The sequence below is a fragment of the Pseudoalteromonas sp. bablab_jr010 genome, from assembly GCF_016464105.1.
Taxonomy (GTDB): domain Bacteria; phylum Pseudomonadota; class Gammaproteobacteria; order Enterobacterales; family Alteromonadaceae; genus Pseudoalteromonas; species Pseudoalteromonas simplex.
In genome coordinates, this window is sequence record NZ_JACDWV010000045.1 from 1 (window position 1) to 57671 (window position 57671).

General features: G+C 42.0%; 61 protein-coding genes (1 of these 61 running past the window's edge). 28 read left to right on the forward strand and 33 right to left on the reverse strand.

Annotated elements, in window-relative coordinates:
- Positions 1–138 precede the first annotated feature (138 nt).
- From dtd to JIG37_RS01910, 3 genes are read right to left on the reverse strand one after another with little or no spacing between them, the layout of a single operon-like run.
- The gene (gene dtd, locus JIG37_RS01900) at positions 139–576 is read right to left on the reverse strand and encodes a D-aminoacyl-tRNA deacylase (protein ID WP_130167197.1); all 438 of its coding nucleotides are present in this window, start codon (positions 574–576) and stop codon (positions 139–141) included.
- Positions 564–1517, reverse strand: coding sequence for an alpha/beta fold hydrolase (locus JIG37_RS01905; protein WP_199528580.1), 954 nt, complete (start codon positions 1515–1517; stop codon positions 564–566). The genes dtd and JIG37_RS01905 overlap by 13 nt, the downstream gene beginning before the upstream one ends.
- A gap of 25 nt (positions 1518–1542) precedes the next feature.
- Positions 1543–2415, reverse strand: coding sequence for a virulence factor BrkB family protein (locus tag JIG37_RS01910; protein WP_054552397.1), 873 nt, complete (start codon positions 2413–2415; stop codon positions 1543–1545).
- 86 nt (positions 2416–2501) lie between these two features.
- Between JIG37_RS01910 and JIG37_RS01915 the strand changes: the two genes are divergently transcribed.
- Positions 2502–3158: a DUF2959 domain-containing protein gene (locus JIG37_RS01915; RefSeq protein ID WP_054552396.1), complete on the forward strand. Its 657-nt coding sequence runs from the start codon at positions 2502–2504 to the stop codon at positions 3156–3158.
- Positions 3159–3290: 132 nt separating this feature from the next.
- Positions 3291–4382 carry an MBL fold metallo-hydrolase gene (locus tag JIG37_RS01920; protein WP_199528582.1) on the forward strand — a complete coding sequence of 364 codons (1092 nt, stop codon included), beginning with the start codon at positions 3291–3293 and terminating at the stop codon, positions 4380–4382.
- A gap of 15 nt (positions 4383–4397) precedes the next feature.
- Here the strand turns inward: JIG37_RS01920 and JIG37_RS01925 are convergent, their stop codons facing one another.
- Both JIG37_RS01925 and typA read right to left on the reverse strand, forming a co-directional pair.
- Entirely contained in the window at positions 4398–4823 is a 426-nt protein-coding gene (locus JIG37_RS01925; RefSeq protein WP_054552394.1) for a BLUF domain-containing protein, read from the reverse strand.
- Between the two features lie 202 nt (positions 4824–5025).
- Positions 5026–6849 (reverse strand): translational GTPase TypA, encoded by a 1824-nt coding sequence (gene typA / locus JIG37_RS01930; protein ID WP_054552393.1) that lies wholly within the window; start codon positions 6847–6849, stop codon positions 5026–5028.
- Positions 6850–7356: 507 nt separating this feature from the next.
- Between typA and glnA the strand changes: the two genes are divergently transcribed.
- The 5 genes from glnA (at position 7357) to JIG37_RS01955 (ending at position 12456) form a co-directional block, all read left to right on the forward strand.
- Positions 7357–8763 carry a glutamate--ammonia ligase gene (gene glnA / locus JIG37_RS01935; protein ID WP_054552391.1) on the forward strand — a complete coding sequence of 469 codons (1407 nt, stop codon included), beginning with the start codon at positions 7357–7359 and terminating at the stop codon, positions 8761–8763.
- Positions 8764–8881: 118 nt separating this feature from the next.
- The gene (locus JIG37_RS01940) at positions 8882–9418 is read left to right on the forward strand and encodes a DUF4124 domain-containing protein (RefSeq protein WP_054552390.1); all 537 of its coding nucleotides are present in this window, start codon (positions 8882–8884) and stop codon (positions 9416–9418) included.
- Between the two features lie 80 nt (positions 9419–9498).
- Positions 9499–10569 (forward strand): nitrogen regulation protein NR(II), encoded by a 1071-nt coding sequence (glnL, locus tag JIG37_RS01945; RefSeq protein ID WP_054552389.1) that lies wholly within the window; start codon positions 9499–9501, stop codon positions 10567–10569.
- A gap of 18 nt (positions 10570–10587) precedes the next feature.
- On the forward strand, positions 10588–11973 hold the full coding sequence (ntrC, locus tag JIG37_RS01950) for a nitrogen regulation protein NR(I) (RefSeq protein ID WP_054552388.1): 1386 nt from the start codon (positions 10588–10590) through the stop codon (positions 11971–11973).
- 24 nt (positions 11974–11997) lie between these two features.
- Entirely contained in the window at positions 11998–12456 is a 459-nt protein-coding gene (locus JIG37_RS01955) for a cyclic nucleotide-binding domain-containing protein (RefSeq protein WP_138599054.1), read from the forward strand.
- On the opposite strand, the gene JIG37_RS01960 is transcribed toward JIG37_RS01955, so the two are convergent.
- Together JIG37_RS01960 and JIG37_RS01965 are read right to left on the reverse strand one after the other, a co-directional pair.
- On the reverse strand, positions 12453–13115 hold the full coding sequence (locus JIG37_RS01960; protein ID WP_199528584.1) for a hypothetical protein: 663 nt from the start codon (positions 13113–13115) through the stop codon (positions 12453–12455). The genes JIG37_RS01955 and JIG37_RS01960 overlap by 4 nt on opposite strands.
- Before the next feature lie 57 nt (positions 13116–13172).
- Complete coding sequence (locus JIG37_RS01965; RefSeq protein WP_062566674.1) at positions 13173–13460, reverse strand: hypothetical protein; 288 nt, start codon at positions 13458–13460, stop codon at positions 13173–13175.
- 235 nt (positions 13461–13695) lie between these two features.
- Between JIG37_RS01965 and JIG37_RS01970 the strand changes: the two genes are divergently transcribed.
- The 4 genes from JIG37_RS01970 (at position 13696) to JIG37_RS01985 (ending at position 18163) form a co-directional block, all read left to right on the forward strand.
- A complete protein-coding gene (locus tag JIG37_RS01970; RefSeq protein WP_138599152.1) occupies positions 13696–14070 on the forward strand; it encodes an RNA-binding S4 domain-containing protein in 375 nt (124 codons plus the stop codon).
- Positions 14071–14140: 70 nt separating this feature from the next.
- Positions 14141–14560: a hypothetical protein gene (locus JIG37_RS01975; RefSeq protein WP_138618034.1), complete on the forward strand. Its 420-nt coding sequence runs from the start codon at positions 14141–14143 to the stop codon at positions 14558–14560.
- A gap of 220 nt (positions 14561–14780) precedes the next feature.
- Positions 14781–17531, forward strand: coding sequence for an aconitate hydratase AcnA (gene acnA, locus JIG37_RS01980; protein WP_199528586.1), 2751 nt, complete (start codon positions 14781–14783; stop codon positions 17529–17531).
- 386 nt (positions 17532–17917) lie between these two features.
- Positions 17918–18163, forward strand: coding sequence for a hypothetical protein (locus tag JIG37_RS01985; RefSeq protein ID WP_054552382.1), 246 nt, complete (start codon positions 17918–17920; stop codon positions 18161–18163).
- On the opposite strand, the gene JIG37_RS01990 is transcribed toward JIG37_RS01985, so the two are convergent.
- From JIG37_RS01990 to JIG37_RS02010, 5 genes are all read right to left on the reverse strand, one after another.
- Entirely contained in the window at positions 18160–18702 is a 543-nt protein-coding gene (locus tag JIG37_RS01990; RefSeq protein ID WP_166338913.1) for a DUF4124 domain-containing protein, read from the reverse strand. The two genes, JIG37_RS01985 and JIG37_RS01990, sit on opposite strands and share 4 nt — an antisense overlap.
- A gap of 12 nt (positions 18703–18714) precedes the next feature.
- Positions 18715–19443, reverse strand: coding sequence for a transporter substrate-binding domain-containing protein (locus JIG37_RS01995; RefSeq protein WP_054552380.1), 729 nt, complete (start codon positions 19441–19443; stop codon positions 18715–18717).
- A gap of 100 nt (positions 19444–19543) precedes the next feature.
- Positions 19544–20284 (reverse strand): phosphoadenylyl-sulfate reductase, encoded by a 741-nt coding sequence (locus JIG37_RS02000; RefSeq protein WP_199528588.1) that lies wholly within the window; start codon positions 20282–20284, stop codon positions 19544–19546.
- Positions 20285–20322: 38 nt separating this feature from the next.
- Positions 20323–22020: an assimilatory sulfite reductase (NADPH) hemoprotein subunit gene (gene cysI, locus JIG37_RS02005; RefSeq protein WP_138599061.1), complete on the reverse strand. Its 1698-nt coding sequence runs from the start codon at positions 22018–22020 to the stop codon at positions 20323–20325.
- A gap of 48 nt (positions 22021–22068) precedes the next feature.
- Positions 22069–23883 carry an assimilatory sulfite reductase (NADPH) flavoprotein subunit gene (locus JIG37_RS02010; protein WP_199528589.1) on the reverse strand — a complete coding sequence of 605 codons (1815 nt, stop codon included), beginning with the start codon at positions 23881–23883 and terminating at the stop codon, positions 22069–22071.
- A 348-nt stretch (positions 23884–24231) separates the two neighbouring features.
- On the opposite strand from JIG37_RS02010, the gene JIG37_RS02015 reads away from it, so the two are divergent.
- Positions 24232–25872, forward strand: a complete 1641-nt coding sequence (locus JIG37_RS02015) for an endonuclease (RefSeq protein WP_199528591.1) — start codon at positions 24232–24234, stop codon at positions 25870–25872.
- A 43-nt stretch (positions 25873–25915) separates the two neighbouring features.
- On the opposite strand, the gene JIG37_RS02020 is transcribed toward JIG37_RS02015, so the two are convergent.
- The 14 genes from JIG37_RS02020 to rpsJ form a co-directional block, all read right to left on the reverse strand.
- The gene (locus JIG37_RS02020) at positions 25916–26506 is read right to left on the reverse strand and encodes a hypothetical protein (protein ID WP_199528593.1); all 591 of its coding nucleotides are present in this window, start codon (positions 26504–26506) and stop codon (positions 25916–25918) included.
- A 72-nt stretch (positions 26507–26578) separates the two neighbouring features.
- Entirely contained in the window at positions 26579–26869 is a 291-nt protein-coding gene (locus tag JIG37_RS02025; protein ID WP_054552374.1) for a hypothetical protein, read from the reverse strand.
- Positions 26870–26934: 65 nt separating this feature from the next.
- Entirely contained in the window at positions 26935–27744 is an 810-nt protein-coding gene (locus JIG37_RS02030) for a hypothetical protein (protein WP_199528595.1), read from the reverse strand.
- Positions 27745–27794: 50 nt separating this feature from the next.
- Positions 27795–28052 carry a 30S ribosomal protein S17 gene (gene rpsQ, locus JIG37_RS02035; protein WP_054552372.1) on the reverse strand — a complete coding sequence of 86 codons (258 nt, stop codon included), beginning with the start codon at positions 28050–28052 and terminating at the stop codon, positions 27795–27797.
- Entirely contained in the window at positions 28052–28243 is a 192-nt protein-coding gene (rpmC, locus tag JIG37_RS02040; RefSeq protein ID WP_054552371.1) for a 50S ribosomal protein L29, read from the reverse strand. Before rpmC ends, rpsQ begins: the two co-directional genes overlap by 1 nt.
- A complete protein-coding gene (gene rplP, locus JIG37_RS02045; RefSeq protein WP_036974208.1) occupies positions 28243–28656 on the reverse strand; it encodes a 50S ribosomal protein L16 in 414 nt (137 codons plus the stop codon). Before rplP ends, rpmC begins: the two co-directional genes overlap by 1 nt.
- Positions 28657–28668: 12 nt before the next feature.
- Entirely contained in the window at positions 28669–29370 is a 702-nt protein-coding gene (gene rpsC / locus JIG37_RS02050; RefSeq protein ID WP_054552370.1) for a 30S ribosomal protein S3, read from the reverse strand.
- A gap of 11 nt (positions 29371–29381) precedes the next feature.
- Entirely contained in the window at positions 29382–29714 is a 333-nt protein-coding gene (gene rplV, locus JIG37_RS02055) for a 50S ribosomal protein L22 (RefSeq protein WP_004588690.1), read from the reverse strand.
- A 14-nt stretch (positions 29715–29728) separates the two neighbouring features.
- Complete coding sequence (gene rpsS, locus JIG37_RS02060; RefSeq protein ID WP_010376377.1) at positions 29729–30007, reverse strand: 30S ribosomal protein S19; 279 nt, start codon at positions 30005–30007, stop codon at positions 29729–29731.
- Between the two features lie 16 nt (positions 30008–30023).
- Positions 30024–30848 carry a 50S ribosomal protein L2 gene (rplB, locus tag JIG37_RS02065; protein ID WP_054552369.1) on the reverse strand — a complete coding sequence of 275 codons (825 nt, stop codon included), beginning with the start codon at positions 30846–30848 and terminating at the stop codon, positions 30024–30026.
- A 17-nt stretch (positions 30849–30865) separates the two neighbouring features.
- Positions 30866–31168 carry a 50S ribosomal protein L23 gene (gene rplW, locus JIG37_RS02070; RefSeq protein WP_054552368.1) on the reverse strand — a complete coding sequence of 101 codons (303 nt, stop codon included), beginning with the start codon at positions 31166–31168 and terminating at the stop codon, positions 30866–30868.
- The gene (gene rplD, locus JIG37_RS02075) at positions 31165–31770 is read right to left on the reverse strand and encodes a 50S ribosomal protein L4 (RefSeq protein ID WP_062568199.1); all 606 of its coding nucleotides are present in this window, start codon (positions 31768–31770) and stop codon (positions 31165–31167) included. Before rplD ends, rplW begins: the two co-directional genes overlap by 4 nt.
- Before the next feature lie 17 nt (positions 31771–31787).
- On the reverse strand, positions 31788–32423 hold the full coding sequence (rplC, locus tag JIG37_RS02080; protein WP_036974218.1) for a 50S ribosomal protein L3: 636 nt from the start codon (positions 32421–32423) through the stop codon (positions 31788–31790).
- Between the two features lie 27 nt (positions 32424–32450).
- Complete coding sequence (gene rpsJ / locus JIG37_RS02085; RefSeq protein ID WP_002957900.1) at positions 32451–32762, reverse strand: 30S ribosomal protein S10; 312 nt, start codon at positions 32760–32762, stop codon at positions 32451–32453.
- Positions 32763–33193: 431 nt separating this feature from the next.
- Here rpsJ and plsB point away from each other — a divergent pair, with 431 nt between their 5' ends.
- A complete protein-coding gene (gene plsB, locus JIG37_RS02090) occupies positions 33194–35644 on the forward strand; it encodes a glycerol-3-phosphate 1-O-acyltransferase PlsB (RefSeq protein ID WP_199528597.1) in 2451 nt (816 codons plus the stop codon).
- Here the strand turns inward: plsB and tesB are convergent.
- Positions 35641–36498 carry an acyl-CoA thioesterase II gene (gene tesB, locus JIG37_RS02095; RefSeq protein WP_054552365.1) on the reverse strand — a complete coding sequence of 286 codons (858 nt, stop codon included), beginning with the start codon at positions 36496–36498 and terminating at the stop codon, positions 35641–35643. The genes plsB and tesB overlap by 4 nt on opposite strands.
- A gap of 79 nt (positions 36499–36577) precedes the next feature.
- Between tesB and JIG37_RS02100 the strand changes: the two genes are divergently transcribed.
- On the forward strand, positions 36578–37039 hold the full coding sequence (locus tag JIG37_RS02100) for an EVE domain-containing protein (protein WP_194442451.1): 462 nt from the start codon (positions 36578–36580) through the stop codon (positions 37037–37039).
- Positions 37040–37124: 85 nt separating this feature from the next.
- Positions 37125–38156: a hypothetical protein gene (locus JIG37_RS02105; protein ID WP_054563925.1), complete on the forward strand. Its 1032-nt coding sequence runs from the start codon at positions 37125–37127 to the stop codon at positions 38154–38156.
- Between the two features lie 110 nt (positions 38157–38266).
- Here JIG37_RS02105 and JIG37_RS02110 read toward each other — a convergent pair whose 3' ends face one another.
- The 3 genes from JIG37_RS02110 to JIG37_RS02120 form a co-directional block, all read right to left on the reverse strand.
- Positions 38267–39682 (reverse strand): mannose-1-phosphate guanylyltransferase/mannose-6-phosphate isomerase, encoded by a 1416-nt coding sequence (locus tag JIG37_RS02110; RefSeq protein ID WP_171041477.1) that lies wholly within the window; start codon positions 39680–39682, stop codon positions 38267–38269.
- Between the two features lie 65 nt (positions 39683–39747).
- Positions 39748–40521 carry an amidohydrolase gene (locus JIG37_RS02115; protein ID WP_138599069.1) on the reverse strand — a complete coding sequence of 258 codons (774 nt, stop codon included), beginning with the start codon at positions 40519–40521 and terminating at the stop codon, positions 39748–39750.
- Positions 40509–41651, reverse strand: a complete 1143-nt coding sequence (locus JIG37_RS02120) for a methionine aminotransferase (RefSeq protein WP_199528599.1) — start codon at positions 41649–41651, stop codon at positions 40509–40511. Before JIG37_RS02120 ends, JIG37_RS02115 begins: the two co-directional genes overlap by 13 nt.
- Before the next feature lie 99 nt (positions 41652–41750).
- On the opposite strand from JIG37_RS02120, the gene JIG37_RS02125 reads away from it, so the two are divergent.
- The 5 genes from JIG37_RS02125 to JIG37_RS02145 all read left to right on the forward strand — a co-directional run bounded on the left by JIG37_RS02125 (position 41751) and on the right by JIG37_RS02145 (position 46202).
- Positions 41751–42380, forward strand: coding sequence for a methylthioribulose 1-phosphate dehydratase (locus tag JIG37_RS02125; RefSeq protein ID WP_138599071.1), 630 nt, complete (start codon positions 41751–41753; stop codon positions 42378–42380).
- Positions 42377–43063: an acireductone synthase gene (mtnC, locus tag JIG37_RS02130; RefSeq protein WP_138599072.1), complete on the forward strand. Its 687-nt coding sequence runs from the start codon at positions 42377–42379 to the stop codon at positions 43061–43063. Before JIG37_RS02125 ends, mtnC begins: the two co-directional genes overlap by 4 nt.
- Positions 43060–43602 carry an acireductone dioxygenase gene (locus JIG37_RS02135; protein ID WP_199528606.1) on the forward strand — a complete coding sequence of 181 codons (543 nt, stop codon included), beginning with the start codon at positions 43060–43062 and terminating at the stop codon, positions 43600–43602. The genes mtnC and JIG37_RS02135 overlap by 4 nt, the downstream gene beginning before the upstream one ends.
- 1 nt (position 43603) lies before the next feature.
- Positions 43604–43945, forward strand: coding sequence for a gamma-glutamylcyclotransferase family protein (locus JIG37_RS02140; protein ID WP_054552356.1), 342 nt, complete (start codon positions 43604–43606; stop codon positions 43943–43945).
- Positions 43946–44039: 94 nt separating this feature from the next.
- A complete protein-coding gene (locus tag JIG37_RS02145; RefSeq protein ID WP_138599074.1) occupies positions 44040–46202 on the forward strand; it encodes a winged helix-turn-helix domain-containing protein in 2163 nt (720 codons plus the stop codon).
- 4 nt (positions 46203–46206) lie between these two features.
- On the opposite strand, the gene mtnA is transcribed toward JIG37_RS02145, so the two are convergent.
- Positions 46207–47232 (reverse strand): S-methyl-5-thioribose-1-phosphate isomerase, encoded by a 1026-nt coding sequence (gene mtnA / locus JIG37_RS02150; protein WP_199528608.1) that lies wholly within the window; start codon positions 47230–47232, stop codon positions 46207–46209.
- A gap of 145 nt (positions 47233–47377) precedes the next feature.
- On the opposite strand from mtnA, the gene mtnK reads away from it, so the two are divergent.
- Entirely contained in the window at positions 47378–48595 is a 1218-nt protein-coding gene (mtnK, locus tag JIG37_RS02155) for an S-methyl-5-thioribose kinase (RefSeq protein WP_138599076.1), read from the forward strand.
- 56 nt (positions 48596–48651) lie between these two features.
- On the opposite strand, the gene JIG37_RS02160 is transcribed toward mtnK, so the two are convergent.
- Positions 48652–50136 (reverse strand): FMN-binding glutamate synthase family protein, encoded by a 1485-nt coding sequence (locus JIG37_RS02160; RefSeq protein WP_138599077.1) that lies wholly within the window; start codon positions 50134–50136, stop codon positions 48652–48654.
- Between the two features lie 114 nt (positions 50137–50250).
- Positions 50251–52029, reverse strand: a complete 1779-nt coding sequence (locus tag JIG37_RS02165; RefSeq protein ID WP_138599078.1) for a DUF885 domain-containing protein — start codon at positions 52027–52029, stop codon at positions 50251–50253.
- A 359-nt stretch (positions 52030–52388) separates the two neighbouring features.
- Here JIG37_RS02165 and JIG37_RS02170 point away from each other — a divergent pair, with 359 nt between their 5' ends.
- The 7 genes from JIG37_RS02170 to tatC form a co-directional block, all read left to right on the forward strand.
- Entirely contained in the window at positions 52389–53375 is a 987-nt protein-coding gene (locus JIG37_RS02170; protein WP_054552347.1) for a GGDEF domain-containing protein, read from the forward strand.
- Between the two features lie 121 nt (positions 53376–53496).
- Complete coding sequence (gene ubiE / locus JIG37_RS02175) at positions 53497–54252, forward strand: bifunctional demethylmenaquinone methyltransferase/2-methoxy-6-polyprenyl-1,4-benzoquinol methylase UbiE (protein ID WP_054552346.1); 756 nt, start codon at positions 53497–53499, stop codon at positions 54250–54252.
- Positions 54253–54280: 28 nt separating this feature from the next.
- Positions 54281–54886, forward strand: a complete 606-nt coding sequence (locus tag JIG37_RS02180) for an SCP2 sterol-binding domain-containing protein (RefSeq protein WP_138599079.1) — start codon at positions 54281–54283, stop codon at positions 54884–54886.
- 17 nt (positions 54887–54903) lie between these two features.
- The gene (ubiB, locus tag JIG37_RS02185) at positions 54904–56505 is read left to right on the forward strand and encodes a ubiquinone biosynthesis regulatory protein kinase UbiB (RefSeq protein ID WP_054552344.1); all 1602 of its coding nucleotides are present in this window, start codon (positions 54904–54906) and stop codon (positions 56503–56505) included.
- Positions 56506–56582: 77 nt separating this feature from the next.
- Positions 56583–56822, forward strand: coding sequence for a Sec-independent protein translocase subunit TatA (tatA, locus tag JIG37_RS02190; protein WP_054552343.1), 240 nt, complete (start codon positions 56583–56585; stop codon positions 56820–56822).
- A 5-nt stretch (positions 56823–56827) separates the two neighbouring features.
- Positions 56828–57160: a Sec-independent protein translocase protein TatB gene (tatB, locus tag JIG37_RS02195; protein WP_054552342.1), complete on the forward strand. Its 333-nt coding sequence runs from the start codon at positions 56828–56830 to the stop codon at positions 57158–57160.
- 50 nt (positions 57161–57210) lie between these two features.
- Positions 57211–57671 carry the 5' portion of a twin-arginine translocase subunit TatC gene (gene tatC / locus JIG37_RS02200; RefSeq protein WP_063700986.1) on the forward strand. Its footprint extends 280 nt past the window's final position, so the window shows 461 of its 741 coding nt (coding positions 1–461); its start codon is at positions 57211–57213; its stop codon lies beyond the right edge, outside the window.

A 57671-nucleotide genomic window follows, 5' to 3' on the forward strand; every position in this document is an offset into this window, starting at 1 on the left:
GTCTATTTTGAGGCAATAAAACCTCGTTGATAACAAGGCAAAAATTTCGTTATTTAGTTGTTCTAAATGAGAAATTTTTAACGCAGTTAGCGACAGGTTTAATCCCTCAAAATGATTAAGTATTATTGCGGGTTGGTATTACACAGATAAATTAAAAGTAACTGGACCATCGTTACATAGGCTTACTTGCATATCAGCACCAAATTGCCCTGTAGCCACTGTTAAGCCTGCTTTTTTAGCCTCTGCAATAAAATACTCATAGAGCGTATTGGCTTGCTCTGGCGTGCCAGCACTTGAAAAGCTTGGACGCATACCCTTTTTAGTGTCGGCTGCTAAGGTAAACTGCGAAACCACTAAAAGCTCACCTTTGATATCATTCAAACTTAAGTTCATCTTTCCTTGTTCATCGGTAAAAATGCGGTAATTGCTGACTTTGTGTAAAAGCTTCTGGGCGCTTTGCTCGGTATCCTGTTTTTCAACACCTAATAGCAGCAAAATACCTTGTGAAATTTCACCCACTACTTCGCCTGCCACTTCTACTTTTGCTTGTTTTACTCTTTGAATTAAGCCTTGCATTGATCCCTCGATAACTTGATATACATTAAATCTGCGGCACGTCGCATTGCCGCCAAATATACCTGATTATCGCTGCTGTGCCCAATGCCATCTAAAATCAATAATTGTGCATTTAACTGTTCAGCAAGCTGCTGTACGGCACTATATCGACAGATCAAATCGGCGCGGCCATGAATAAACCAAATCGGTAAATGAGTCAGTAAATGTGCATTTTCTGCGATAAAGCCTTCTTCAATGAAACAGTGATGACGAAAGTAATGCACCATTAACTTTGCTTGATTTAACCCGACATGGGGCTCCTGTAAACTCCAGTTTGTCAAAGACTCACCATGACATAGCACCTGCTCCCAATGACACCATAACTTGGCAAATTTACTGGCTTTAATTTGATCATCATTGTTTAGTTGCTGCTGATAAAAGTCGAGTAAGGCGTGCCAATCAGTGTAATCATGTGCAAATTCATTAAAGCACTCAGGGTAAAAATGCGCGCCGGCTCCTTTTGTTGTGTAAAGCCACTCGAAGTCACTGTTACATGCTAAAAAGCTAGCCCGTAAAATAAGCCCTGCAACATGCTCTTGGTGATGAATAGCATAGACAAGTGCCAAAGTGGCACCCCATGACTCACCACACACCAGCCATTTTTCAATACCCAGTTGCTGGCGTAAATACTCGAGATCGGCGACTAATTCTGAAGTGGTATTGGTTGAACTATCATGGGGTGTTGAGTGACCGCAACCGCGCTGACTGAACATGATCACTCGAAAACGCTCTAAGTCGAAAAAGCGGCAATTTTCAGGACATAGGCCCGCACCGGGCCCGCCATGGCATAACACCACAGCAATCCCTGTAGACGCACCATATTCTTGCACATGGATTTGATGACCATCGCCAACACTCAAATGGTAATCGCGATTGGCAACATATTGTGGATGTAACTGCACCTCGCTCTCCTTAGGTGCAGTGAATTTAAACCTCTATATCAGGCGTGTCCTCGATATTCTCAGGGCTGATACATACAGTAAATTCTGCACCGAGTAATACGACAATCCACGACAAATACACCCATACAAATAAAATAGGGATTGTCGCCAACGCCCCATAAATAACTTCGTATGATGGGAAGTGGCTGATGTACAAAGCAAAGCCTTTTTTTGTCAGCTCAAACAACATAGCTGCAAACAAAGCGCCCGGAATTGCCGCTCTAAATGGAACTCGTGTGTTAGGAACTAAAGTATAGAGCATAATGAAGCCAATCATTGAAATTATGTAAGGTAATAGTTTCAATAAAAAGCCGCTAAAGCCGGGAATGCCTTGATCGGCAAACGACACTAACGACACAATATATGAAGTAACACCAATACTAGCCCCTAATAACACCGGGCCTAGGCTGAGCACCATCCAATAAACGGCAAACGAAATCATCATTGGGCGCTTTTTCTTTATACGCCAAATTCGATTTAATGTAGCGTCGACATTACGAATGAGTAACAAGGATACCGCCGCTAAAAAGCCCACACCGACGGCAGTCATTTTATTCGCATTACCGGCAAAAGCGCTGATATGCTCTTTAATTACATCTGTAGAGGTCGGCACAAGATTAGTAAACAAGAAGTTTTCTATGGTTACCAAGGTGCTTTCGAAACCTGGGAAAGCAGAAAAAATAGCCACACCAACTGCCACTAAAGGCACGATTGATAATAAGGTTACATAAGCCAAATAACCCGCATTGACTGTGATTTGATCGTCAATACAACGATTGAGATACTGCATCCACCAAGCAGGTTGTTGTTTTAAGAAAATGCTTATTTGCAGCTTATACCGACTGAGCTTCTCGTCCATAGAATCTAATTTCTGCTAAAATGTTTTGATAATCATAGCAATCCACCACATAATTTGAAATGACAGGTACCTAAAAAGGATTCTCAATGAAAAAACTGACACTTTTAAGTGCACCACTATTTGCAGTTACAATGGCATTATCGGGCTGCCAGTCAGCTTATTACTCAGCCATGGAGTCTGTCGGTGTGCATAAACGCGACATTTTAGTGGACCGCGTAGAAGAAACAAAAGAAGCACAGCAAGAGTCACAAGAAGAGTTTCAATCAGCACTAGACAGATTAACCACGCTGATCAACTTTGATGGTGGTGAGCTACAAGATGCCTACAATCAACTGAATGATGATTACGAGTCGAGCTTAGCTGCAGCGAACGACGTTACAAACAATATCAATAAAGTAGAAGATGTAGCTGAGGCACTGTTTGATGAATGGGCCGACGAGCTAGAACAATACAAAAGCGCCTCACTAAAACGTGAAAGCAGCAAAAAACTCAACGCAACTAAGCGCCAGTTTGATCAACTACTTCGCTCAATGCGCAGTGCAGAAAGCAAAATGGAGCCGGTATTATCATCACTTCATGATAATGTTTTGTACTTAAAACATAACCTAAACGCACAGGCTGTTACAGCTATCAAAGGTGAGTTCACAAATCTTAAACGCGATATTAAAGTGTTAATGGACGATATGAACAAATCAATTGAAGACTCGAATAAGTTCATTGAGCAAATGAATAAAGCGGGCTAATCAGCTCAAGCTATTAATATCAAAGCCTACTTAAACGTAGGCTTTTTTGTGTAACCTCTTGTTACTTTTTAATGATTTATCTTAATTTTTATTTTGCTAAACTCACGGCAAAGAATAAAAAGTAAGCATAGTATGCATTTAAAAACACTCTCAACACTTATTGCAGCAGCACTTATAAGCGCATGTAGCAACTCGAATACAGTGAATGTTATTGCCGGTGAAGGCACTATAACCCCATTAAAAACTGAAGGTGACTTCGAAGGTCGCTACCACAACCTTTATCCGGGTGATAAAGAATACCCAACAACCTGTACAGACAATTGCTATGAACCATCAGAGCTACTTATATGTGATGACAGCAATTCTCAGTGCCAATATCAAGCAGAACAAATAGTTCCAGCAACAAATACAGGGTTTATAGTCCGTTGGTTAGGTCATGCAGGCTTTTATATTCAATCACCAAATGGTGAACAACTGTTGTTTGACCCTGTTAAAGATCAGTTTGACTCACCCGTAGACTTGGCCTTTAAACTTGCTGGTGGCAGTTATCGTAAGCCCGGATTTTGGCCTACTAAGTCAGAGCTCGAAGGTTTAAACGCGGTAATGTACTCTCACATTCACTATGACCATTTTAATAAAGCAGATATCGAAGAAATTGGTAATGCTCCCCGCTATTTAGTGCCACTAGGCTTTGCAGATAATTTTCCGACTGGTGGCTTTAATATTTCAGAGATGGCGTGGTATGCAAGTACACAAATTAATGACCTAACGATTCATTCGGTGCCGGCCCATCATTTTAGCAGTCGCATTATGGTGCCTTTCATTTACGACGACCACAATAAAGACTTATGGAATGGTTGGTTACTTGAGCAAAATGGTAAGACCTTGTTTTTTGCTGGTGATACCGGTTACTCAAAACACTTTCAAGATATTAAGAAAAAATACGGCGAGATTGATGTGTGCTTAATGCCAATTGCTTCCTACTACCATGAAGAAGATGGTAAGTGGTATCGTTATGTTCATACTACACCTGAAGATGCATTAAACGCGGCGGAAGAGTTAAGCTGTAAAGTGATGATCCCATGGGGTTACGGCAACTCAAGCTGGCAAATGGGTGACCATTCAAGTCATTCGGCATTACTTAGGTTGTTAAATATGCAAAAGCAGATGAACAGCCAAGTTCCGGTTTATATAATGAACGAAGGAGAGCAAATCCCGCTTTAAAGGTACGGGCTAATATTAAATAACTTTATCCAGCATGGAGTCTCGCAAAGCAAGCATCAATTTGTGAGCACTTCCTGCTGACATTGCTAATGGATTAAAATCGCTAGTACCTGAGTATTTAATATTTAATGGCGTTGTTAATTTTGAATATGGTATGTACCCCATCGACCATTTTTCGAATTCCCGCTCTGCAATTTCGCAATAGTTCAGCATGATAATGTTGCGATGCCTTTTATCATTCAAAATACGATGATACGTTGCATTCACTGCTTTTCGCGATCCTTCAAGACACTGCATAAAATGAGTACTATTAAAACAAAGTAGCCCTGTTACATTACATTCAGCATTTTTCTTTTTCGCCTTTTCGAGAATATCCTCAATATCATTAGGCCCAAACCCATCGCTAATTTCACTTGTGTAAATCAGTCTAACTAAATACATCTTACTCTCCTGCAAGTTGGATTTAGAAAAGATAGTACAGATGGGGGAGTTAGTAAAAAGTTGCGAGTTGCGTTTAGAAATCTATATAAATTAAGTTGGGTTTCGCTTCGCTCTGCCCAACCAACCTGGCTTACACTAAAACAAAAAAACCGCCGTATTTTTCAATACGGCGGCTTCTATTTTGCAAAACTAAAAGACGTTATTAGTCTTTAGCTGCACGGCTCGCACGCTTACGCTCACTTTCAGTTAAGTGACGCTTACGAATACGGATGTTCTCAGGTGTTACTTCCACTAACTCGTCATCATCGATGAACTCAATCGCTTGTTCAAGCGTGTAGTTTAGTGGTGGAACAAGCGTTTGTGCTTCATCTGTACCCGATGCACGAACGTTTGTAAGTTGCTTACCTTTAAGCGCGTTTACAGTTAGGTCGTTGTCACGGCTGTGGATACCGATAACCATACCTTCGTAAACTTCAACACCGTGACCGATGAATAACTTACCACGGTCTTGTAAGTTGAATAATGCGTTAGTAAGTGCTTTACCAGTTGCGTTTGCAATCATTACACCATTCTTACGAGCACCGATAGTACCGCCTTTATGTGGACCGTAGTGATCAAATGTGTGGTAAAGAAGACCAGAACCAGACGTTAATGTCATGAATTCAGTTTGGAAACCAATTAAGCCACGGCTTGGGATCATAAAGTCCATACGTACACGGCCTTTACCATCTGGAGACATGTCTGTTAGTTCACCCTTACGAAGACCAATTTGTTCCATGATAGAACCTTGGTGCTCTTCTTGACAGTCGATTGTAAGTGTTTCGTATGGCTCTTCTTTTTGACCATCAACTTCACGAAGGATTACTTGTGGACGAGATACCGCAAGCTCGTAACCTTCACGACGCATGTTCTCGATTAAGATACCTAAGTGTAACTCACCACGACCAGAAACACGGAAGCTATCTGGGTTGTCAGTTTCTTCAACACGTAATGCAACGTTGTGAACAAGCTCAGCTTGTAAACGCTCAAGAATGTTACGTGACGTTACGAATTTACCTTCTTTACCAGCAAATGGTGATGTGTTTACAGAGAACGTCATTGTTACTGTAGGCTCATCAACGCTTAGTGGTGGTAATGCTTCAACGGTGTTTACATCACAGATAGTGTCTGAGATTTTCAGCTCACCAAGACCAGTGATTGCAATGATGTCACCTGCGCCTGCAGATTCTGCTTCATGACGCTCAAGACCTAAGTAGCTCATTACTTGGCCAACTTTACCGTTACGCTTAGTACCGTCTGCGCTTACAACAGTAACCTGTTGGTTAGGACGAACAGTACCACGCTTGATACGACCTACACCGATAACACCGATGTATGAGTTGTAGTCAAGCTGAGAAATTTGCATTTGGAAAGCACCTTCAGGATCTGCATCCGGTGGAGATACTTCGTCAACGATCATCTGGAACATTGGTTCCATGTTATCTGATGGCTCGTCTAAATCCATTGTTGCCCAGCCGTTGATAGCTGATGCATAGATTACTTTAAAGTCTAACTGTTCGTCAGTTGCACCTAGGTTATCGAATAAATCGAAAACTTGGTCCATAACCCAGTCAGGACGTGCGCCTGGTTTGTCGATTTTGTTGATAACAACAATCGGCGTTAAACCTTGTGCGAATGCTTTTTGCGTTACGAAACGCGTTTGCGGCATTGGACCTTCTTGAGCATCAACAAGTAGTAATACTGAGTCAGCCATCGAAAGTACGCGTTCTACTTCACCACCGAAGTCGGCGTGTCCTGGGGTGTCTACGATATTGATATGGTAGTCGTTCCAAGAGATAGCTGTGTTCTTAGCTAAAATGGTAATACCACGTTCTTTCTCAATGTCGTTTGAGTCCATTACGCGCTCTTCGTTACCGCCGCGCGTTTCTAATGTGCCTGATTGCTCAAGCAGTTTATCAACCAAAGTTGTTTTACCGTGGTCAACGTGGGCGATAATCGCTATATTTCTTAACTTTTCGATGCTCATATTTTTTCTCAGAGAAATTGAATCTCATTGATCCTGCAAGATCTACGCAGTCACCTGCGTTTTCACCAGATGTCCCAGCATAGGATTTAAAAGGGCGCATATTATCCCTTAATAATGGCATGGATGAAAGTTTATCCAATATAAATTTATAAACTTTCTTCAGGCTTTTTATAAGTATCTGTTTTATAAATGACAAATTTATGAAAATTAAAGTGAATCTGAGCTCAATACTGGCGAAATTTTAGTTTTTGAACCATATTTTGGCACTAAATAGTGTTCATAACCGAAAAATTGGCACGCTCAATAATTGTGCAAAACAAGGTCGCACTTTTTACGCACCAGAATGATCTTTTTACGCACCAACTTAGTGCAACAAAAGTTAACAAAACGAAGCCCTGTTCACTTTTTACAAGCCTAAACAAGGTGTTAAAAACATGGCACGAAACCAGCTTATATAAGCGAAAAGCAATAATGCAGCAAAAATAAAACCCAACAATTGGAGGACACATGTCACAATCGGTTTTAGATTTTATCAAAGAAAATGACGTTAAGTTCATTGATTTACGCTTTACTGATACCAAAGGTAAAGAACAGCATGTTTCTATTCCTCATCATCAAATTGATGAAGATTTCTTCGAAGACGGCAAAATGTTTGACGGTTCTTCAATTGCTGGCTGGAAAGGTATCAACGAATCAGACATGGTACTTATGCCTGTTCCTGAGTCTGCGAAAATGGACCCGTTTTCTGAAGAAGCTACACTAATCGTACGTTGTGACGTCGTTGAGCCTTCAACACTTCAAGGTTACGAGCGTGATCCACGTTCTGTTGCAAAACGCGCTGAAGAGTACATGCGCTCTACTGGTATTGCTGACACTGTATTATTCGGTCCAGAGCCAGAATTCTTCCTTTTTGATGACGTTAAATACAAATCAGACATGTCTGGTTCTATGTACAAAATCGATTCTGTAGAAGCAGCTTGGAACTCAGATAAAGATTATGAAGGCGGCAACATGGGTCACCGTCCAGGTGTTAAAGGCGGTTACTTCCCGTGTTCACCTGTTGATTCATCACATGACTGGCGTTCAGCAACTTGTTTAGTTCTTGAAGAACTAGGTCAAGTAGTAGAAGCTCACCACCACGAAGTAGCAACTGCAGGTCAAAATGAGATCGCAACTCGCTTCAATACAATGGTATTAAAAGCTGACGAAATCCAAGAGATGAAATATGTTATCCATAACATGGCTCACTTATACGGAAAAACAGCGACATTCATGCCTAAACCAATCGTAGGTGATAACGGTTCTGGTATGCACTGTCACCAATCTCTAGGTAAAGATGGCGTAAACATCTTCGCTGGTGACAAATACGCAGGTCTTTCTGAAGAGGCACTTTACTACATCGGTGGTATCATCAAGCACGCTAAAGCAATCAACGCATTCGCTAACGCGTCAACGAACTCATACAAGCGTTTAGTACCAGGCTTCGAAGCTCCTGTAATGCTTGCATACTCTGCACGTAACCGTTCTGCTTCAATCCGTATCCCAGTGGTACCGTCTGCAAAAGCACGTCGTATCGAAGTACGTTTCCCTGATCCAACAGCTAACCCATACTTAGCATTCTCTGCAATGCTTATGGCTGGCCTAGACGGTATCAAGAACAAGATCCACCCTGGCGATGCAATGGACAAAGATTTATACGATCTACCTGCTGAAGAAGCAGCTGAGATCCCACAAGTTGCATCTTCTTTACAAGAAGCACTTGCATCATTAGACGCAGACCGTGAGTTCTTAACTCAAGGTGGCGTATTCACTGATGACCTAATCGATGCATACATCGCGCTTAAGAGCCAAGAAGTTGAAAAACTTAACATGACAACTCACCCAGTTGAGTTCGAAATGTACTACAGCGTGTAATACACGCTGTATCAGAATTATCTAAAAGATAATAAATGTGTGTTCTCAAGCCCGCTCTGCGGGCTTTTTTAATGGTAATTGAGCGGGTTCTACTCTACAGTTTTAGTTAAGTGAAAAAATGCAGGGTCGCAGGGTGAAAAGCACAACCTTATTGGTATTATCGTTATTATTTGCAAGCTTTTTTGGTTATACAGCAGCACAAAAAGTCTATTCTTGGAAAGATGAGAATGGTGTATTAGTATTTTCTGATACTCCTCGCCCCGGTGCTACTGAGGTCAAGTTAAATACCCAAAACCTTACAATGCCTGCAGCTGATACCAGTATTCTTGATACTGCTCCAAGTGCAGTCCCTGTTAACTTTAAAGTGTCAATTGCAGCCCCCGCAAATGAAGAAACTGTGAGAGAAAATACAGGTTCTGTTTATGTTACTACACGAATCAGCCCCCGTTTTGAAACTGGTTTCAAAGTTCAATTACTCGTTGATGGTTCACCTCATGGCGCACCAAGTAATAGCACGACCTTTGCTCTAAGAGAGGTCTTTCGAGGCGAACACACATTACAAGCGAAACTTTTTGATGCAAATAATAAACTCGTTTCAGTTAGCCCAGTCAGCACTTTTTTCATGCACAGAACTTCAATTAATAACGGAAATTAGAATTTTCGACATGATGTCTCGCAAAGCAAAAAGAGTATGCTAAGCTGCACTAAATTGAAACGCACTAAAATGGTGCAACCATGCTCAGAGATTTACATTTTAATTCTCAATTACTCGACAGTATTTGGAAAAATTTAAGTACTGCTGTTATTTTACTCGATCATGATTTTAAACTGGTTTACGCAAACGATAGCGCCAGTGAGCTTTTAGGTTTAGGCCCAAAACGTATCATCAACCAACCGTTCGACAACCTATTTAACTACCACTCGATAGATTTAAAACGTATTGCTCAGTATTCGTTGTTTGACGGTGTCGATTGCCACCAACATAGAGCTGACGTGGTGTTCGTCGATTCTCGCCATGCCAAGTTAACTATTAGTACACGCCGAATAAGTAGCAACGATGAAAATTATATCCTGTTCGAATGCCGCCAAATGGATGATGAAATTCGCCATGACCAAGCTTCGAATCAAATGCATCAATATCAAGCTGCCCGTAACCTTATTCGTGGTTTAGCACATGAAATTAAAAATCCTTTAGGTGGAATTCGCGGAGCGGCGCAATTATTGCAGTATGAGGTTGATCAGCAAGAACGTGATCAATGTGCCGAATTAATCATTGAACAAGCAGACCGTTTACGCGAGCTTGTCGACCGTTTACTTGGTCCGAATCAACTGCCACACAAATCCCATGGCAATATTCACCAAGCGTTAGAGTCGGTGATTAAACTGAGCATGTTAGACAACAATGCCAATATCACTTTAGTGAAAGACTATGATCCAAGTATACCGAGTGTATACATAGATCAGAGTAAAATTCAGCAAGTGGTACTGAACATTATTCGTAATGCACAACAGGCACTTGTTGATGGTGGCGAGATAAGGATAAAAACTCGCATCAATCATCAACACAGGCGCCCGGGTAAGGCACCAAAAAAAACCTTGCTGATCCAAATTTCGGATAACGGCCCAGGTATAGACAAGAGCTTACGTGAAACCTTGTTCTACCCAATGATCACCAACAAAGAAAATGGATCAGGGCTTGGTTTATCGATAGCGCAAACCTTGGTTGACCAACATGACGGCCACATTGATTGTGACAGTTGGCCAGGCCATACAGAATTTAATATCTATTTGCCTTTTACGGATTAATGGTTTTTTGGAGTAGTCATGAAAACAGTCTGGTTAGTTGATGATGATGCCTCAATTCGCTTTGTATTGGAAAAAGCGTTGGCACGTGCAGGATTTGACACTGAAAGCTATGCAAACGCACAAGATGTGCTTAACGCATTAAAGTTTAGCCAGCCCACGGTATTGGTATCTGATGTGCGTATGCCTGGCATGGACGGTATGGCGTTACTCGAAACAATTGCCGAGCAAAATCCTGGCTTACCTGTTATTATCATGACAGCTCACTCGGATTTAGATTCGGCGGTAAATGCCTTCCAAAAAGGGGCGTTTGAGTACCTCGCCAAACCGTTTGACTTAGACGAAGCCGTGGCACTGGTAGAAAGCGCATGTCGCGCTAACTCAACGAAGAAAACTAAACGCAAACAAGCACCACAAACCAATGCGCATATCATCGGTGAAGCACCTGCAATGCAAGAGGTGTTTCGCGCGATCGGTAAATTATCAGCATCAAGTATGAGCGTGCTGATTAATGGTGAGTCAGGGACAGGTAAAGAGCTAGTTGCAAGCGCCCTGCATAACCACAGCCCACGCAAAGAAAACCAATTTATAGCTCTGAATATGGCTGCCATTCCTAAAGAATTAGTTGAGTCAGAGTTATTTGGCCACGAAAAAGGCGCATTTACTGGAGCCGACAGCATTCGTAAAGGCCGTTTTGAACAAGCGAATGGCGGCACCTTATTTTTAGATGAAATTGGTGATATGCCACTCGACGTTCAAACACGTTTATTACGCGTGTTAGCCGATGGTGAGTTTTACCGAGTGGGCGGCCATCAAAGTATTAAAGTTGATGTACGTATTATTGCTGCAACGCACCAAAACCTCGAAGACTTGGTAAAACAAGGTAAGTTTCGTGACGACTTATTCCACCGCTTAAACGTAGTGCGTTTACGCTTACCCGCGCTGCGTGAGCGTACGGAAGATATTGAACGACTAGCACAACACTTTTTACATAAAAGTGCCAAAGAGCTGCAAGTTGACAGCAAAATTTTAAGCCCAAAAGCCACTGAGCAACTACGCCTATTTAACTGGCCAGGTAACGTGCGCCAATTAGAAAACACCTGCCGTTGGTTAACCGTTATGGCGCCGGGTGAACTTATTAGTGAACAAGATTTACCACCTGAAATCGTCGCAGTTACACCAATCGAGCAAGAAGGCGACTGGCTAGATGCATTTCAACAATGGCTTAACCTTGAACTTAAACAAGGTAAAGAGAATATTTGGCCTGCCATTCAAGCACAACTCGAGACTCGCTTGATTAAAACTGCTCTTGCCAACTGCGCTGGGCACAAGCAAGAAGCCGCAGTGAAGATCGGCTGGGGTCGTAATACATTGACCCGCAAGCTAAAAGAGCGCAATATTAGCTAATTTCGCGCAACCCAATGTGAGTCAATGAATTTAATCGAGCACATTCCACTAATTAAACAAATGGAAATTATTAACAGATTACCATTTTTTAGAGAGTTCACATTAAGCGAACGACAAGTGTTATTAGAGTCATTCAGTCATTTGTATTTGGTCAAACAAGGCCGCGCTGTTTTCAAACAATACGATACTGATAAACGACTTTATATTGTGCTAAGTGGCTCACTGATGGTATTCAAACAAAGCCATCTTCTTGAACTTGGCACGATTGAGCCTGGCGAATTTATCGGTGAAGGTGCTTTTATCAATAACCGCGAGCACAGTACGAGTGCGCGCGCAAAAGTTGATACCATTTTGTTAGCTATCACCCCTGAAGCACTTACCCGCTTGCCGAATGTGATCCGCGAGAAAATTAAAGATCGCATAATCGAAGGTATGAGTGAACGTATTACTAAGTTAAGCACTTACCTTGAGTCACGTAGCTAGTCCATATACACAATTTGAAATGAGCAATTTAACCAACTTGGGCTATTAACGCGAGCCGTGTAACGGTAGGTGTCTGATGGTTTCATACCAAAAGGGGTACTCACTTCTGGCGTTAAATGGCTGTAACTTTGCGAATAGTTTTTATAATAAATGACTAGGTGGCCGTATAAGTATTCCCAATCAAGAGTAACTTTACTACCGCCAGCAAGAGTAAAGTGAGCTTGCTTATCACTGAATGTAACAACAAGATCATTATACTTGTCTTCAACACATCCTGTGGTGAGTACACGAGCCGGCATAGTAAAATTAGTGGTAGTATTTTTAGCTTTTAAATAAAAGCCAATATTGCCATGATTGTAAAAGTGGTTGGCATCTGTGGTGTATTTGATTTCAACTTCATAACCCAATCCTTGCATAATTTCAGCAAGTTGCTCAGTTTCATGAGTGAGGATTTTATCACTCGATAACATTAAGGTTGCATCCGCAAACTCTCTTGGCACTGGGAGCTGAGTGTATTCATAGGGTAAGCTTTGCTTATTTAATGCTTGCTCTAATGATTGCAACTGCGACTGATCAAGATTTTCTGTGTATACGTAGACTGTAGCTTGCTGACAACCAGTCAAAATTAAAAATATGGCTGCCGAAATTATCCTTTTCATATTCTTTCTCACTTTAGATTACAAATGTAGTCTAAAGTGAGAAAAACAATAAATCAATTAATTAAGATGTTTTTTTAGCCAACTATTAACACTTTGACGGGTATATAAAATATCTTTAAATAAACGGTGAGTTTGATGCTGAAGCAGTTTTTCTTTATTTGTTTCCCCTGAACTTAACTGGCTATGGTTATCATTAAAACGCGAAATTAACGCAAAACCTTGTTCTGACTTTTCAGGCTGAGATTTAATTGTTTGCGTTAACAAAGCTCGCACATCATCTGCAGCAAGCAATGACGAATCTTGCAAACCCATTAACTCTTTTCTTAGCGCTGATCTTACGCCCATTACAACTTCTCCTGAACGAATAAAAAATGAAACGGACATGCATTTAGCAATTTGTACACCAATTCCGAACGCGCGCAGTGTACCCAGTAAATACTGCAGTTTTTTTACTGTTTATAAAAATGTCAGATTTTTTATTGCTGTAAATTTTAACCGCCTGAAGAGCTTAAAAATTTAATCTTGGTTCAATTGAGTGCTAGGCTTTATAATGGCTGCGATTGAATTAAGAGAGACCAACATGAACGAAGATTTCATCGAAATTGAACTAGAAGAAGAGCCAATAGAGTTATGCAACTTGTTAAAAGTGCTCGACCTAGTCGAAACAGGCGGCCAAGCAAAAGCCTTAATTGGTGAAGGTTATGTTGGGGTTAACTATGAAATTTGTACAATAAAACGGAAAAAATTATACAGTGGTGACGTGTTGGCTTTCGATGGTGAGTTGTTCCAACTTACTTTAAGCGAAGATGCAACACCGAATCCTCGCCCACCGGAACCTGTACAAAAAGCACAACCACAAAGCACTGAAGAAGCGCCAAAAAAATCGAAGCGTAAACGTACTAAAAAACCAAAAGTAGACGAAAAAACCGGCCGTCGCCCTATCTCTTTTGGTTAACTAGAGCTTGCTTAGTTAGCATAAATCACCTTTAATTGAATGCGATTATAACAACAATAAAAGGTGATTTATGAATCCTCCAGCTTGGCTCAAGCCACTTGCTTGGGCAGCCCTTGTATGGAATCTTTTAGGTGTCATTGCATTTATAATGCAACTGTTGATCACACCCGAAATGATTAACCAACTCCCCGAAGCACAACAAGCCGCATACCGCGACATACCGCTCTGGTCAACGGCTGCCTTTGCGATAGCCGTGTTTGCAGCAAGTTTTGCGAGCATCTTATTACTGACAAAAAAAGCCCTTGCGCGCGAGTTATTTTTAATCTCGTTTATCGCCGTATTAGTCCAGCAATATTATAATTTTGTGGTGATAGATAGCCTTGCTATGTTTGGTACTAGCGCATTAGCAATGCCATTGTGCGTGATCGTTATTGGTTTACTATTATTGTTTATTAGCCATAAAGGTAAACAACAAAACTGGCTTAACTAAAAACACTTATTTCTGAGGGTAGTTTAAAGTGACTACCCTTTTTATCTGCCCCCTTCCCTTGAAATAAATCACATCAGCAGCAACTATATTAGGTAGCATATTTTTTCATCAGCTAGATGAATTTCTCAGCTGGTATTAAGTTTGCAATAACACTGTGTCTATTTCGAAAAGGAAACAACAAAGCAAGCCAAATTGCTTGCTCAAACCACAGGGGCAAATAATGAATAACAGTTTTGATACCCAAAAGCAGCTTACGATTAATGGTGAGCAATATCATATTCACTCTTTACAAGGTTTAGGCGACAAAGCAAAACGTCTGCCATTCTCTCTAAAAATCTTACTTGAAAACCTGTTGCGCAATGAAGATGGCGTTAATATTAAAAAGCAAGATATCGATGCTTTACTAAACTGGGATCCACAAGCGAAACCATCAGCAGAAGTCGCGTTTACGCCCGCTCGCGTTGTAATGCAAGATTTTACCGGCGTACCCGCCATTGTCGATTTAGCCGCGATGCGTGATGCCATGGAAAAACTTGGCGGCGACCCTGCGAAAATTAATCCACTGTCGCCTGCCGAGCTTGTTATTGACCACTCTGTGCAAGTTGACGGCTACGGTGAAGATGATTCATTCGACTTAAATGCAAAACTTGAATATGAGCGTAACAAAGAGCGTTACGAATTTTTACGCTGGGGGCAAACTGCCTTCGATAACTTGAAAGTCGTGCCACCAGCAACCGGCATCGTACACCAAGTAAATTTAGAATATTTAGCCCGCGTGGTATTTAACGATAGTAAAAATGGTAAATCACTCGCCTACCCAGATACCCTAGTCGGAACCGATTCGCACACCACCATGATCAATGGTCTTGGGGTACTAGGCTGGGGTGTCGGTGGTATTGAAGCCGAGGCCGCAATGCTTGGTCAACCAATCAGCTTACTTATTCCACAGGTCGTTGGCTTTAAGCTCAATGGTCGCCTGCCAGAAGGTACGACCGCAACCGACCTTGTACTAACCGTGACAGAAATGCTGCGTAAGCATGGCGTAGTAGGTAAATTTGTTGAGTTTTATGGTGATGGTCTAGCTGATTTACCACTTGCAGACCGTGCAACTATTGCAAACATGGCGCCTGAGTATGGTGCAACCTGCGGTATTTTCCCAATTGATGATGAAACCATCAACTACCTACGTTTAACTAACCGCGATGACAAACAACTTAAACTCATCGAGGACTATGCTAAGCACCAAGGTTTATGGCGTAACCCTGGCGATGAAGCTCATTATACCGACACACTAGAGTTATCACTTGACGATGTTGTGCCAAGCCTTGCTGGACCTAAGCGCCCGCAAGATAGAATTGCCCTTGATAAAGCAGGTAGCATCATTGGTGAGCATTTAAAAGGCTTTCAAGAAGAACGTATGCAACATCGCGATAAAAGCGATGTTCAAGAGGCGCGCATTGAAGACGAGGGCCCAACCACTAACCCTGATGAGCCAGTAAACGAAGCACAGTTTATGGGCGCAGCTAAGGTTAACTTTAAAGGCGAAGAGTTTGAGCTTAATGATGGTGCTTGTGTCATTGCTGCAATTACAAGTTGTACAAACACGTCAAACCCAAGTGTTATTTTAGCTGCTGGCCTAGTGGCTAAAAAAGCCAAACAATTAGGATTAAAGGTTAAGCCATGGGTTAAAACCTCACTTGCTCCTGGCTCACAAGTGGTGACTGATTACTTGAAAAAAGCCGACTTAATGGATGATTTAGATTCGTTAGGCTTTAACCTTGTCGGTTATGGTTGTACAACCTGTATCGGTAACTCAGGGCCTTTAGCTGATGAAATCAGTGAAGCAATTCAAAAACATAAACTGGTTGTAAGCTCTATTTTATCGGGTAACCGTAACTTTGAAGGCCGTATTCACCAAGATGTGAAAATGAACTTCTTAGCCTCACCACCCCTTGTGGTTGCTTACGCAATTGCGGGTCGTACAGATATCGACGTTTACAATGAGCCGCTTGCGCAAGACCCAAATGGTAATGACATTTATCTAAAAAATATTTGGCCAAGTGTTAGTGAAGTGAACGAACTCGTGCGCGAAACTGTCACCAAAGAAATGTTCGCATCAAGCTATGGCAATGTGTATCAAGGTGATGATCGTTGGCAGAAAATTCAAATTCCTGATGGCAAACTTTATGATTGGGATGATGCGTCAACCTACATCAAAAAAGCGCCATTCTTTGATGGCATGGAGATTGAGCCTCCTGGCATTCCTAGCATTAGTGGTGCGCGCTGTTTAGCAAAATTAGGTGACTCAGTAACCACTGACCACATTTCGCCAGCAGGTGCGATTAAAGCAGATGCCCCAGCAGGTCTTTACTTGCAAGAGCACGGTGTGCAAAAAGCACAATTTAACTCGTACGGTTCGCGTCGTGGTAACCACGAAGTAATGATGCGAGGTACCTTTGCTAATGTGCGTTTACGTAATCTATTAGCACCGGGTACCGAAGGTGGTGTGACCCGTATGCAACCAAGCGATGAGCTCGCCAGCATTTATGATGCAGCGATGCAATATCAGCAAGATGGCACGCCACTGATTATTTTAGCGGGCGCGGAATATGGCACAGGCTCATCACGCGACTGGGCTGCTAAAGGTTCACTTCTGCTTGGTGTTAAAGCCGTTATTGCACAAAGCTATGAGCGTATTCACCGTTCAAACCTGATTGGTATGGGTGTTTTACCCCTACAATTTAAAGAAGGTGAAAGCTATGAGTCACTCGGTTTAACCGGCCAAGAGTCGTTCGATTTTGAAGGCTTATACGACAAAACCAATGAAGTCAGTGTGATTGCCACTAACAGCGAAGGCAAACAAATTAGCTTTAGTGTTGATGTACGTATAGATACCCCGAAAGAATGGGACTACTACAAACATGGCGGTATTTTACAGTATGTTCTGCGTAATATGCTGGCTGAGCAGTAATTGCTTTTAAGTTAACTAAGGGGCTGAATTTTCAGCCCCTTTTTTGTTTAGAACACCAGTAATACCAATCCGCAATAATACTTAATCATTTTGAGGGATTAAACCTGTCGCTACCTGCGTTAAAAATTTCTGATTTAGAACAAACTAAATAACGAAATTTTTGCCTTGTTATCAACGAGGTTTTATTGCCTCAAAATAGACCACTTAATTAAGCGAATTGGTATAAATTACAGTTTAGAGCAACACACTTATTTACAAAAAATGAAAAGCGCATAAAAACCAGCGCGTTAAAATTAGACAAATAACCGACACTTGCTTGATTTAGAACAATCCTCTTAATGACAACAGTACCTACACTTTAATTAAGGCTAAAGTGAGGTGCTTGTATGACTGAACAAACCATCATTCGAATCTTAAAAACCTTTATTATTTTAGGTATTTGTCTAATCATTTTGGGGCATTCTTTATTAGCCGGCAATTACTTAAGTGATAGCATGGGTATACATGGCATTATGATAAGCGCAGCGTGTATTGCTGTTGGTGTGCTGTTCTCGTTACCCACCAAAATTTATCTCACTATTTTACTGATGAAAATGGAAAGCGATCTCACAGCTCAAAACAAACAAAGCTAATTCCCACCTTGCTCTTTGAGCTGCTGCTCAAGTTGCTTGTTACGTTGCTCCATAAGCTGTTTTACTTGCTCAGCATCTTGCATCATCTTTTGTACATTTTTAGGGTCGTATATCCCAAGCGCTGAAGGTACTTCGTCAGTTTTAACTGTTGCAGCTTGCTTTTCATCAGCTTGAAAAGTCTCTGCAGGTAACACAGTTATATCGTTCGGATCCAAAGTTACTGTAGTACTAACGTAATTAGGGTGAGGGGTATCAGCATAGTGCCACTGACCATGTTCATCTTGCCATTTATACACGACGACAGGTGCATCCGCGTTTTTGCTAAAGCTCAACGTCTCAGTGAGCTTTTTTGCTTGGCTGGTCAGTGTATCGGCACCTTGCGAAGCAAAATCACTCACATCACCACTTACTTTTTCTGCGTAACGCTCGAACATGCTCAGCTCTAGGTAAGGTTTACCGTCTGGCTTTTTAATGTAAAACAGCAGGGCAACACTGGTCAGTAGCAACATAACCGCAAGATAACAAAAACGCTTAATCATTCCATTTACCGATTATTGGTAGTTACTCTCAATCTTAGCAAATTCACCGGATGATTTAAGATTTTTCATAAATTCGTTAAATTGCTCGCTCATATGCTTACCTTTTTCATTGTATGTAAACTGTAATTGCATCGGCGCTCTACCCACACTGTAATCACTTACCGTGAATTTCTTAAAGACATGATTTCTTGAGGCATACCACTGCAATGTGTTTTTTGAGATGACGGCAACACGTTGATTTTGCTGCATATCGACTAAAGCATTCAACATATCTATTTCAGAGTAAAAATCTTCACGATGCAACTTGCCAGCTGCAAACAATGCTTCAAATTGCGGGTAAGTGTAACCAAAGCGAGCCATCAACACATAGCCGCCGAGCTCATCAATCGCTGGAATATGACAACCTCTGGGCATAACTAAAATATCTTCAACAATCGCAATACTATCACTCCAATAATATTGATTATCTCCACGATACCATTGCTCAGACTCTAAACGAACATCAACCTGACCCTCATCAAGTAAATGCTGCGAACGCACTTCTGGTACCAGCATGTACTGAAGATCATAATTATATTTTTCGGCAAAGCGGCTTAATAGGTCAGCGACTAGGCCTTTTTGACCGCTATCAACAAAATGATAAGGTGGGTAATCCGTGTCATACAACGCAACACGTAAAGTTTCTGCTCGCACTAAAGGCGTAATTAATAGCAATAATAAAAAAACAACGGCACGACTCATAATTTTCTCTCATAAAATTGAGCCAGGGATTGTATATAAATAGCACAAAAAAAGCGCAGGCTAAGCTGCGCTTTGAGAAAATTCTGATAGGAATTTAGGATTAGATACCGTCACCATCAATATGTAAGCCACATTCACGGTTTAAACCGAAGAAACGCGTTTCTTCTTCTGTCATGCCAGGCTCAAGTTTACGGGTGGTGTGAACATCCCCCATAGACACATAACCTTGCTCCCAAAGCGGGTGATACGGCAAATCATGCTTAGTTAGATACTGATAAATATCGCGGTTATTCCACTCGATAAGTGGGTACACTTTCACTGTGCCACGGCTAATTTCAACAATTTGCTTATCAGCACGGCTTGATGACTGGTCACGGCGCAAACCACTAAACCAGGTGCCTGCTTGCAGCTCGTTTAAAGCGCGAGTCATTGGCTCAACTTTATTCAGTTGATTGTACTGCTTAATACCCTCTTCACCTTGCTCCCAAAGTTTACCAAACTTTGCTTCTTGCCACGCTGGGCTAAGCTGTGCTTTATAAACCTTAAGATTAAGCGAAAGTCGCTCCGTCATTTGTTCAATGAACTGATAAGTCTCAGGGAACAAATAGCCCGTGTCAGTCAGTACCACAGGAATATCTGGCTGCTTTGATGTCACTAAGTGCAACATCACAGCCGCTTGAATACCAAAGCTCGACGACAAAAAGTGCGTGCTTGGTAAGTTTTCAAGTGCCCACGCAACACGCTCTTCTGCGCTTTTATCAGTCAGAAGACCATTAATATCAGCCAGCATGGCTGTTTGGTCTTCTTTGCTCATCGTTAAGATGTCTTTAAATTCACTCATGGTTAATTCCAAACCTTAAAGCGGTGTCGCTTATAAAATTATGCGTGAAAATCGGTTACTGAAACTTTAACTTCAGCAACAATGCCTTTGCGAATTACAAAATCACCAAAACACTCGCCTTCATTACGCTCACTTGCCCATTGGCCAATTAGCTTATCGAATGCGTCTAGGTATACGTCTTCGCCGACATTTTCTAAATACAATTTTGGAATACGCGTGCCTTCGCGGTTACCGCCTAAGTACACGTTGTATTTACCCGGACCTTTACCAACCAGACCCGCTTCTGCCAACATGGCGCGGCCACAGCCATTCGGACAACCCACAACACGCATAATGATGTTGTCATCGCTAATGCCGTGCTTAGCTAATAGCGCTTCTGTTTTCTCAATTAAGCTTGGTAAATAACGCTCTGCCTCAGCCATCGCTAGCGGACAGGTTGGTAATGCCACACACGCCATTGAGTTTTTACGCTGCTCTGTATGGCTGTCATCAATTAAGCCATGGTTGCGAGCAATTTCTTCGATTACCGCTTTTTGATCAGCCGGAACACCTGCGATGATCAAGTTTTGGTTTGCAGTCATGCGGAAATCACCTTGGTGAATTTCAGCAATTTTACGACAGCCTGTTTTAAGTGGTTGGTTTGGGTAATCTAAAATACGGCCACTTTGGATAAACAGCGTTAAGTGGTGCTTACCATCAATACCTTCAACCCAACCGATACGGTCACCACGGTGAGTGAACTCATACGGGCGGCTCTGCTGAAATTGAACACCGGCACGTTTTTCAACTTCAGCTTTAAATACATCAGAACCTACACGGTCTAGTGTGTATTTAGTTTTCGCATTTTTACGATTTGAGCGGTTACCCCAATCACGCTGTACAGACACCACGTGCTCAGCAATTTTTAACGTGTGCTCAAGTGGAATGAAACCAAAGTCATCTGCTTTACGAGGATACGTTGCTGTATCACCGTGAGTCATCGCAAGACCACCACCCACTAACACGTTAAAGCCAACCAACTTGCCGTTTTCTGCGATTGCCACGAAGTTTAAGTCGTTCGCATGCACATCCACTTCATTGTTCGGTGGAATTGTTACTGTGGTTTTAAACTTACGCGGTAAGTAAGTTGAACCTAAGATTGGCTCTTCAGTAGTTTCACTCTTTTCGCCATTTAACCAAATTTCAGCGTACGCTTTGGTTTTTGGTAATAGGTGCTCAGAGATCTTCGCTGCCCACTCGTAAGCTTCTTGGTGAAGCTCAGACTCAACTGGGTTCGTTGTACATAATACGTTTCGGTTTACGTCGCCCGCCGTTGCAATTGAGTCAATACCCACGCTATTAAGCATTTGGTGCATACCTTTAATGTTTGGCTTAAGCACACCATGGAACTGGAACGTTTGACGCGTGGTTAAACGAATACTGCCATAGCTGGTTTTCTCTTCAGCAAACTTATCAATCGCTAACCATTGCTCTGGCTTGATGATACCGCCAGGCATACGAGCACGTAACATTACGTTATGTAACGGCTCTAATTTTTGTTTAGCGCGCTCAGGGCGAATGTCACGGTCATCTTGCTGGTACATGCCGTGGAAACGGATCAGTTGGAAGTTATCAGCAGTGAAACCACCGGTGATCTCGTCTTTTAAATCTTGCTCAATTGTGCCACGTAAAAAGTTACTTTCTCTTTTCAAACGCTCGTTATCAGAAAGCTTTACGTTTTTGTCTTGTTCGCTCATGGTATTTCCTAAATTTGTTACAGTGACGGCTGTTAGCTTTTAACGTGATTAGTACACGTCTTTCTGATAGCGATTTGCGCTACGTAAATCTTTTAAGTATTGCTCAGCTTGTTCATCATCTTTGCCGCTATTTTCTTTGATAATGTCTACAAGCGCCTGATGAACATCTTTCGCCATACGGTTTGCATCACCACAGATATAGAAATGAGCACCCGCTTCTAACCAAGCAAATACTTCTTGGCTGTTTTTACGAAGTTTGTCTTGAACATATACTTTTTCCGCTTGGTCACGGCTAAACGCCACATCCACTTTAGTCAATAAACCTGACTTCAAGTAACTTTGAATTTCTACTTGATATAAAAAGTCTTGGGTAAAGTGTGGGTTACCAAAGAATAACCAGTTTTTACCGCTTGCTTCACGGGCATCACGCTCTTGTAAAAACGCACGGAAAGGTGCAATACCCGTACCCGGACCTACCATGATAATTGGCGTTTCATCATTAGCCGGTAAACGGAAGTTATCGTTATGCTCGCTGAATACTTTTACTTTGCAGCCTTCCTCAGCACGACGTGCTAAATAGCCAGAACAACCACCTAAGTGCTCGCTGCCGAATGCATCAAACTCAACCAGACCCACCGTTAAGTGAACTTCTTCTTCAACTTCTGCTTGGCTAGATGCAATCGAATATAAACGTGCTTGTAGTTTACGTAAGCAGTCTACTAAGGTTTGTGCTTCAAGCTGAGCTGGGTTTTGACGAATAATATCGAAGATTTGGCGAGGCTCAATGTACTCACGCATTGCCGCTTTATCTTCAACTAACTTTAATAAATCAGGGTTGCCCGTTGCTGTTGCATATTTTTCAACAAAGCCTGGGTATGACTGAGTTAGTTCTAATTTTTCGATTAACGCATCACGAATACTTAGTTCTTCGTCGCCGAGTTCAACCGTACTAGATGCATCGATTTGTGTAAGCGTAAGTACTTCATCAACAAGCGCTTCGTCATTTAAGAAGTAAACGCCTAGCGAATCACCCGGTGTATAGGTGATGTCTGAACCTTCTAATGAAATTTCAACATGACGCACATCTTTGGTTGAATCACGACCGGTAATTTTTTGCACAACGCTTAGCTCTGCAGCAAATGGGTTTTGCTTGGTGTATTGGCTTGCTGCTGGTGCCGCTGCACCAAATGGCATCGCCACAACTTGACCACCACTTGCTTGCTGCTGCGCTTTAAGATCAGGTTCAAACGCATCAAGTGCACCGTCAATCCACTTAGCAGCTTCATCATCGTAATCAACATCTAAGTCAGCACGCTGGAAAATAGTTTCTGCGCCAAGCTTGTTAAAACGCTCTTCAAAATCTTTTGCTGTTTGGCAGAAGAACTCGTAGCTTGAATCACCTAAGCCGATCACAGCCACTTTAACACCATCTAGTTTTGGTGCTTTTTTAGTCGTTAAGAATTCATGCAGACTTTCAGCGTCTTCTGGTGGTTCACCCTCACCATAAGTTGAAACAACAACCGTGATGAACTTTTCTTTTTTCAGGGCAGTTGGTTTGTAGTCAGCCATGTTTACTAACTTAACCGTTAGACCGCGCGACTCTGCTTGCTCTTTTAACTTACTTGCCACGCCTTTTGCGTTACCCGTTTGAGAGCCGTATAAAATAGTTAGCGGGGCCGCATCACCTGAATCTGGAGCGGCTGCAACACCACCGGTTAATGCACCTGCGTTGGCATTTGCAGCTAAGTAACCACTTACCCACGCTTGCTGAATTGGATTAAGTTCAGCCACTAAGCCTTGCAGCTTTTGTACTTGCTCTTGCGATAGCGGGCTCGCCGCTGCATTTAGTTGACTTAACAACATGAATTTATTCCTCGTAACCCTGAAAAGTTAACTGCGAAACGAACTTGCTACCGTCATTTCGCGAACAATTTTTTCGACTTTAAAGACCTAATAAAAACGCTTTAAAGGTTTATCTGAGCGTGAAGAATAACGAGGTCTGAGGCGATTAAAAAAGAATAGAATCTGCTTTGATATTCCATTTAGTTATTAATTTAGTATTTATCCAAAAAAAACATGTTAAAAGCAAAAATTCCCAAATAAGAAACTTTTATTAATTAACATTATTGCAACATAAGCCAATTAGCCTATACTCGCTGTGTTCATTTTAAGAACAGCAAAAACTATTAAAATATAAAAAAGGAAAATACAATGTCACACGGGACATGTAAAAAATATATGCTAGCCAGTGGCTTACTGTGCCTAGCGAGTTCAGCATTGGCAAATGTTAATAACGCCAGCTTCGAAAGCTGGTCAGCAAACACCCCTGCAAGCTGGAGCACCATAGATAGCGGTATTAGCCTTAGCGCTAATAGTAATGTGGTTTACTCAGGTAATTACTCAGCGCAAGTCGTGGTTAATACTGGCACGCAAAGTAATACCGATTTACAGCAGCTAGTTGATGTAGTGGCGGGTGAAACTTATGAGTTTTCAGCTTGGGTTTACCATACAGAAGGCGGCGTAAAAGCTCGCTTAGTGGTTGATGGCTATCAAGGCTATTCTAATTCAGCATTAACTAATCAATGGCAACAAATCAGTTATCAGTACACAGCCTCTGCTACCACATCAATTAATATTGGCCTGCGCTTTTACGACGTAACTGGTTTTGATGGCAGCGAAGTAGTTTATGTAGATAACTTTGCACCAAGCACTGGCGCAACCCCACCACCTTCGGGCAGCTGCGCCTATAACCAAGTGTCTTTAACCCTCACTACCGATAACTATGGAGAAGAAACCAGCTGGCAAATCACCAATAGCCAAGGTAGTGCAGTAGCATCAGGCGGCAGCTATGCAGCAAATACTCAGTACAGTGAGCAAGCATGTTTAACGGATGGTGACTATAGCTTTACTATTTTTGATAGTTATGGTGATGGCATATGCTGCTCATTCGGCAATGGCAGTTACAGCCTTTCATTAGGTCAAACAGTACTTGCCAGTGGTGCAAGCTTCCAAAGCTCAGAAGCAACGCCGTTTAGCCTAGGCGATAGCTCAGGCGGCGGTGACGGTGGTGGTACAACCCCAACAGAGCCATCGGGATACTATGTTACAACGCAAGGCCTTAGTGGTTATGCACTAAAAACAGAGTTATACAACATCATTAAAGATCACAACTCACAAGGCTATTCTGCGATTTGGAGCTTTTACGATGTTGCTTCACGCGATAAGTATTTTGAAAACGACAACTCTATTTTAGATCGTTATTCAGAAAACCCTGCAGGCCAAGACAGCTACAACTATGTTGCTGTGAGCGACCAATGTGGGACATACAACAGCGAAGCAGACTGCTACAACCGTGAGCATTCTTTCCCGAAAAGTTGGTTTGGTGGAACAATTGAGCCTATGAATTCAGACGTACATCATATTTTTGCCACTGACGGTTATGTCAATTCAAAACGCAGTAACTACCCATTTGGTGAAGTAGCTAGTGCAAACTATACTTCTAGTAACGGCAGCAAAGTAGGTAGTGCAGCCAGCTCATTAAATTACTCAGGAACGGTTTTTGAACCAATTGATGAATTTAAAGGTGACTTTGCAAGAGCGTACTTCTATATGGCAACACGCTATGAAAACGTGATTGGCTCATGGCAAAACAACACAACCTACAGTAACGCTGTACTGAATGGTTCATCTAATCAGGTCTTTGAGAGCTGGGTCGTTACTATGTTATTAAAGTGGCATAACGAGGATCCCGTTAGCCAATTAGAGCTTGACCGTAACCAAGCCGCTTATGAACATCAAGGTAACCGCAACCCATTTGTGGATCACCCAGAATTTGTAGAAATGATTTGGTAACTTCGTTAAGCCAAGGCGCTTAGTTTCGGCTAAGTGCCTTTTTTCAGTCAAGCATAATGACTTTGTTTTCGTGAATTAACTCTGATACATAGCGTTTTTCTAAATGCCACGGATGACGCTTCCAGCCCTGAAAACCAAAACCTGCTATATGCACTTTTGAAAACAATTTAAGGTAGTGAACAATCGCTAAAGTTCCTGAACTTGGGCAATATGGCTTATGTATTGTTGGCCCTAACGTTAAAAGATACTCAAGGACTGATTGGCGAAATTGCTGGGTTAACCTTTCTTGCTGTAATCCTTTGCCATATTTATTAAACAAAGCGTCACCATGGTCAAGCCGGCTTTGACGGCGGATCAGTTTGAATATGTGCTGCATAAGTAAATTTGGCGCAGGATCAGTGACGACAACTTTACTTATCCCTTCAAGCGGCATCACAAGCGGATCAGTAAGTAAGCTTTGCGCCTGCCTTCCTCGGCCCAGTAGCCATAGATCAGTGCATCGCCTACCTAGGTGCGTAGGCATTGCTGCACAGCGGTTAAAACGAACGACACGAGGGCAACAATCAATCAGCTTAGCAAGCTCGGTATTTATTGGGCCATTACCTATAATAATTATCTCTGGCTGCTCATTCATGATGCAGAAACTCCGTTTCAATCCTTAAAACAGTATTATTTCACCCAACCTTTGTGACCTAATAATGACAGCTCATAATAATTCTAACGAATGTGAAAAGCGCTTATGCGCAACAAGTAAATTATTACCGACTTGAGATTGGGCACTATAGCCAAGAAGCTGTAACACCTGCTTTAACAGTGCTTGATGCTGCTGTTGTTTTGAATGGTTTACTACTTCTAATACCTCCAGCATGGCCAGTGCATAGCTAGAGCCTGATTGGAGTGATTGCCAAATACGCGTTTGTATTTCAATAACTTGATAAATTGAAGTTTTATAAGTATTAATCTGCAAGCTTAATAGATAGTTTTCTAATGGATTCATTGTAGCGCCCTTTTAAAAACGCCACTTTAAAAGCTCAAGTTAAGTTGAGGTAAAGTGTTTTTTTATTAGTTTTTACTCCACTTATTCATTATTTCTTTAAATAATTTAGCATCCTTGTCTTCACAAGGTCTGGGCGAACCGCTTGGCACTCCAGATTTACCAAACACTGAATTAAAATCGATGCCATAACACATACCATTTAGCACCTCGATGCGCTTGCTGCCATCACCACTCTGCCAAACGACTTTTGCCTTATCTGATACTGTTAATTGCACAGGTACAGATATCCTGCCTACAGAAGAATTACTATTTGCGGCGTTCACCTGACCAAATAGCGATGCATTAGAAGAGTCATTTTCAAACTTAAGTTCTGGAATTGGCGCATACGGGTTGAGCTTTTTAAAGGGTACTTCGGTTATTTTTGAGTGTTCAGGTGCCTGATCAGGCTTTGCGACCTCAGTTGTCACTTCTTGGGATTCACTAACTGAGTATTCAACAACCTTAGCATCTCTTTTCTGCTTAGGACTGCTATGAGGGGTTTCCTCTCTTAGCGGCAAAGCCTTCGCTTCATCAACTATTTCTGGCGGCTGATCCGATAAAGGTTTGTCTTGAGTCTTCTGCAAACTTGGTAGCTTTGTTAAATCGACACTCACATACGCGTTGATTACCTTGGGCGGTTCTGTGACGGCGGGAAGCTTCACAAACTTGCCATATCGAGCTAGTAACAACAAAAGCACAGTATGTAGCGATATCGAGATGATCCATGCTTTGTAATTCCCTTTTAACACCCAAGCGCCTCGCTTTTTATTTTTAAGAGTGCCAGATGAGTGAAATAGTTCATCAGAAAATGGCGGTAAGCGGTATTTTAAAAACAAAAAGCCCCAGCAGATGCCGGGGCTTTTTAGTAAGGAAACTTAATTAAAAATTAAGCTTTCTTTGGACGCTCAACAACGTCTACTAAAGTCCAAGACTTAGTCTTAGAAATAGGAGCACACTCAGAAATAGTAACTACGTCACCAGTTTGAGCTGTGTTGTTTTCGTCATGTACGTGTAGTTTAGTCGTACGTTTGATGAATTTTCCATATACTGGATGCTTCACGTAACGTGCGATAGCAACAGTGAAAGATTTATCCATCTTGTCGCTGATTACACGGCCTTGAAGAGTACGGATTTTATCGCTCATTATTGACCTGCCTTCTGGTTAATAACTGTTTTTACACGCGCGATATCGCGACGTACTGTTCTTAGCGTGTGTGTCTGAGCTAACTGACCAGTGCTTGCTTGCATGCGCAGGTTGAACTGCTCACGAAGAAGTCCTAGAAGTTCAGCATTTAGCTCTTCTACGCTTTTGTCTTTTAGTTCGCTAGCTTTCATTACATCACCGTCCGAGTTACGAAAGTTGTTGTGAATGGTAATTTACGCGCTGCAAGGTTAAATGCTTCACGAGCAAGCTCTTCAGAAACACCTTCCATTTCGTAAAGTACTTTACCAGGTTGAATTTCAGCAACCCAATATTCAACAGAACCTTTACCTTTACCCATACGAACTTCTAATGGTTTGTTCGTAATTGGCTTATCTGGGAATACACGAATCCAGATTTTACCTTGACGCTTTACGTGACGTGTCATAGCACGACGAGCTGCTTCGATTTGACGAGCAGTCATACGGCCACGGCCAGTAGCTTTCAAACCGAAAGTACCGAAGCTTACTTTGTTACCGTTTTGCGCTAAACCGCGGTTGCGGCCTTTGTGCATTTTACGGAATTTTGTACGTTTTGGCTGTAACATTACTCGCTACCTCTACTTAGCACTTTTTTTGGCTTTCTTTGGCGCGCGTTTAGCTGGCTTCTCTTGCTCTTGTACTAGTGGTAAACCACCAATAACTTCGCCTTTGAAGATCCAAACTTTAACACCAATGATACCATAAGTGGTTAAGGCTTCAGAAGTTGCGTAGTCGATATCAGCACGAAGAGTATGTAGAGGTACACGACCTTCACGATACCATTCTGAACGTGCGATCTCAGCACCGCCAAGACGACCGCTAACTTCAACTTTGATACCCTTTGCACCAATGCGCATTGCATTTTGTACCGAACGCTTCATAGCGCGACGGAACATAACACGACGCTCTAGCTGTGACGCAATACCGTCAGCTACTAGTTGTGCATCAAGTTCAGGCTTACGAACTTCAGCGATATTAATCTGAGCCGGAACACCTGCAATCTTAGTTACTGCTTGACGTAGTTTTTCAACGTCTTCGCCTTTTTTACCGATAACAACACCAGGACGAGCTGTGTGAATTGTTACACGGATAGATTTAGCTGGACGCTCGATAACGATTTTAGACACAGAAGCCGCTTTTAATTCCTTAGTAAGGAAAGTACGTACTTTGTGATCGCCAAAAAGCTGATCAGAGAAATCTTTTGAATTCGCGTACCAGGTAGAAACCCAAGGTTTAGAGATACCTAGGCGAATACCAGTAGGATGAACTTTTTGTCCCATTACTTATACTCCTAGCTATCTGAAACCACAACAGTGATGTGGCTTGTACGCTTAAGGATGCGGTCTGCGCGTCCTTTAGCACGTGGCATAATACGCTTCATTGTTGGACCATCGTCCACAAAGATCGTAGTTACACGAAGCTCATCAATGTCAGCACCTTCGTTATGCTCTGCGTTAGCAATAGCAGACTCAAGTACTTTTTTAACTAATACAGCCGCTTTTTTAGGGCTGTACGCCAGGATTTCTAGAGCGCGATCAACCGGAAGTCCGCGGATCTGATCTGCAACTAGACGTGCTTTTTGCGCCGAACCAGAGGCGAATTTATGTTTAGCTAATGCTTGCATTTATCATTCCCCTCTTAACGTTTCTTCGCTTTCTTATCCGCAGCGTGACCGCGGTAAGTACGAGTTGGTGCAAATTCACCTAGTTTGTGACCGATCATTTCGTCTGTGATGAACACAGGAACGTGCTGACGACCATTATGGACAGCGATGGTCAATCCGATCATGTTAGGTATGATCATTGAACGACGGCTCCAAGTTTTAATTGGCTTCTTGTCACCGCTTTCCAACGCTTTCTCTACCTTCTTCAGCAAGTGTAGGTCAATAAAAGGACCTTTCTTGAGAGAACGTGGCATGGCTATTCCTCAACTATTATTTAGTACGACGACGTACGATAAATTTATCAGTACGCTTGTTCTTACGTGTCTTAGCACCTTTAGTCGGTTTACCCCATGGAGACACAGGATGACGACCACCAGATGTACGACCTTCACCACCACCGTGCGGGTGATCTACCGGGTTCATGGCAACACCACGAACTGTCGGACGGATACCACGCCAGCGATTTGCACCAGCTTTACCTAGTGAACGAAGCATATGCTCAGCATTGCCTACTTCACCAAGTGTTGCGCGACAGTCAGCTGGAACTTTACGAACTTCGCCAGAACGAAGACGTAGAGTTACGTATTGACCTTCACGAGCAAGGATTTGAACGTATGCACCAGCAGAACGTGCGATTTGCGCGCCTTTACCTGGTTTTAATTCTACGTTGTGAACAGTCGAACCTACAGGCATGTTACGCATTGGTAACGTGTTACCAGCTTTGATTGGTGCATCAATACCAGATTGGATTGAATCACCAGCTTTTAAGCCTTTAGGTGCAATAATGTAACGACGCTCACCGTCTGCATATAATACAAGAGCGATGTTTGCGCTACGGTTTGGATCATACTCTAGACGCTCAACAACAGCTGGAATGCCATCTTTAGTGCGTTTAAAGTCGATTACACGGTAATGATGCTTATGACCACCACCGATGTGACGAACCGTGATACGACCTTTGTTATTACGACCACCAGACTTAGAGTTTTTCTCTAGTAGTGGTGCGTAAGGTTTACCCTTATGTAGATCTGGGTTAACCACTTTAACCAGGTGACGACGACCCGCAGAAGTTGGTTTACACTTTTGAAGTGCCATAATTCTAACTCCCCTTATTACTCGGCGCCGCCGACAAAGTCTAGCTCGCTACCTTCTTTAAGAGTAACGTAAGCTTTCTTCCAGTCTGAACGACGACCGAAACGCATGCCAGTACGTTTTGTTTTACCCTTAACGTTTAGTGTGCGAACACCAGTTACTTCTACTTCAAAAAGCTTTTCTGCTGCAGCTTTGATTTCAGCTTTAGTTGCATCAGAAGCTACTTTGAAAACAATCGTGTTGTTCTCTTCAGCAGCGATAGTGCTTTTCTCAGAGATGTGTGGAGCAAGGATCACTTTTAAAAGACGTTCTTCACGGATCATGCTAGCGCCTCCTCAAGTTGCTTAACAGCAGCAGCTGTAATAAGTACCTTATCGAAAGCGATTAGGCTTACAGGATCGATACCAGCTACATCACGCGTGTCAACCTTGTATAGGTTACGTGCCGATAAGAAAAGATTCTCATCTACTTCTTCAGTCACGATTAGAACATCTTTAAGCTCAAGTTCTTTAAGCTTAGCAACTAGTTCTTTAGTTTTTGGTGCTTCAAGACCAAACTGCTCAACAACGATTAAACGCTCTTGACGAACTAATTCAGATAAGATGCTTTTGATCGCACCGCGGTACATTTTACGGTTTACTTTTTGGCTGTGATCTTGTGGTTTAGCTGCGAAGCTAACGCCACCTGAACGCCAAATTGGGCTACGAATTGTACCAGCACGTGCACGGCCAGTACCTTTTTGAGACCATGGTTTTTTACCACCACCGCTAACTTCAGAACGTGTCTTCTGAGCACGAGTACCTTGACGAGCACCTGCTGCGTAAGCAACAACTACTTGGTGTACTAATGCTTCGTTAAACTCACGTCCAAAAGTAGCTTCAGAAACTTCAAGAGCGCCAGAAGCGTCTTTAATTGCTAATTCCATCACTAAATCTCCAGGACTTATGCTTTAACAGCTGGTTTAACGATAACGTCACCGCCGATAGCGCCAGGTACTGCACCTTTAACTAAAAGCAAGTTACGCTCAGCGTCAACGCGAACTAGTTCTAAGTTTTGAGTCGTTACACGCTCAGCACCCATGTGACCGGCCATTTTCTTACCTTTAAACACCTTACCAGGTGATTGGTTTTGACCGATTGAACCAGGAGCACGGTGAGATAGAGAGTTACCGTGAGTAGCGTCTTGCATGCTGAAGTTCCAGCGCTTAACACCACCTTGGAAACCTTTACCTTTAGAAGTACCGGTTACGTCAACTTTGTTGATTTCGTTGAATAATTCAACAGTAAGCTCAGCGCCTACTTCAAAATCGCCTTCACCACCATTTAGGCGGAATTCCCACAGACCGCGACCCGCTTCAACACCAGCTTTAGCGAAGTGACCCGCTGCTGCTTTGTTTACACGGCTTGCTTTTTTAGTGCCTGCGGTTACTTGAAGCGCGTTATAACCGTCAGTTGCTTCAGATTTGATCTGAGCAATGCGGTTAGGTGTCGCTTCGATAACTGTCACAGGGATAGATACACCATCTTCAGTGAAGATACGTGTCATACCCACTTTACGACCGACTAGACCTAATGCCATTTTCCTAAAACCTCTCTAATCTTCCGATTAACCCAGGCTGATTTGAACATCAACACCAGCAGCAAGATCTAAACGCATAAGAGCGTCAACAGTCTTGTCAGTTGGTTCTACGATGTCGATCAGACGTTTATGGGTGCGGATTTCGTACTGATCACGCGCGTCTTTGTTAACGTGCGGTGAAGTTAGTACAGTAAAACGTTCAAAGCGTGTAGGTAGTGGGATTGGACCACGTACTTGTGCGCCAGTGCGTTTCGCAGTTTCCACGATTTCCGCCGTTGATTGGTCAATCAAACGGTGGTCAAAAGCTTTTAGGCGAATACGAATGCGTTGATTTGACATTCTTAAACCTCAATATAAAGAGCATTTAAAAAGAGCATAAAAAAACGACCGAAACAATCTTAATAACTAAGATGTCGGCTGCTTTCTTATATCTACGTTGAATTCCAAATCGGAATTCCTGTTTATTAGCTTGAAATCCAAGCTTAATCTTTCCTTCCAAGTTCCCGAGGGAATTTTGAAAGCCTGCGTATTATAGATAGATTGGTGATAAATGCAACAACTATTTTGAAAATCTCAAAGGTCTAAATTAAATTTTGTTTAATTTTCGAACTTTATCAATAACATTAGCGTCTTTAAATTATACTTGTGCGAGTAAAGAGGCTAGAAAATCGCTTTTAAATGGTCAGTCCAGTTAATAATTGTTATTCTATGCCGCTTATTTTTGACCACACTCGGTCTATTTAATATCTACTAATAACTTTGGTGAGTTGATGCGTATCATTAATCGTTGTTTAAATTTCATTTCTGCCGGTATGAACCGCTTGTTTGTAAAAAGTAAGGTGCTGCCAGAAAATCCGATTGAACAATACAATCTAAACCCAGCCAACCCTACTTTCTACATTGTTAGGCTAAATGCACGCTCTGATTTAGCAGCACTGGCGCGGGTATGTAAAAAATACGGCTTACCTAATCCGACCGAAGAGCAGTTATTAGGTAATGCAGAACTTGATCGCTTTATCGGTATTCAAAACCCACCACCGCTATTTGGTAATAAAAGCAAACCAAGCAATGCCCTGCAGCAAGGCAAACAAATTATTGACCACCTGATGCAATCAGGTGAGAAAAACGTCCAAGTGATCCCGGTGACTATTTTATGGGGCCGAAACCCAGGCAAAGAAAAGCCAGGTTTAGGTACTTTGGTGTCTCATTCATTAACACCCAGCTGGTTTCGTAAGTTCTTTGTGTTGCTATTTTCTGGGCGCGATAACTTTATTCGCTTTAGTCAGCCACTAGATTTATCTTTATTGGTCAATGAAAAAGCAGAGGTTGATGAACTACCACATAAGCTTTTACGAGTAGCCCGCGTGCACTTTCGTCGCCAAAAATTGGCAGCGACAGGCCCGAAAATGCCATCACGTGAGCAGCTATTTAATTCGCTACTTGCCTCACCAACAATAAAAAAAGCAATTCAAATAGAAGCGAAAGAAAAAAACATCAGCCAAGAGCAAGCTCGCCAAAATGCGCTAAAGCTACTTGATGAGATTGCCGCCAATTATAGCGATGCCACCATTCGTGTTGCAGACCGTATTTTAACTTGGCTGTGGAATAAGCTTTATAACGGGATTGATATTAAGTTTTCTGAACAGGTACATGAGCTTACAGATAAAGGCCACGAGATTATCTATATGCCATGTCACCGTTCGCATATGGATTACTTATTGCTGACCTATTCTATTTACCACTTAGGCTTAGTTCCGCCGCATATCGCTGCCGGTATCAACTTAAATTTCTTCCCGGCAGGGGGAATTTTCCGTCGCAGTGGTGCTTTCTTTATTCGCCGATCATTCGCGGGCAATAAATTGTATTCGTCAGTATTTAAAGAGTACCTGAGCCAGTTATTTATCAAAGGCTATTCAGTAAAGTTTTACACTGAAGGTGGTCGTAGCCGTACTGGTCGCTTATTACCGCCAAAAACAGGTATGCTCGCCATGACATTACAAGCCATGTTACGTGGCATAGACCGCCCTATTTCAATTGTGCCTGTATACATTGGTTATGAGCACGTAATGGAAATTAATACTTACTTAAAAGAGCTTGCCGGTAACGATAAAAAAGGTGAGTCGGTATTAGGTATCTTTAAGGCAATTAAAAACCTTAAAAACTATGGTCGTGGTTATTTAAACTTTGGCGACCCTATATCGATAAACCAATATCTCAGTGATCAACAACCTGATTGGCGAGAGTCGATTCACCCAACTGATGTTCAGAAACCACAATGGCTTGGACCACAAGTCGCTAACCTCGCTGATAAGGTAATGGTTAATATTAATAGCGCCGCTGCACTCAATGCAGTGAATCTACTTGCGATGATATTACTGGTAAATGATAAACACGCGCTAAGTAAACCTAAGCTGATTGCTCAGCTTGAGTTTTATTTACATTTACAACGTAGCGCAAGCTACAGCGAAAAGGTGACCACGCCAGACGAAAGCGCCGAGCAGCTATTAGAGCATGCACTTAAACTTAATAAGTTTGATGTGATCAGTGACGAGTTTGGCGAAATTATCGCAATTAACGATAAAGAAAAAACACTGTTCAACTACTACCGTAATAACGTGTTGCACTTATTTGCAGTACCGAGCTTATTGGCGCTGCATTTATTCAAAGCACATCAAACTACCATGGCTGATTGCCAAGCCTTAATTGCACGTTTTTACCCACTGTTTGCCAAAGAGTGGTTCTTACACGAGCTAGATGAAAACTACATTACTCGCGTACTTGCAAGCTTCGTTGATCAAGACCTGATTGAAATTGATGGCGATAATATCAAGATCACTAACAGCAACGACTGCTTAGCGAAACTCGAAATGCTCGGTCGTGCCCTAAGTTTAACACTGCAACGCTACGCTATCGTGGTTGGCTTTATTCAAACTAGCAGTGGTATTGAGCGTGAAGAACTTGAACATGAAAGCCAGGTGTTAGCAGAGCGCTTAGGCACCTTGCACGGCATTAAAACCCCAGAGTTCTTCGACAAAAAAGTACTTATTGGTTTTATTTCAAGCTTGCGAGAGCAAAAGCTAATTACCGAAACAGAGCAAGGCTTAACGGGTAGCAATGAGCTGTGTGAAGTGTATTTATATCTTAAAGCATTGCTGCCAGCACGGGTCTGGCAGTCAATTGACGATATAGTGCAAAGCCAAGCTCAGCACGTAAAAGATTAACGCTGACGCATAACCCCTTCTTGGATCGTTGAGGCAACCAAATTGCCTTGACGGTCAAAGAACTGACCTCGCACCAAACCACGGCCAGAGCTCGCACTTGGGCTATCAATCGAATATAAAATCCAATCGTCTAGTCTAAACGGGCGGTGAAACCACATCGCATGGTCAATCGTCGCGACCTGCATATTCGGCTGCATAAACGATACGCCGTGCGGCTGTAATGCAGTTGGTAAAAATTCAAAGTCAGATGCATACGCAAGTAAGTAATTATGAATGCGCTGATCGTCAGGCATCTCACCATTAGCTTTAAACCAAATATGCTTAACTGGCTCCATCACTTGTGGTTTGAATGGGTTATGAAAAGTCACAGGGCGCATTTCAATTGGTACTTCTCGGATGAACTTATTTCGAATTGGTTCAGGAATAAGCTCTGCATTTGCTTGGTAAAATTCAAGCGATGACTTTAATTCTTCAGGCTGTGGTACATCAGGCATCTGCGCTTGATGTGATAAGCCCTCTTCTTCACCTTGGAAAGAAGCGGTCATGTAAAAAATCGGCTTACCATATTGAATTGCTTTTACACGGCGAGTACTAAAACTTTTACCATCACGTATATTCTCTACATCATAGACAATCGGCTTTGCAGCATCACCTGGGCGCAAAAAGTATGAGTGTAAAGAGTGAACAATGCGTCCTTGTGGTAACGTTTCTTTTGCAGCAGATAGAGCTTGGCCCATTACTTGGCCACCGAATACAGCTCTAAATCCTAAATCTTGGCTTTGCCCGCGATACAAGCCTTGCTCAATCTCTTCTAACGACATTAATGACAGTAGGTCATCTAATACTTGGCTCATTTATTTATCCTCAATCCCGACAAGCGTTTAATGATACTATAGACTAATTGGAAGTAAATCTTTGTAAGAGCACCTCATTATGGCTTATTGGCTTTTTAAAACCGAACCCGATGCATTTTCAATTGATGATCTAAAAAACGCACCTGAGCAAACCTCTATGTGGGATGGCGTGCGTAATTATCAAGCCCGCAACTTTCTTCGCGATGGTATCAAGCACGGTGACTTGGTAATGATTTATCATTCAAGTTGTAAACAGGTGGGTGTTGCAGGTATCGCTACGGTGACTCGCGAAGCTTATGCCGACCCAACACAGTTTGATTTAAATAGCGATTACTACGATGCTAAAGCAACTGCTGATAACCCGCGCTGGTTTGTGGTCGATGTGCAATATCAAGCACACCTTAAAAAGCTAGTTAGCCTGCAGGCGATTAAAGCCAATGAGTCAATTACCGAAATCGCTCTTAAAAAAGGCGGCCGTTTGTCAGTAATGCCTGTAACTGAACATGACTGGCAACAGATCATCGCAATGAGCGAGGGCTAAGCATATAAAGTAGCGGCCATTTTTAATGAGCTGCTATTTTTGCTATAATTTCGCCCCTTTATTTTAGAGGTACTAAGGGGGATGTATGAAATTACTGTATTGGTTAGAGGAATGGACCAACCTCCCACGCGATGAGCAACAAAGCCTTGTACCTATGACTGGCGGTGATTTGCTCGGCGATGTTTATGTAAAATACCATATCATTGATGCCAATAAGCCCCTGCTAATTACCTTCTCTCCTGCTGGAACAAATTATCAAGAACATGATATTAATGATGATTTTTCGCCTTGGGCTTATAAGCTCGCGAAAAAGCAAGATGTGAATATTATCGCCTTTCAACATTTAGGCATTAGCAACTGGTTTAGGCACCGCAATCTGTTGTTTTTCATTGAGCAGCTAGCACCACTGATTGGCGGATTCAAAGAGCGGTTAGGTTATGGTTTGAGCCGAGGAGGCTTTGCCGTTGGCGCCTTTGCCAATCTATTAAAGCTTGATAAAGTTTTACTCTTTCACCCTGTTAGCACAAAAAACAAAGAAAAAGCACCATGGGATGACCGTTCAAGCACTGACATCGCGCAAAAATTCGATTGGAACGGTGACTACCACGATTTAGATTTAGGCCATGCAAAGGGTTATATTATTTACGACCCAACTAATCGTATCGACCGAGCTCATGCTAAACGTTACCCACAACTCACCCACTTACGCGTGTTTGGTATGGGCCATAGTGTTCATGCAACATATTTAAATAAGTTTGGCTTTTATAAAGATGTTGCTGTTGATTTTATAAGCCACCAGCAAGTTGATATCGCCCAATTCCGCCAGCAAACCAAAACGCTACGCTTTAAAGAAGACTATTATCGTCGCCTAAATAAGGCAAACAAGAGTTCGCCACATCGTTTAGCCTTACTAAGCACCGCGCATACAATTTTAGCTGAAGAAAAAGCCGAGCACATGCAAGAGCAAAAAGATGCGATTGATGTGCAACCGCTGATTGATGTTGCAATCAAACATCAAGATGAGCACCCAAACGATGCAATTAAGGTCTTAGAAGTGGCTCAGCAACTCTCACCCGATGATCCTGTGATAGACCATAAACTAAAACAGTTGAAGTGATACAGCAGCTGTAAGTTTAGAAGCATTAGCAGTAAGCGGCAAAAATCCAACTTATGAATCAAATAAGCTCTGTTAAAAAGCCTCCTTTTCGATAAGCTTAAAGCTTCCAGCTATCCCCTCCCATACCTATCATCAAATCGCTCGATGTCAGTTTCATCAAGTATCGCTCCGGTTTGTACTTCGATAACGATTAGTGGCGTGTATTGTTGATTAGCAAGGCTGTGTAGCTGCTTAGCCGCGATGTAACAAGATTGGTCGGCGGATAATTCAAATTCATCATCACCTACTCGCACGCTTGCCACTCCAAATACGACGACCCAATGTTCTGCACGGTGCTGATGGCGTTGAGTTGAGAGCTTTGCGCCGCTGTTTACGATTATTTTCTTTACTTTAAAGCCAGTGCTTTCAATTAAAGTTCGATAGTTGCCCCAAGGTCTGAATACGGCTTGATGGTGGGTTAGTTTATCGCTATCAACAACAGCAAGCTGTTTAAGTAAATCAGGAAGCTTATCGAGCGCACTTTTGTCTGCCACTAAGGTGGCATCATGAGTATGTATAATTGCTTGATTACTCACGCCGAGCGCCGCAATAGTGTGGTCAGCCTCGCTGATCAGTAGATTATTTTCGCTATCTAAACTCACTCCTTGTGAGGCTAAATAGTTGCCATGATGGTCTTTTTCTGCGATTTTCGATAATGCAGAAAAGCTGCCAACATCGCTCCAATTTAAGTCAACAGGTATAACAGCAACGTTAGCGCTACGCTCCAAAATAGCATAATCAATAGAATCACTTGGGCATGCTGTGAGCGCACCCGCAACAGGCCGTTGAAACCCTAAATCTGCGGTGAAGCTAGCCGCTTTTGCGACACTGTCAGCAATCTTTGGCGCAAAACGATTAAGCTCACTCAAGTACACATCTGGCAAAAATAAAAACATGCCACTATTCCAGCCATACTCACCACTGGCAAGGTATTTTTCGGCTAATTGCAGAGCTGGTTTTTCTTTGAAGTCAGCCACCTTAAAACAGCCTTTATGAGCTAACTGTTCACCTTGGCGAATATAACCATAGCCGGTATGTGGCTCAGTGGGAGTAATGGCAAAGGTTACTAATTGTTGTTGCTGACAAAGCGCTATCGCATTATCTAAGCAGGCAATAAGTTTATCAAAATCACTGATATGATGATCAGCAGGCATCACCAACAAGGGATCAGTTAGACCATTTTGCAGTGCAAATTCAGCGGCTAGGGCAATCGCGGGGGCGGTATTTTTACCTTCAGGTTCAAGCAATAAAGTATAGCTATCTGTGATTTCTGCAATTTGCGCTTTAGCGATAAAGCGATGCTCTTCATTGCACACTAGAATTGGTGCATTAAATCGTGAGTCAGCCACTCGTAAAAGCGTGCTCTGTAACAGTGATTTTTCGCTAAGCAAAGACAAAAACTGCTTAGGCATCGCTTTACGCGACAAAGGCCATAAACGAGAACCTATGCCACCAGCAAGAATAACGGGGGTGATTTTGCGACTCATGATTGCTTAAAGTAAATAATCCAACCATGAGTTTAACAAATTTTTGAGTATGCGGCTTCGAGCAATTACAGTAACTGAAATTGATCAGCATCTAAGTGAGCAGGAAACGCTCTTCGAAAGTCATCAAGCGGTGATTTTTCTAAGCGCTGAATAATGATACCCGATTGGCCATCTTCGAGCTTAGCCAAGGTGTCACCTTTAAAATCATAAACGGCAGTTCCACCACTGTGGGCAACATTATTACCATCAGCACCAATGCGATTGACACCCACGACATAACACAGGTTTTCCATTGCGCGTGCTTTTAGCAGGGTATCCCAGACATGGCGACGAGCTGCTGGCCAATTAGCTACGTTGATCATCACATCGTAGTCGTTGCAATTACGCTGAAATACAGGAAAGCGTAAGTCGTAACACACTTGCGGCAAAATGCGAAAATCATTGATAGCGAATACCTCGCGATGCTCGCCTGCTGCGACGAAATTGCCTTCGTTACCTAAACAGAATAAATGGCGTTTGTCGTAATACTTCACTTCGCCATTTGGCCAAACCCAATAAAAGCGATTAGCCTTTTTGTCGTCTTTTGCAACTAAAACAGAGCCTGCAACCACAGCATTTTTTTGCTTAGCTGTGGCTTTTAACCAGCTAAGTACCTCGCCTTGTTCTGGTTCGCTGCAATCTAGATTAATCGCAAAACCCGTGGCAAATGTTTCTGGCAAGACAATTAAATCAACTTGCTCGTTTAAACTGTTAAGCTGCTCAGTAAAGTGCGCAAGGTTAGCGCTTTTATCAAGCCAATGCAGTGATGACTGCACTAAAGCTAAGGTTAAAGTTGGCATAAAATCTCCGCGGCACATTTTAATGTGTCATCATTTTTAGCAAAACATAAACGAATCACTTTGTCGCTGCTTGCACTGTTATAAAACACACTGAGTGGTACAGCTGCAACACCCGCTTGCTCAACCAACCAATGGCAAAACTCAACATCATCAAGATCAGACACATCACTGTAATCGAGTAGTAAAAAGTAGGTACCTTCACTTGGTAATATTTTAAAACGGCTTTGCGCTAACGCTTCGATGAGCAAGTCGCGTTTTTGTTGATAAAAATGACTTAGCTCATCAACATGCTCAGGCTCTAACTCAAGCATATCGGCTAATGCATGCTGAGCAGGCGTAAAGCTTGAAAAGGTCACATATTGGTGAATTTTACGAAACTCCACCATGAGCTGAGCGGGTGCTACACAGTAACCCATCTTCCAGCCGGTGCTGTGAAAGGTTTTACCAAAGCTTGAGATCACAAAACTGCGTGCAAATAACTCAGGGTCGATCAGCGCACTTAAATGCAAAGCACCATCAAAGGTAATGTGCTCATACACTTCATCACTAATTACATATAAATCATGCTTAGTAACAAGCGCTTTAAGGGCGTTAATATCTTCTGTTTTAAAGATTTTACCGCTTGGGTTATGTGGCGTGTTGATGACGATGACACGTGTTTTTTCTGTAATAACATCAGCTACGGCTTGCCAATCGATTTTGTAGTCTGGCGCATGCAAAGCAACATGAACTGAACGACCGCCTGCAAGTTCAATTGCCGGCTGGTAAGAGTCATAAGCGGGGTCAAACACCACCACTTCGTCACCCTCTTTAACAAGCGCTTGAATTGCTACGAATAATGCCTCTGTTGCCCCTGAGGTGACGGTAACTTGTTGCTCGTAATTTATGTTGTTATGGTATTTTCTAGCAATCAAAGCTGCTATTTGCTGCTGTAGCTTTGCAACCCCACTTGAAGGCGCATATTGATTTGCTCCCTCAAGTACATAATGATTGAGCTGTTTTTTTAGTAATTCTGGTGCATCAAATTCAGGAAAACCCTGAGATAAATTAAGCGCTTGGTGCTTATTTGCTAGAGCGGTCATTTGACTAAAAATACTGGTGCCTAAATTCGGCAATTTACTTTCAAACACAGAGGTTCCTTAAAGATGGTTTTGCGCCCGAAGCGATGCTATCATTGCTTAAAACAGATGTATAGCCGTCTAAATAACTTTTAGAATGTCGAGGAATATATGCATAACAATACCGCTATTTCAGAACTAATTGAAGCTGGTAAATGGGTAAGCCAACGTGGCTGGGTCCCTGCTACTGGTGGTAACTTTTCAGCCCGCACTGCAAGCGGTTATGTCGTCACAGCAAGTGGTTTCGATAAAGGTCAACTCGGCACTCATGCATTTATTGAATTTGATCATGAAGGCAATCGTACTAAAGGCTCTGGCAATCCATCAGCTGAAACTGAGCTACATTTGAATATGTATAAGCTTATCCCGTTAGCTAAATTTGTTTTGCACACTCATTCTGTTGCGGCAACCGTGTTATCTCGTGTGATCAAAGGCCACGCTATCAATTTGCATGGCTACGAAATGCAAAAATCTTTAAGCGGTATCAAATCGCACTTAGATACCTTAACTATTCCCATTTTTGATAATGACCAAGACATTGACCGTTTAAGCTTACTAGTCAGTGATCATCACCTTCACACCCCTATTGAGCATGCCGTATTAATTCGTGGCCATGGTTTATATGTCGTTGGTCGAGATATCAAAGAAGTACTTCGTCATTTAGAAGGGTTAGAGTTTCTATTTAGCTGTGAGCTTGAGCGCCTAAAACTAGAAGGTATTCAAGCTGGAGTTCAGCCATGATCAAAGCAATTTTAACTGATATTGAAGGCACTATTACCCGCATCTCATTTGTTAAAGACGTATTATTTCCTTACGCGGCAGGGCAATTACCTGAGTTTGTAAAATCACATCAAACAGACCCAGAAGTTGCAGCCCAAATTGAGGCCGTTAAAGCACACATTGAACAACCCGAAGCCGATATCGACACGGTTATTAGTCATTTAATTCATTGGATTGAAACTGATCAAAAAATTACCCCACTCAAGCAGTTGCAAGGCTTAATTTGGCAAACGGGCTACGAAAGTGGTGATTTTACTGGCCACCTTTACCCTGACGCTTATGACTTTTTACAAGCCCAAAAACATGCTGGTAAAAGTTTATATGTCTACTCATCAGGCTCAGTAAAAGCCCAGCACCTGATTTTTGAGTTTTCTGATTATGGTGATGTTAGACCTTTATTTAGTGATTACTTCGACACTAAAGTTGGCGCAAAACAACAGCAGAGCTCTTATGAAAATATTATTGCCGAGCTGCCATTTGACGCTGCCGAAGTATTGTTTTTAAGCGATGTGGTGGCAGAGCTTGATGCTGCCAAAGCTGCAGGCCTTGGCACTTTACACCTTGTTCGCGATGGACAAGCAGTAAGCGACGCTCACCCATACATTAACGATTTCACAGCATTTAGTGCGGAGCTTTTAGCATGAGCCAATTAACTATTTTTAATGATAACAACGCAAACAACATACTGTTTCATAGTGAAGACTTAAGCGCGATTGCCAGTGAGCTGAATGCGGTTGGCGTTCGCTTGGAGCAATGGCAAGCAACAGCACAGATTGACCAAGATACCAGCCATGACGCTATTTTAACTGCCTATGCTAACGATATAGAGCGCCTTAAGGCTGAAGGGGGTTATCAAACAGTGGACGTTATTTCGCTTGCTAAGGGAAGTCCAAATGCCAGCGAACTACGCAGTAAGTTCTTATTTGAACATACACATAGCGAAGATGAAGTTCGTTTTTTTGTGAAAGGCCAAGGTTTATTCTGCTTACACTTAGGCGACAAAGTGTATCAAGTGCTTTGCCAACAAGGCGACCTAATTTCAGTACCAGAACTCACACCACATTGGTTTGATATGGGCAGCGACCCTGAATTCACAGCAATTCGCTTATTCAATAATACCGAAGGTTGGGTCGCTAAAAGCACTGAGTCAACTATTGCTACCAACTTCCCGCTGCTGGATTAACATGGAAAAGCTATTCTCGTACGGTACCTTACAGTACCCGCAGGTTCAGCTTGATACCTTTGGGCGTTTGCTCGAAGGTCAACCTGCTACGCTAACTGGGTATGTCATTGGTGAAGTCGAGATCACCGACGAAGCCGTGCTTAAAAGTAGTGGTCAACGTTTTCACCCGGCGTTAATCAAAACAGGCAAACAAAGTGATATTGTTAATGGCACTATTTATTTAATCACTAAACGTGAGCTCAATCAGGCTGATGCTTACGAAGTAGATGATTATCAACGAATCGCAGAAACATTCCAATGTAACAACCAAGCTTGGCTATATGTTGCAAAAAACAGCCTTTAATTTACAAATATAAAACAAAAAGACCCAAATCAAGAACAAAAGCTGTTATTATCTTCCCTATCAAAATTAATATTTTTTAGTTAAAGGACTAAACATGGGGTCGGCATTTTCACCCTTACGCGATACCGTTATTTATGTGGGTGAGTGGCAATTTAACACTCAGCAGCAAACCATCAGCGATGGCACTCATAAGCGTGAACTAGAACCTTTATTGTTTAAATTGCTGTGTTTCTTTATTGAGCATAATGATCGCATTATCACTCGCCAAGAGCTGGTTGAGAATATTTGGCAACAAAGTTTTGTTGATGACAATGCTATTAACCGTGCCATCTCTGAACTAAGAAAAACTCTCAAATCAGAAAAGCAGCCCGGGCAAACTATTAAAACCCATTACCGCAAAGGTTATAGCCTATTTATTAAAGTTAAGCCTCTTGAGCCCACCCCCATTTCAGACCCACAAATAACAGAAGATAAAAACACAGAACATAAAGAAGCTGAAACTCCAGTTAATACAACTCCCCTTAACGTGCAAAAAGCGCATTCTTCACGCTGGCCATGGTCTTTTGCGGCCTTAGCGCTTGGTTTATTGATTGCGGCTATTTGGTTGTTCTTACAGCAACCTAAAGTAAATGATGAAGCACAAAACGAAGCGCCATTTTTAGACCTGCAAGCCGAAACGATTTCATGGCATAAGGGCACTCACTATCAATTATTGCTAAATCACGACAAAACGCAGCTTGCCTATGTGCTGCAAAATGACAATCAGCATATTTATGTTGTCGACTTAACGACAAAAAAAGAGTACTCAATTACATCTGGCGCTGTCTTTTTACAGGGCTGGTCTGAAGATGGCGAGCGGCTATTTTATAGTTCATGTGAAAACAGTGACTTCAATGATTGTAGTGCTTGGCAAGCAAGCAATTTGCTATCAAATGAAGTATTACTAAAGCCAGTTACAAATCAATCTATATTAAATATCACACCAGATCAGTACATTGAAATTGGTAATACGGCAATTACAAGACGTAATAATTACCGTGGCTTAACTCACCTATCTGCTCTGTATGCGCAAGACTTAAAGACCGGTGAAGAAATTCGCATTACATCACCTAATATTACTGGCACTGGCGATTATATTTTAACAACACTTAAAAACCCCAACCGTGTTATTTTTGAACGCCACAATGTTGGCCAAGCAGAAATTTATATAGCGAATTTAGACGGTAGCTCACTCAAACTTTTAACCACCAACGAATACCGAGCTTGGGCTGCAACTTATGATAAACAAACTAACTCGCTTGTTTGGTATAACCGCGGTAAATTAACTATTGAATCATTTTCATTTGATACCATGAGTCGGGGACAAGCCATTAAAGCCCCAGTAAAACGAGCAAATTACGCTTACCCTCTTAATAAACAAAGTGTACTGATCAGCACTGATTTACACGACAGTGATGCGGCTATATTTGACATAAAATCAAAACAAATGAGCTATATTGCCACAGCTAATAAGCATGAAGGTGATTTGGTCGCCCTAACTAATAATGATGTCTACTTCGCTGATCTTGAATACTATAAACGACAGCACTGGCTCAGAAAAAACAACCAATATATAGATATAACCGACAAAATTGGTGAAGATACCACCATTATTTCTGCAAATAACGACAGCAGTCAGCTGGTGAGTTTTAATAAAAGCAATCAAAAGCTAAGCTTATTAAATGCCAATGACTTTTCAGAAGTTAAACACTGGACACTACCAGGAAACAGCAAACTAGCAGCAGTCAGAGGTAATAAAATTGCAGTAATCTTTACCGAGCTTAGTAACCAGCAAAACCAACTAATGATTTTGCACACCAACAGCGATCAGGTTGTCAAAAGCACCATCGACACCCCATTGGCAATTGCTTGGTATGATGATAATCAGCTAATCGTCCATTCTAAATACGGAAAATATTTGCTTTTAGATAGTGACAGCAATACTTATAGTGAGCTGATAACTCCTGACAAACTAATAGAGCTAAAGCCTTCAATTATCACTATGACAAGCAACCATCACAGCTTATATATTGCCACAAATAATGAAATTTATAGTATTGACTTGGCAAACATACAAAATGTTGATCTAGCAATGAAAATGCGGCCCTTACACTATATAACGCATATCAATGCGAGTAATGACAAGCTGGCGATTTCGTTACTAACCGCAAATAGTCAAAATAGCATTGAGCTCTACACTAAAAAAAGTGCTGAGTAATTTTCTATTTTAATTGCTTTAGAATACCTTGCTCGATATCAGATTGGTTATAAACGCCGCTATCGAGCACCCAGCCTGTGACTAGGCTAGCCGGTGTAACATCAAATGCCGGGTTATAAACCTTCGCGTTAGTTGGTGCCCATATTGCTTCGCCAAAACTGCCACTAACACCGCGCACTTCATTAGGGCTGCGTTGCTCAATTTCGATATTCGCACCACACGCCGTTTGTGTATCAAGTGTCGTAAGTGGCGCAACGACATAAAATGGAATGTTATGGAAATGCGCTAACACAGCAAGGTTATATGTACCTACCTTATTAGCAAAGTCACCGTTTGCAGCAATACGGTCTGCACCTACAAAGATTTTATCTACTTTGCCCGCAGCCATTAAACTCGCCGCCATGTTATCGCAAATCAAGGTATAAGGAATTTCCCAGCGCTCAAGCTCAAAAGCCGTTAAGCGGCCGCCTTGCAGTAGCGGTCTCGTTTCATCAACCCAAACATGAATATCACCGTGGCGTTGCTGCGCTTTATGAATAACCCCTAATGCAGTACCGACACCCGCAGTCGCTAACGCACCGGTATTACAGTGCGTTAAAATGTTATCACCTTTATCAACCAAGGCAGCACCACGTTCTGCCATGCTATCGCAAAGGGCAATATCTTCTTTAAATAACTGCTCAGCAGTAGAGGCAACAGCTGCAACATAATCAGTCTCTACAAGCGCTACGCGTAACTTGGCCATGCAGTGCATAAGGTTAACGGCGGTTGGGCGTGTTGCTTCTAGTTCATCTATAGCAACCGCAAGTGCTGATTGACTCATGCCCTGCTCGGCTAGGTGTGCAACCAATAAGCTAGCACCTAAGCCAATTAAAGGCGCTCCCCGGATTTTCAAAGTCAGAATCAAATCTTTCATCGTTTCAACATCGTTACATACATGCCAATGCTGTTGATGTGGTAACAAATACTGATCAAGCACGGTTAGCGTACCTTGCTGATATTTAATACTGCTGGCGATGAGATCTTGCATACTGAATCCGAATAACTAATGAATAACTAATTTATGTGAATAGTTATTTTACATCAGTTTTGATAACTAACAAGCTAGATGTATGGACATCTAAACGGTTACAGGTATAGAATGCTCAAAGTTAATTGTATTACGAGATAGAGCCATGGCTAAATACACTGCCTTTAATGCAGAGCATGCTGTTGATTACATTAAAGAACTTGTTAAAAGTGAACTAATTTCAGTCTTCCCTGCTGATGCAGCACTGACTGCATACGAGTTTGGAGATGGAAACTTAAACTTAGTTTTTCGGGTTGCTGATCAGCACAACAACAGTGTAATTCTAAAGCAAGCACTCCCTTATGCCCGCTGCGTAGGTGAGTCATGGCCATTATCGTTAGACCGCGCCAGAATCGAAGCCGAAGTATTGATTAATCATGGTAAGTTATGCCCAGAGCATACCGTGGCGATATTGCATCACAATGTAGAGCTGGCATTAACCGTGTTAGAAGATTTAGGTGAGTTACAAATTTTACGTGGCGCACAAATCAACGCAGAGCAATTTCCCTTATTGGCAAGTCATGTTGCGCTCTACTTAAGCCGAACAGGCTTTTATAACTCAGATTTTTACTTATCTGCTGAAGATAAAAAAGCCAAAGTCAGTCAATTTATTAACCCTGATTTATGTAAGATCACAGAAGACTTATTTTTCACTGATCCGTACATTGAGCATGAGCGCAATAATTTCCCTGCAGAGCTTACTGAGCACGTCGAAAGTATTCGTAATAATGATGCTTTAAAATTGGCCGCTGCTAAATTAAAAGCGAAATTTTTATCGTGCCCGCAAACTTTATTGCATGGCGATATGCACAGTGGCAGCATTTTTGTTGATAGCAAAACCACTAAAATGATCGACCCAGAGTTCGGCTTTTTTGGCCCTGTTGGCTTTGATATCGGCTCATTTATGGGTAACTTGCTACTAAATTACTGTGCCCAAAACGCCCGTATTACAGAGCAAGCAAAGCGCCGTCAGTATCAAACCCATTTATTAACTTGCTTACAAGACTGTTATAGCCAATTTGAGCAACATTGGTTAAACCTAGCAAGCAGGGAAGCAACTGATATTAGCTTTGCAAACCGCGCCTTTAGCGAAGATTACTTACAACACGTATTGCGTGATGCGATTGGCTACTGTGGCGCTGAACTTATTCGCCGTACTATTGGTTTAGCCCATGTTGCAGATATAGACGGTATTGAAGATGCACAAGCTCGTTTAGCAGTACAACAGCAAACGCTCGTACTCGGCGAGCAACTGATGCTCAATGCCACAAGCTGTAACAATAAAGACGAGTTCTTTTCGTTGTTAATCAGTTTATTAAACTGATAGTCAAAAAGTAAAAAGGCGCTTAATGCGCCTTTTAATTATTCAACTCAACTAGATTATTTATTGTAGTGCTCATACATTTTATCGAGCGGCTCTGATAAACCATTTTCTTGTACCACTCGCACATGCTGGCGAGCTAACTCGCGGGCACTTGATACACCACATGAATGAGCAATCAGCCCTGCACCATAATGAATAAACTTATTATAATTGGCGACACGTTGTGCCTTATCGGTCACATCTAGGCCCCGCTGTAAGCGTTCATTATGAGTCGTAATACCGGTCGGGCAGGTATCTTTATTACATTGTAGAGCCTGAATACAACCTAACGAAAACATATGACCACGCGCCGACACAATAAAATCAGCACCCAGCGCGAGTGCCCAAGCCACTTTTGACGGTACGATTAGCTTACCCGATGCAATCACTTTCACTCGTTCTCTGAGACCATGTTTTTTTAGCAAGTCAACAACCAAAGGCAGGCTCTCTCGTAGCGGTAAACCAACTGAATCCATCAAGGGTTGAGGGGCAGCGCCCGTTCCACCGTCGGCACTATCAATAGTGATAAAATCAGGGGCAGATTCAATACCACGGTTATTTATTTCACTAAACAAGGTTTCGAGCCAAGTGTATTCACCAATAACCGCTTTAAAACCGGTTGGTTTACCTGTGGTACTGCGTACCGTTTCAATCATATCGAGTAAATCTGCTGGGCATTTAATCTCTGGGTGACCATTTGGACTAATCGAGTCATGCCCTTCAGGAATACCCCGAATTTTTGCAATTTCAGCAGTCACTTTGCGCCCTGGTAACATACCCCCTTTACCGGGTTTAGCACCTTGACTCATTTTAATTTCGAACATTTTAACTTGTTCGTGCTCAGCAATCGCTTTGAGTTTTTCGGTGCTTAATTTACCGTGCTCATCTCGTACACCATATTTTGCCGTGCCAATCTGAAACACAATATCGGCGCCACCTTCAAGGTGGTAAGGGCTGAGCCCTCCTTCGCCGGTATTCATCCAACAGCCGGCTAATTTTGCCCCTCGCGATAATGCGCGAACAGCGGGCTTAGATAATGCGCCAAAGCTCATACCTGAAATATTAAATAACGAGTTTGTTGTATAAGGAGCTTGGCAATAAGGCCCTAACGTGACTTCGCTTGGATCAAGTGCATCTTCATCTAAAGTCGGAAACGCACAGTTCATAAACATCACAGTGCCCGTTGCATCAAGGCTTTGGGTTGAACCAAAGGCCGTAGTACGGTCAACATTTTTCGCAGCACGATACACCCAGCTTCGCTCAGCACGATTAAATGGTAGCTCTTCCCTATCCATGGCAAAAAAGTATTGTCGGAAGAATTCACCTTGGCGTTCAAAAAAATAACGAAAGCGACCGATCACCGGGTAATTACGGCGAATCGCCTGTTTAGATTGCGTCACATCACTAATGTAAAAGCACACAATCACCAGCAAACCTATACCGAGTGCAAAAATAAACAAGCTGGCAAATACATCGATACTAAAAATTATAAAATCACTCATCCAAGGCCCCTTTGTGAAATGACATCCTTCAAAGCATATAAGGTGTTTATATTACGTGCAATAAACAAAAAGGCGTGATGTAAATCACGCCTCTTCTTTTATACTGCTATACAGCTATGCTGCTCGTTTTGCTAATTCAGCTTTAATATAAAGTTGAATTTGCTCTTCAAGCACTGACATTGGCACTGAGCCATGACGCAATATTTGATGGTGGAATTCGCGAATATCGAAATCTGCACCAAGTGCTTGCTCAGCTTCGTGGCGTAGACGTTTAATAGTTAGCTCACCAATTTTGTATGACAACGCTTGTGCAGGCCATGAGATATAACGATCAGTTTCTGTCTTCACATTATGCAATGAAAGCGCGGTGTTTTCGCTCATAAACTTCATTGCACGCTCGCGGCTCCAGCCATACATATGCATACCTGTATCAACCACTAAACGTGCCGCTCGCCACATCTCATAAGTTAAACGACCAAAGTCACTGTATGGGTCTTGATAAAAGCCCGCTTCGATACCTAAAAACTCCGAATATAAGCCCCAACCTTCACCAAATGCCGACAAATATGCATTACGGCGATAACTTGGTAATGACTCAAGTTCAGCATTTAGCGAGATTTGTAAATGATGCCCAGGTACTGCTTCGTGTAAAGTTAATGCTTCAAGTACATACAACGGGCGCTTATCTAACGCATAGGTATTAACCCAGTAATAACCTGCTTGGTCATCACGGCGAGAGCCTGAGTAACGACCCGTTGTATATTTAGGTGCAATGCTCTCTGGCACTGGCGCAACACCGTACGGCATTCTTGGCAAGGTGTGGAATAACTTAGGTAACTGCGCATCCATTTTCTTGGCAATGTAAGACGCTTCTTTTAGCAAATCTTTTGGTGTTTTTGCGTAAAATTGCGGATCAGTACGTAAAAAGTGCACAAAATCAGCAAACGAGCCTTCAAAGCCTACTTTCTCGATAATTTTTTCCATTTCTGCGCGAATACGCGCGACTTCTTGTAAACCCAGCTCATGGATTTCTTTTGGCGTCATATCTGTGGTGGTGTAGTACTTAGCGCGATTTTCGTAAAACGCTTTGCCATTCGGCGTACTTGAAATACCAATATCTGTACGTGCACCCGGTTGATATTCATTGTTAAAGAAGGTTAAGTAACCTTGATATGCCGGAATAACTTGTTCTGTGATAATGGTTTGCGCTTGCTTTTGTAGCGCTGCAAACTCGCTATCACTTAGGCCTGCCGTGTTATTTAAAAATGGTTTGTAGAATTCAGACTTAGTAGCATCATCAACAATATAAGCCGTGATTGAGTCTTGATAACCTTCTAAAACAGCCTTTGGCTGGGTTAGGCCCACTTCAAGCCCCTTTCGCATCCAGCCAATATTTTGCGAAAAATAGCGAGGAATTTGCTGTAATTTAGCGAGATATAGCTGGTAATCTTGTGGTTTTGTGTAATCTGAGCTGGAGATCATAAATGACAAGCTAGAATGGAACCCATATTCAGATGTCAGCGGCATATAGTGCGCATTAAACACATATTCATCGACACTATTTTGCACTTGGCCGCGTAAAATAGTCAGGTTAATGCGATTTTCTTCCGATAACTTATCACGGTCGATAGCGTCTAGCTCGGCAAGTAACTCTGTATTCTTTTGGTATTTTTGTTCTAAAAATTCAGCCGATAGATTTTCTAATAAATAACCATCAACGCCATTATCTTTACCATACGGGCTGATGCTTTGGCGATAATTAACAATATTTTCGGCTACTTGAGTAAATTGCTGATCAGCATCAATATTTGTTACTTGGCAAGCGCTTAAAGTACACGCTAAAGCAACCGCAATAACAGAACGATTTAAAGTTCGCGACAGTGTTTGTTTCATAGCATTCTTTTTAGTTTTAATCAGTATCGCTAAAGTAGCGCAGCACTGGCTAAAACCCAAACAAATGCGACCAAGCTCAGGTTAAATACGCTCAAATTAACAACGGTGTATAAATAAGAATGAGCAAGGTTTAAGCAATTTTTAATTACACTTGTTAAAGTTGTTGAGAAAATCAGCTAATAGACACAAACGAAACAAATTTAAGTTCCAAAGTAAGCGATTTTGCTTTTAAATAGGCTGATTACAGATTACTGTAGACTCAGTATTTATGCTTGGAAGCAGCTATACCTTACGGAAGAGATGATTAATTGGTTGATATGCGTATTTAGTGGTATTGAAAAATGATGTTCCATGATCCCATGGCTATTGCTCAAGAAAAAATGACAAAGGTATGTATCTTTTTAGAACATCATGCATTACCGCCGTCACCACTTAACTACCAAGTTGTTTACACCTACGTCAGCCAGTCTAACCCTAAACTTAACGCCGCTATTGACCGTGCCATCGCACAAAGAAAAACCATCGATTGTGTCTATGTAGAACAGCTTTATTTCGATTTTATAGAGCAAGGGCATAAAATGAAAACCGCCATTGTTCGCAACGTTGACTCAGTAATTAACACCCTTTCGCGAAATGCTAACAATAACGAGCAAAATATTGTGCGCTTTGCTGATCAAGTCACAGAATGTGTTCATTCAATTGATGAAAACAATATTGAGCAAACGCGTCATGCATTAAAAATGCTCAGTAAGCAATCTGAAGTCCTGCTCAATCAGCATCGTCAATTTAAGCAAGAAATAGCAAAAGCCAAATCACTACAAGAAAAAACCCAAAAACAGCTCACTCAATTACGCAAACAACACATCACCGACCAACAAACCGGCTTATACAAGCGCCATTACTTAAATCAACAAACTCAACTTTGGGTCGGCCAAAATAAAGCGGTTTGTGCTATCTCTATTCACATTGAGAACTTAAACCATTTTATTGAAAACTATGGTGATGTGATTGGTGAAGTAATTTTAAATAAAGTCGCCAAGCAGGTGCAAAAATACGTACAAGAAAGCGGCTTACCTGGGCGCACAAGTAAAGATGAATTTACCATCTTACTTGCTGATATTGAGCCTGAAACTGCCAACTTAATAGCCGAAAAAGTACGAAATGGTGTCGAAAAGCTGCGCTTTGTCAGCTCAAAAAATGGCACCAAACTCCCCGCTATTACCTTAGCCCTAGGTATCGCTAAACATGAAGGCGATGGCGACTTTAACAGCTTAGCCCGTAAAGCCTCTTTAGCAGCTGCGAAAGCCAAGTCGCTTGGGCAAAGTAGTTTTATTGCCGGCCAGTAAAGTTTAAACCTGTGCTAAATCATGAAAAGCAATGCTAATCTGATGATTTAGTTATAATCAAATTGCACCCCACAGCTACAATCAAGTACACTAGTCTTTATTGCCACGATAGAGATTAATCATGAACGAGAATCAAGAAAAGACCACGCATTTTGGCTATAAAACCGTTGCTGAAAACGACAAAGCATCAATGGTTGCAGATGTATTCCACTCAGTCGCTGCAAAGTATGACGTAATGAATGATCTAATGTCGTTCGGTATTCATCGTTTATGGAAACGCCAAACTATTGCAAGTTCTGGTGTTCGTAAAGGTCACTATGTATTAGATCTTGCTGGCGGTACAGGCGATTTGACCGCTAAATTTAGTCAGTTAGTGGGTGAAACAGGCCAAGTTATCTTAGGCGATATCAACTCTTCAATGCTGAAAGTTGGCCGCGAGAAACTGCGTAATCTTGGTCGTGTTGGCAATATTGAATATGTACAAATGAATGCCGAAGCATTGCCATTTCCTGACAACAGCTTCGACTTAATTACGATTGCCTTTGGTCTTCGTAACGTGACCGATAAAGATAAAGCTCTACGCTCAATGTATCGTATTCTTAAGCCTGGCGGTCGTTTACTTGTGCTTGAGTTCTCAAAACCAGAACAAGAAATACTGAGCAAAGCTTACGATTTCTACTCATTTAATATCTTACCTAAGATGGGTGAGCTGGTTGCGAATGACAGCGAGTCTTATCAATACCTTGCTGAGTCTATCCGTATGCATCCAGATCAAGAAACATTAAAAGGCATGATGGAAGATGCGGGTTTTGAACAAACCAGTTATCAAAACCTTACTGGCGGTATTGTTGCCCTTCACCGTGGTTTTAAATACTAAAAACTCTGTAAATTAAGTAGGTAACGCGATGTTAGCAAACGCTCTGTTATCACTCGTCGAACGAATCATTAATCAACTGCTGCAGTTAGACCCTCATTTAAAGGGTAAGCTTGCAGCAATTGCTGATAAACAGCTGTTGATTGAGATACGTGATTGGCAACAGTCAATTTTGTGCGTTTACAGCGACGAGCAAATTCACTTATACAGTACGCAAGAACGCAGTTTTGACTGCATGATCAGCGCCGATATCAACACCTTGTTAGCGCTTAAAGATCCATCAATGCTCACGCAACTCATTCGCCAAGACAAGCTCGACTTACAAGGCGATTTAAATCTTGCGCAAGGCTTTAGCAATGCGTTTGCTGAGCTTGATATTGATTGGCCAGAACATTTTTCTCGATACATTGGCGATGCCCCAGCACAACAGTTGTGGCTCTCTATTCAAGCTTTAAAACGTCGTGGTTCACAAACGAGAAGCAAGTTAGAAAATACCTTAACAACGCTTTGCCAAGATGAGTTAGCAGTGACCATAAATCCTCTTGAACTTGCTGAATTTAAACAGCAAAATCGCCAATTAAAAAGCCAAGTATCTCAATTAGAGATGCGAATTAACGCGCTGTTACAGTCACGCTAATGCGCTAAGGAACTTGTGTGTCGTCTGCTCGTCTTTATTACATCACTAAAACCCTACTGAGCTATGGCTTAGACGAATTAATTCCACGTAAACGAGTGCCTTGGTTTGCCAAACTCGCCCGTGGCAGCTTATTTTGGTTACGTAACCAACATAAAGATAAACCTGCAGGTATGCGCTTAAGACTTGCATTGCAAGAGCTCGGCCCGGTGTGGATCAAGTTTGGTCAAATGCTTTCTACACGCCGTGATTTACTGCCGCATGATGTCGCATTAGAGCTTGCACTGCTACAAGATCAGGTTGAACCTTTTGAAGGTGAGCTTGCCCAGCAACTGATCGAAAAGGCGCTCGGTATTAATGATATTAGTGAATTATTTAGTGATTTTTCGCAAACACCTTTGGCATCAGCCTCGATTGCACAAGTTCACACGGCAACCTTAATAGATGAGCATGGCGCACCACAAGATGTGGTGATTAAGGTCATTCGCCCTAACATTAAAGAGCAAATTGATGCCGACTTAATGCTAATGCAAAAAGTCGCACGCTTAGTGGCTAAGTTATTAAAAGAAGCCAAACGTTTACGCCCTATAGAGGTAGTAAACGAGTACAAAAAAACCTTGCTCGATGAGCTCGACTTAATGCGTGAAGGGGCGAATGCGATTCAGCTACGCCGTAACTTCGAAGACTCAGATTCGCTCTACATTCCCTTTGTTTATAGTGACTACAGCCGCAGTAACGTATTAGTAATGGAGCGCATTTATGGTATTCCGGTATCAGATACCGACGCATTACTGGCACAAAATACCAATATGCAGCTACTAGCTGAGCGTGGAGTCGAAGTATTTTTCACACAAGTATTCCGCGACAGTTTCTTCCACGCTGATATGCATCCGGGTAATATCTTCGTTTCACGTGAAAACCCTCATAACCCAAAATATATCGGCATTGATTGCGGCATTGTGGGCACCCTTAATCGTGAAGATAAACGCTATTTAGCAGAGAACTTTATTGCCTTTTTCAACCGTGATTACCGCCAAGTAGCGCAACTGCATGTTGATTCTGGCTGGGTACCCGCCGATACCAGCATTGAAGAGTTTGAATTTGCCATTCGTACTGTGTGTGAACCAATTTTCAACAAACCACTGGCCGAAATCTCTTTTGGCCACGTGCTAGTTAACCTGTTTAATACGGCTCGTCGCTTTAATATGCAAGTTCAACCGCAATTAGTGTTACTACAAAAGACGCTGTTGTATGTTGAAGGCCTTGGCAGACAACTGTATCCGCAGCTTGATTTATGGAAAACCGCTAAACCTTTTCTAGAAGATTGGGTCAAAGAACAAGTTGGTCCGCTTGCAGTAATGAAAAAAATGTATGCGAACTTGCCATTTTGGGCAGAAAAAATGCCTGAATTACCTGATTTAATTTATCAAAACTTAAAGCGTCAACAACAACCTGTACAATTGCCAGCGCCGCAATCTGCTAAGCCTTTGTTACTTAGTATCTTTGCTGGTAGCTGTTTAATAGTTTCAGGCTTATGTTATTTACAGCATGACTTAGTCGCCAGTGTAATTACCGCAGGCTTTGCTATAGCAGGCTTTATTGCAGCATGGCGAAGCGCATAAACTAAGTGCTATTTATGTTTTGGTGGGTATAATCAAGGCAAGTCTATTCAATAAATTTGATAAAAACGGAGTAACCCATGGGTTTTGGTGGTATCAGTATTTGGCAATTAATCATTATTTTAGCAATCATCGTGTTGTTATTTGGCACAAAGAAACTTCGTGGCATTGGCGGTGATTTAGGTAGCGCAGTAAAAGGCTTTAAAAAAGCCGTGTCTGATGATGACCAAACTAATTCCAAAAGCGAGCAAATAGAGCAAGCTTCTAACACGCAAAGCAAAGAAACCGTAGAGAAAAGCAAAGACGACCATAAGGCTTAATCAACATGGGGATGTGGGAACTTGTTGTCGTACTTATCGTAGGTCTGATTGTGTTAGGCCCTGAGCGCTTGCCTGTGGCAATTCGTACAGTTAGCCGCTGGGTAAAAACATTAAAGTCAGTCGCCAATTCAGTGAAAGCTGAAGTGAACGAAGAACTCCGTATCCATGAGCTTCACGAGAACTTAAAAAAAGCAGAACAGCAAAACTTGCAAGAGCTCACACCAGATCTGCAAGATTCTGTAAACGAACTTCAAAAGGCTGCTCAGTCAGTTACCCACAGTTATAAAAAAGACACACCAGAAAAAGCAGAAACTAACAATAATGACGAAAAAAAGTGAATTTAATCTCTGCTTTTGTGGTCAATAACAATGATGATGAATAGTAAATTATGACCGAGCAAGCTCACACAGGCTTTGTTGGCCACTTGATTGAGTTACGAAACCGACTCATGAAAGCTTTGTTAAGCATTTTGCTAATATTTATCAGCTTGGTGTATTTTGCCAACGATATTTATAGCTTTGTTGCAGCTCCACTGATTGCAAACTTGCCAAGCACTGCCACCATGATCGCAACGGATGTAACAGCACCTTTTTTTGCACCGTTTAAACTCACCTTATTTGTGGCGTTATTTGCTGCTATTCCCATGATACTGCATCAAGTTTGGAGCTTTATAGCACCAGGTTTGTATCAACATGAAAAGCGCATGCTAATGCCAATTTTGGCCTCAAGTATCTTGCTATTTTATAGTGGTATCGCATTTTGCTACTTTGTGGTGCTACCTATTATTTTAGGGTTTTTTACTAATACTGGCCCTGATATGATGACATTAGCACCTGATATTAGTAGTTA

Coding starts and splice junctions, on each gene's coding strand:
- cysI (WP_138599061.1), bottom strand. CDS start 22,020: ATGAGCGAACAAGACAAAAACGTAAAGCTTTCTGATAACGAGCGTTTG.
- JIG37_RS02135 (WP_199528606.1), top strand. CDS start 43,060: ATGAGCCAATTAACTATTTTTAATGATAACAACGCAAACAACATACTG.
- tesB (WP_054552365.1), bottom strand. CDS start 36,498: ATGAGCCAAGTATTAGATGACCTACTGTCATTAATGTCGTTAGAAGAG.
- tatA (WP_054552343.1), top strand. CDS start 56,583: ATGGGTTTTGGTGGTATCAGTATTTGGCAATTAATCATTATTTTAGCA.
- JIG37_RS02020 (WP_199528593.1), bottom strand. CDS start 26,506: ATGAATGAGCAGCCAGAGATAATTATTATAGGTAATGGCCCAATAAAT.
- mtnK (WP_138599076.1), top strand. CDS start 47,378: ATGGCTAAATACACTGCCTTTAATGCAGAGCATGCTGTTGATTACATT.
- rpsS (WP_010376377.1), bottom strand. CDS start 30,007: ATGCCACGTTCTCTCAAGAAAGGTCCTTTTATTGACCTACACTTGCTG.
- rplV (WP_004588690.1), bottom strand. CDS start 29,714: ATGCAAGCATTAGCTAAACATAAATTCGCCTCTGGTTCGGCGCAAAAA.
- rplW (WP_054552368.1), bottom strand. CDS start 31,168: ATGATCCGTGAAGAACGTCTTTTAAAAGTGATCCTTGCTCCACACATC.
- JIG37_RS02180 (WP_138599079.1), top strand. CDS start 54,281: ATGTTAGCAAACGCTCTGTTATCACTCGTCGAACGAATCATTAATCAA.
- JIG37_RS02015 (WP_199528591.1), top strand. CDS start 24,232: ATGTCACACGGGACATGTAAAAAATATATGCTAGCCAGTGGCTTACTG.
- JIG37_RS01925 (WP_054552394.1), bottom strand. CDS start 4,823: ATGTATTTAGTTAGACTGATTTACACAAGTGAAATTAGCGATGGGTTT.
- rplB (WP_054552369.1), bottom strand. CDS start 30,848: ATGGCACTTCAAAAGTGTAAACCAACTTCTGCGGGTCGTCGTCACCTG.
- JIG37_RS01990 (WP_166338913.1), bottom strand. CDS start 18,702: ATGATTAAGCGTTTTTGTTATCTTGCGGTTATGTTGCTACTGACCAGT.
- rpsJ (WP_002957900.1), bottom strand. CDS start 32,762: ATGTCAAATCAACGCATTCGTATTCGCCTAAAAGCTTTTGACCACCGT.
- JIG37_RS02105 (WP_054563925.1), top strand. CDS start 37,125: ATGAAATTACTGTATTGGTTAGAGGAATGGACCAACCTCCCACGCGAT.
- typA (WP_054552393.1), bottom strand. CDS start 6,849: ATGAGCATCGAAAAGTTAAGAAATATAGCGATTATCGCCCACGTTGAC.
- JIG37_RS02125 (WP_138599071.1), top strand. CDS start 41,751: ATGCATAACAATACCGCTATTTCAGAACTAATTGAAGCTGGTAAATGG.
- glnA (WP_054552391.1), top strand. CDS start 7,357: ATGTCACAATCGGTTTTAGATTTTATCAAAGAAAATGACGTTAAGTTC.
- JIG37_RS02010 (WP_199528589.1), bottom strand. CDS start 23,883: ATGTTGTTAAGTCAACTAAATGCAGCGGCGAGCCCGCTATCGCAAGAG.
- JIG37_RS01975 (WP_138618034.1), top strand. CDS start 14,141: ATGAATCCTCCAGCTTGGCTCAAGCCACTTGCTTGGGCAGCCCTTGTA.
- JIG37_RS01970 (WP_138599152.1), top strand. CDS start 13,696: ATGAACGAAGATTTCATCGAAATTGAACTAGAAGAAGAGCCAATAGAG.
- JIG37_RS01985 (WP_054552382.1), top strand. CDS start 17,918: ATGACTGAACAAACCATCATTCGAATCTTAAAAACCTTTATTATTTTA.
- JIG37_RS02170 (WP_054552347.1), top strand. CDS start 52,389: ATGGCTATTGCTCAAGAAAAAATGACAAAGGTATGTATCTTTTTAGAA.
- acnA (WP_199528586.1), top strand. CDS start 14,781: ATGAATAACAGTTTTGATACCCAAAAGCAGCTTACGATTAATGGTGAG.
- rplC (WP_036974218.1), bottom strand. CDS start 32,423: ATGGCATTAGGTCTAGTCGGTCGTAAAGTGGGTATGACACGTATCTTC.
- JIG37_RS01965 (WP_062566674.1), bottom strand. CDS start 13,460: ATGGGCGTAAGATCAGCGCTAAGAAAAGAGTTAATGGGTTTGCAAGAT.
- ubiE (WP_054552346.1), top strand. CDS start 53,497: ATGAACGAGAATCAAGAAAAGACCACGCATTTTGGCTATAAAACCGTT.
- rpmC (WP_054552371.1), bottom strand. CDS start 28,243: ATGAAAGCTAGCGAACTAAAAGACAAAAGCGTAGAAGAGCTAAATGCT.
- dtd (WP_130167197.1), bottom strand. CDS start 576: ATGCAAGGCTTAATTCAAAGAGTAAAACAAGCAAAAGTAGAAGTGGCA.
- JIG37_RS01920 (WP_199528582.1), top strand. CDS start 3,291: ATGCATTTAAAAACACTCTCAACACTTATTGCAGCAGCACTTATAAGC.
- mtnC (WP_138599072.1), top strand. CDS start 42,377: ATGATCAAAGCAATTTTAACTGATATTGAAGGCACTATTACCCGCATC.
- JIG37_RS01940 (WP_054552390.1), top strand. CDS start 8,882: ATGCAGGGTCGCAGGGTGAAAAGCACAACCTTATTGGTATTATCGTTA.
- JIG37_RS02000 (WP_199528588.1), bottom strand. CDS start 20,284: ATGAGTGAATTTAAAGACATCTTAACGATGAGCAAAGAAGACCAAACA.
- rplD (WP_062568199.1), bottom strand. CDS start 31,770: ATGGAATTAGCAATTAAAGACGCTTCTGGCGCTCTTGAAGTTTCTGAA.
- JIG37_RS02145 (WP_138599074.1), top strand. CDS start 44,040: ATGGGGTCGGCATTTTCACCCTTACGCGATACCGTTATTTATGTGGGT.
- rplP (WP_036974208.1), bottom strand. CDS start 28,656: ATGTTACAGCCAAAACGTACAAAATTCCGTAAAATGCACAAAGGCCGC.
- JIG37_RS01995 (WP_054552380.1), bottom strand. CDS start 19,443: ATGAGTCGTGCCGTTGTTTTTTTATTATTGCTATTAATTACGCCTTTA.
- JIG37_RS02100 (WP_194442451.1), top strand. CDS start 36,578: ATGGCTTATTGGCTTTTTAAAACCGAACCCGATGCATTTTCAATTGAT.
- ntrC (WP_054552388.1), top strand. CDS start 10,588: ATGAAAACAGTCTGGTTAGTTGATGATGATGCCTCAATTCGCTTTGTA.
- JIG37_RS01960 (WP_199528584.1), bottom strand. CDS start 13,115: ATGAAAAGGATAATTTCGGCAGCCATATTTTTAATTTTGACTGGTTGT.
- rpsC (WP_054552370.1), bottom strand. CDS start 29,370: ATGGGACAAAAAGTTCATCCTACTGGTATTCGCCTAGGTATCTCTAAA.
- plsB (WP_199528597.1), top strand. CDS start 33,194: ATGCGTATCATTAATCGTTGTTTAAATTTCATTTCTGCCGGTATGAAC.
- JIG37_RS01910 (WP_054552397.1), bottom strand. CDS start 2,415: ATGGACGAGAAGCTCAGTCGGTATAAGCTGCAAATAAGCATTTTCTTA.
- glnL (WP_054552389.1), top strand. CDS start 9,499: ATGCTCAGAGATTTACATTTTAATTCTCAATTACTCGACAGTATTTGG.
- JIG37_RS01915 (WP_054552396.1), top strand. CDS start 2,502: ATGAAAAAACTGACACTTTTAAGTGCACCACTATTTGCAGTTACAATG.
- JIG37_RS02165 (WP_138599078.1), bottom strand. CDS start 52,029: ATGAAACAAACACTGTCGCGAACTTTAAATCGTTCTGTTATTGCGGTT.
- mtnA (WP_199528608.1), bottom strand. CDS start 47,232: ATGCAAGATCTCATCGCCAGCAGTATTAAATATCAGCAAGGTACGCTA.
- JIG37_RS02140 (WP_054552356.1), top strand. CDS start 43,604: ATGGAAAAGCTATTCTCGTACGGTACCTTACAGTACCCGCAGGTTCAG.
- tatB (WP_054552342.1), top strand. CDS start 56,828: ATGGGGATGTGGGAACTTGTTGTCGTACTTATCGTAGGTCTGATTGTG.
- JIG37_RS02025 (WP_054552374.1), bottom strand. CDS start 26,869: ATGAATCCATTAGAAAACTATCTATTAAGCTTGCAGATTAATACTTAT.
- JIG37_RS02110 (WP_171041477.1), bottom strand. CDS start 39,682: ATGAGTCGCAAAATCACCCCCGTTATTCTTGCTGGTGGCATAGGTTCT.
- JIG37_RS01955 (WP_138599054.1), top strand. CDS start 11,998: ATGAATTTAATCGAGCACATTCCACTAATTAAACAAATGGAAATTATT.
- rpsQ (WP_054552372.1), bottom strand. CDS start 28,052: ATGAGCGATAAAATCCGTACTCTTCAAGGCCGTGTAATCAGCGACAAG.
- JIG37_RS02115 (WP_138599069.1), bottom strand. CDS start 40,521: ATGCCAACTTTAACCTTAGCTTTAGTGCAGTCATCACTGCATTGGCTT.
- JIG37_RS02160 (WP_138599077.1), bottom strand. CDS start 50,136: ATGAGTGATTTTATAATTTTTAGTATCGATGTATTTGCCAGCTTGTTT.